This window comes from Pseudoalteromonas sp. BZK2, assembly GCF_014349195.1.
GTDB classification, from domain to species: Bacteria; Pseudomonadota; Gammaproteobacteria; order Enterobacterales; family Alteromonadaceae; genus Pseudoalteromonas; species Pseudoalteromonas simplex.
On record NZ_JACSOG010000001.1, the window covers coordinates 115,343 to 173,013 of the forward strand.

General features: G+C 40.3%; 42 protein-coding genes (2 of these 42 running past the window's edge). 15 read left to right on the forward strand and 27 right to left on the reverse strand.

The annotated features are described in order from the left end of the window. Together BIZ38_RS00535 and BIZ38_RS00540 are read left to right on the forward strand one after the other, a co-directional pair. Window positions 1–196, forward strand: partial view of a YebC/PmpR family DNA-binding transcriptional regulator gene (locus BIZ38_RS00535; protein ID WP_135924910.1) — the 3' portion only. Its footprint begins 518 nt before the window's first position; the window shows 196 of its 714 coding nt (coding positions 519–714); the start codon falls outside the window, past its left edge; its stop codon occupies window positions 194–196. 53 nt (window positions 197–249) lie between these two features. Continuing rightward, window positions 250–1,524: a protein kinase gene (locus BIZ38_RS00540; RefSeq protein WP_187489273.1), complete on the forward strand. Its 1,275-nt coding sequence runs from the start codon at window positions 250–252 to the stop codon at window positions 1,522–1,524. A 35-nt stretch (window positions 1,525–1,559) separates the two neighbouring features. Here BIZ38_RS00540 and BIZ38_RS00545 read toward each other — a convergent pair whose 3' ends face one another. Further along, a complete protein-coding gene (locus BIZ38_RS00545) occupies window positions 1,560–2,681 on the reverse strand; it encodes a sterol desaturase family protein (RefSeq protein ID WP_062564589.1) in 1,122 nt (373 codons plus the stop codon). Between the two features lie 412 nt (window positions 2,682–3,093). Here BIZ38_RS00545 and BIZ38_RS00550 point away from each other — a divergent pair, with 412 nt between their 5' ends. Next, window positions 3,094–3,603 (forward strand): type VI secretion system amidase effector protein Tae4, encoded by a 510-nt coding sequence (locus BIZ38_RS00550; RefSeq protein WP_138615879.1) that lies wholly within the window; start codon window positions 3,094–3,096, stop codon window positions 3,601–3,603. 336 nt (window positions 3,604–3,939) lie between these two features. Here BIZ38_RS00550 and gap read toward each other — a convergent pair whose 3' ends face one another. The 5 genes from gap to glk form a co-directional block, all read right to left on the reverse strand. Continuing rightward, entirely contained in the window at window positions 3,940–4,944 is a 1,005-nt protein-coding gene (gap, locus tag BIZ38_RS00555) for a type I glyceraldehyde-3-phosphate dehydrogenase (RefSeq protein WP_054551438.1), read from the reverse strand. 18 nt (window positions 4,945–4,962) lie between these two features. Further along, window positions 4,963–5,583, reverse strand: coding sequence for a bifunctional 4-hydroxy-2-oxoglutarate aldolase/2-dehydro-3-deoxy-phosphogluconate aldolase (locus BIZ38_RS00560; RefSeq protein ID WP_054551439.1), 621 nt, complete (start codon window positions 5,581–5,583; stop codon window positions 4,963–4,965). 34 nt (window positions 5,584–5,617) lie between these two features. Continuing rightward, a complete protein-coding gene (edd, locus tag BIZ38_RS00565; RefSeq protein ID WP_138600580.1) occupies window positions 5,618–7,468 on the reverse strand; it encodes a phosphogluconate dehydratase in 1,851 nt (616 codons plus the stop codon). A gap of 431 nt (window positions 7,469–7,899) precedes the next feature. After that, a complete protein-coding gene (locus BIZ38_RS00570) occupies window positions 7,900–8,913 on the reverse strand; it encodes a LacI family DNA-binding transcriptional regulator (RefSeq protein WP_054551441.1) in 1,014 nt (337 codons plus the stop codon). Window positions 8,914–8,935: 22 nt separating this feature from the next. Beyond that, a complete protein-coding gene (glk, locus tag BIZ38_RS00575; RefSeq protein WP_138615881.1) occupies window positions 8,936–9,934 on the reverse strand; it encodes a glucokinase in 999 nt (332 codons plus the stop codon). A gap of 415 nt (window positions 9,935–10,349) precedes the next feature. On the opposite strand from glk, the gene BIZ38_RS00580 reads away from it, so the two are divergent. Continuing rightward, window positions 10,350–11,369, forward strand: coding sequence for a LacI family DNA-binding transcriptional regulator (locus tag BIZ38_RS00580; RefSeq protein WP_054551443.1), 1,020 nt, complete (start codon window positions 10,350–10,352; stop codon window positions 11,367–11,369). A gap of 193 nt (window positions 11,370–11,562) precedes the next feature. Beyond that, the gene (locus BIZ38_RS00585; protein WP_187489274.1) at window positions 11,563–13,749 is read left to right on the forward strand and encodes an OsmC domain/YcaO domain-containing protein; all 2,187 of its coding nucleotides are present in this window, start codon (window positions 11,563–11,565) and stop codon (window positions 13,747–13,749) included. Window positions 13,750–13,815: 66 nt separating this feature from the next. On the opposite strand, the gene BIZ38_RS00590 is transcribed toward BIZ38_RS00585, so the two are convergent. The 12 genes from BIZ38_RS00590 to BIZ38_RS00640 all read right to left on the reverse strand — a co-directional run bounded on the left by BIZ38_RS00590 (window position 13,816) and on the right by BIZ38_RS00640 (window position 30,168). Beyond that, window positions 13,816–14,736 (reverse strand): hypothetical protein, encoded by a 921-nt coding sequence (locus BIZ38_RS00590; RefSeq protein ID WP_138615885.1) that lies wholly within the window; start codon window positions 14,734–14,736, stop codon window positions 13,816–13,818. A gap of 101 nt (window positions 14,737–14,837) precedes the next feature. Beyond that, on the reverse strand, window positions 14,838–15,419 hold the full coding sequence (locus BIZ38_RS00595; protein ID WP_187489275.1) for a DUF1287 domain-containing protein: 582 nt from the start codon (window positions 15,417–15,419) through the stop codon (window positions 14,838–14,840). A gap of 71 nt (window positions 15,420–15,490) precedes the next feature. Then, window positions 15,491–15,928 carry a hypothetical protein gene (locus tag BIZ38_RS00600; RefSeq protein ID WP_222937979.1) on the reverse strand — a complete coding sequence of 146 codons (438 nt, stop codon included), beginning with the start codon at window positions 15,926–15,928 and terminating at the stop codon, window positions 15,491–15,493. A gap of 95 nt (window positions 15,929–16,023) precedes the next feature. Continuing rightward, window positions 16,024–16,917 carry a sialate O-acetylesterase gene (locus BIZ38_RS00605; protein WP_187489276.1) on the reverse strand — a complete coding sequence of 298 codons (894 nt, stop codon included), beginning with the start codon at window positions 16,915–16,917 and terminating at the stop codon, window positions 16,024–16,026. A gap of 149 nt (window positions 16,918–17,066) precedes the next feature. Continuing rightward, on the reverse strand, window positions 17,067–17,240 hold the full coding sequence (locus BIZ38_RS21735; RefSeq protein WP_262387534.1) for a hypothetical protein: 174 nt from the start codon (window positions 17,238–17,240) through the stop codon (window positions 17,067–17,069). Window positions 17,241–17,258: 18 nt separating this feature from the next. Further along, window positions 17,259–18,005, reverse strand: coding sequence for an alpha/beta hydrolase (locus tag BIZ38_RS00610; RefSeq protein WP_262387535.1), 747 nt, complete (start codon window positions 18,003–18,005; stop codon window positions 17,259–17,261). A 60-nt stretch (window positions 18,006–18,065) separates the two neighbouring features. Beyond that, window positions 18,066–20,465 carry a glucan 1,4-alpha-glucosidase gene (locus tag BIZ38_RS00615; RefSeq protein ID WP_187489277.1) on the reverse strand — a complete coding sequence of 800 codons (2,400 nt, stop codon included), beginning with the start codon at window positions 20,463–20,465 and terminating at the stop codon, window positions 18,066–18,068. A 12-nt stretch (window positions 20,466–20,477) separates the two neighbouring features. Further along, window positions 20,478–21,962, reverse strand: coding sequence for an MFS transporter (locus BIZ38_RS00620; protein WP_187489278.1), 1,485 nt, complete (start codon window positions 21,960–21,962; stop codon window positions 20,478–20,480). Then, complete coding sequence (locus BIZ38_RS00625) at window positions 21,955–23,829, reverse strand: alpha-amylase family glycosyl hydrolase (protein ID WP_410445776.1); 1,875 nt, start codon at window positions 23,827–23,829, stop codon at window positions 21,955–21,957. The genes BIZ38_RS00620 and BIZ38_RS00625 overlap by 8 nt, the downstream gene beginning before the upstream one ends. Window positions 23,830–23,923: 94 nt before the next feature. Next, complete coding sequence (locus BIZ38_RS00630; protein ID WP_054551453.1) at window positions 23,924–25,774, reverse strand: glycoside hydrolase family 13 protein; 1,851 nt, start codon at window positions 25,772–25,774, stop codon at window positions 23,924–23,926. Between the two features lie 2 nt (window positions 25,775–25,776). Then, a complete protein-coding gene (locus tag BIZ38_RS00635) occupies window positions 25,777–27,273 on the reverse strand; it encodes a tryptophan halogenase family protein (protein ID WP_187489280.1) in 1,497 nt (498 codons plus the stop codon). Window positions 27,274–27,378: 105 nt separating this feature from the next. After that, complete coding sequence (locus tag BIZ38_RS00640) at window positions 27,379–30,168, reverse strand: TonB-dependent receptor (RefSeq protein ID WP_187489281.1); 2,790 nt, start codon at window positions 30,166–30,168, stop codon at window positions 27,379–27,381. A gap of 683 nt (window positions 30,169–30,851) precedes the next feature. On the opposite strand from BIZ38_RS00640, the gene BIZ38_RS00645 reads away from it, so the two are divergent. Further along, window positions 30,852–32,477 carry an alpha-glucosidase family protein gene (locus tag BIZ38_RS00645; RefSeq protein ID WP_187489282.1) on the forward strand — a complete coding sequence of 542 codons (1,626 nt, stop codon included), beginning with the start codon at window positions 30,852–30,854 and terminating at the stop codon, window positions 32,475–32,477. A 56-nt stretch (window positions 32,478–32,533) separates the two neighbouring features. Here the strand turns inward: BIZ38_RS00645 and BIZ38_RS00650 are convergent, their stop codons facing one another. Beyond that, window positions 32,534–33,082, reverse strand: a complete 549-nt coding sequence (locus BIZ38_RS00650) for a TIGR00645 family protein (RefSeq protein WP_054551457.1) — start codon at window positions 33,080–33,082, stop codon at window positions 32,534–32,536. Window positions 33,083–33,318: 236 nt separating this feature from the next. On the opposite strand from BIZ38_RS00650, the gene BIZ38_RS00655 reads away from it, so the two are divergent. After that, entirely contained in the window at window positions 33,319–33,561 is a 243-nt protein-coding gene (locus BIZ38_RS00655) for a hypothetical protein (protein ID WP_054551458.1), read from the forward strand. A gap of 133 nt (window positions 33,562–33,694) precedes the next feature. On the opposite strand, the gene topA is transcribed toward BIZ38_RS00655, so the two are convergent. Next, window positions 33,695–36,355, reverse strand: coding sequence for a type I DNA topoisomerase (topA, locus tag BIZ38_RS00660; RefSeq protein ID WP_138615908.1), 2,661 nt, complete (start codon window positions 36,353–36,355; stop codon window positions 33,695–33,697). Between the two features lie 294 nt (window positions 36,356–36,649). Beyond that, window positions 36,650–39,982 carry a hypothetical protein gene (locus tag BIZ38_RS00665; protein WP_187489283.1) on the reverse strand — a complete coding sequence of 1,111 codons (3,333 nt, stop codon included), beginning with the start codon at window positions 39,980–39,982 and terminating at the stop codon, window positions 36,650–36,652. A gap of 193 nt (window positions 39,983–40,175) precedes the next feature. On the opposite strand from BIZ38_RS00665, the gene BIZ38_RS00670 reads away from it, so the two are divergent. Continuing rightward, a complete protein-coding gene (locus tag BIZ38_RS00670; protein ID WP_054551461.1) occupies window positions 40,176–41,507 on the forward strand; it encodes a dicarboxylate/amino acid:cation symporter in 1,332 nt (443 codons plus the stop codon). Window positions 41,508–41,583: 76 nt separating this feature from the next. On the opposite strand, the gene sohB is transcribed toward BIZ38_RS00670, so the two are convergent. Both sohB and BIZ38_RS00680 read right to left on the reverse strand, forming a co-directional pair. Next, window positions 41,584–42,600, reverse strand: a complete 1,017-nt coding sequence (gene sohB / locus BIZ38_RS00675) for a protease SohB (protein WP_138600541.1) — start codon at window positions 42,598–42,600, stop codon at window positions 41,584–41,586. Between the two features lie 114 nt (window positions 42,601–42,714). After that, window positions 42,715–45,147, reverse strand: a complete 2,433-nt coding sequence (locus BIZ38_RS00680) for a VolA/Pla-1 family phospholipase (protein WP_187489284.1) — start codon at window positions 45,145–45,147, stop codon at window positions 42,715–42,717. A gap of 228 nt (window positions 45,148–45,375) precedes the next feature. On the opposite strand from BIZ38_RS00680, the gene BIZ38_RS00685 reads away from it, so the two are divergent. Beyond that, window positions 45,376–46,119 carry a YciK family oxidoreductase gene (locus BIZ38_RS00685; RefSeq protein ID WP_054551464.1) on the forward strand — a complete coding sequence of 248 codons (744 nt, stop codon included), beginning with the start codon at window positions 45,376–45,378 and terminating at the stop codon, window positions 46,117–46,119. 60 nt (window positions 46,120–46,179) lie between these two features. On the opposite strand, the gene pssA is transcribed toward BIZ38_RS00685, so the two are convergent. Continuing rightward, on the reverse strand, window positions 46,180–47,505 hold the full coding sequence (pssA, locus tag BIZ38_RS00690) for a CDP-diacylglycerol--serine O-phosphatidyltransferase (RefSeq protein WP_054551465.1): 1,326 nt from the start codon (window positions 47,503–47,505) through the stop codon (window positions 46,180–46,182). 288 nt (window positions 47,506–47,793) lie between these two features. Between pssA and trxB the strand changes: the two genes are divergently transcribed. The 4 genes from trxB to infA all read left to right on the forward strand — a co-directional run bounded on the left by trxB (window position 47,794) and on the right by infA (window position 50,572). Further along, a complete protein-coding gene (gene trxB, locus BIZ38_RS00695; RefSeq protein WP_187489285.1) occupies window positions 47,794–48,744 on the forward strand; it encodes a thioredoxin-disulfide reductase in 951 nt (316 codons plus the stop codon). Between the two features lie 105 nt (window positions 48,745–48,849). Next, window positions 48,850–49,566 carry a leucyl/phenylalanyl-tRNA--protein transferase gene (aat, locus tag BIZ38_RS00700; RefSeq protein ID WP_187489286.1) on the forward strand — a complete coding sequence of 239 codons (717 nt, stop codon included), beginning with the start codon at window positions 48,850–48,852 and terminating at the stop codon, window positions 49,564–49,566. Next, entirely contained in the window at window positions 49,559–50,263 is a 705-nt protein-coding gene (locus tag BIZ38_RS00705; RefSeq protein ID WP_054551468.1) for an arginyltransferase, read from the forward strand. The genes aat and BIZ38_RS00705 overlap by 8 nt, the downstream gene beginning before the upstream one ends. A 90-nt stretch (window positions 50,264–50,353) precedes the next feature. Next, window positions 50,354–50,572 (forward strand): translation initiation factor IF-1, encoded by a 219-nt coding sequence (gene infA / locus BIZ38_RS00710; RefSeq protein ID WP_002962494.1) that lies wholly within the window; start codon window positions 50,354–50,356, stop codon window positions 50,570–50,572. Between the two features lie 171 nt (window positions 50,573–50,743). Here infA and clpA read toward each other — a convergent pair whose 3' ends face one another. After that, window positions 50,744–53,008 (reverse strand): ATP-dependent Clp protease ATP-binding subunit ClpA, encoded by a 2,265-nt coding sequence (clpA, locus tag BIZ38_RS00715; RefSeq protein ID WP_054561665.1) that lies wholly within the window; start codon window positions 53,006–53,008, stop codon window positions 50,744–50,746. Between the two features lie 71 nt (window positions 53,009–53,079). Then, window positions 53,080–53,388: an ATP-dependent Clp protease adapter ClpS gene (gene clpS / locus BIZ38_RS00720; RefSeq protein WP_161804337.1), complete on the reverse strand. Its 309-nt coding sequence runs from the start codon at window positions 53,386–53,388 to the stop codon at window positions 53,080–53,082. A 208-nt stretch (window positions 53,389–53,596) separates the two neighbouring features. On the opposite strand from clpS, the gene cspD reads away from it, so the two are divergent. Together cspD and BIZ38_RS00730 are read left to right on the forward strand one after the other, a co-directional pair. Continuing rightward, complete coding sequence (cspD, locus tag BIZ38_RS00725) at window positions 53,597–53,812, forward strand: cold shock domain-containing protein CspD (protein ID WP_036968098.1); 216 nt, start codon at window positions 53,597–53,599, stop codon at window positions 53,810–53,812. Between the two features lie 433 nt (window positions 53,813–54,245). Continuing rightward, window positions 54,246–56,468 carry an NADP-dependent isocitrate dehydrogenase gene (locus tag BIZ38_RS00730; RefSeq protein ID WP_138615917.1) on the forward strand — a complete coding sequence of 741 codons (2,223 nt, stop codon included), beginning with the start codon at window positions 54,246–54,248 and terminating at the stop codon, window positions 56,466–56,468. Window positions 56,469–56,566: 98 nt separating this feature from the next. Here the strand turns inward: BIZ38_RS00730 and BIZ38_RS00735 are convergent, their stop codons facing one another. Next, window positions 56,567–57,671, reverse strand: the 3' portion of a protein-coding gene (locus BIZ38_RS00735; RefSeq protein ID WP_054551472.1) for an ATP-binding protein. Its footprint extends 914 nt past the window's final position; 1,105 of the gene's 2,019 nt are visible here — the last part of the coding sequence; its start codon lies beyond the right edge, outside the window; it ends in the stop codon at window positions 56,567–56,569.

Below are 57,671 nucleotides of genomic sequence, written 5' to 3' on the forward strand. Positions count from 1 at the left end.
ACACACTGAATACAACAACACCCGTACAGCACTTGAAGAAATGGGAGTTACTGATTTCCACGAAGATCTAATTGCTTTTGTGCCGCAAGTAGAAGCACCCATTGAAGGTGAAGACGTTGAAGTCATGGAACGCTTTTTAGCCATGCTAGAAGACTGTGACGACGTACAAAACGTTTACCATAACGCACAGTTTTAATTAAAAAGGCCAACCAAGTTGGCCTTTTACCTTTTAGCCCAAAGGAATCAACATTGAATACCCTCGAAGAGTTAAAAGCCGGTTCTCTACAAGGTTGTACACGGCTTCAGCTTGTTGCAGAACTAACCGAATTCCCAAAAGAAATTTATACCCTAGCCGATACGTTAGAAATCCTCGATTTATCTAATAATCAACTAAGTGATTTACCTGACGATTTTTACAAATTAAAAAATCTCAAACGGCTGTTTTTATCATTTAATCAGTTTAAACATATTCCAGACGTGCTAAGAGAATGCCCAAACTTAATCATGGTGGCATTTAAAGGTAATCAAATTACTGAATTTAAAGCGCACTGTTTACCAACGAAGATTGAATGGCTGATCTTAACTGATAATCAAATTCCTGTTTTACCTGATACATTTGGTGAGTACAGCAAACTTAAAAAGCTCGCACTGGCAGGTAATCAGTTAACACATTTGCCAGCTTCAATGGCTAATTGTAAAGAGCTTGAGCTAATCCGTTTAAGTGCCAATAAACTTACAAAAGTTGAAGATTGGCTTTTAGCTTTACCGAAACTTGCTTGGCTTGCCTTCTCTGGGAACGATTTAAATCGCTCAACTAGCTTACACTGTGAGCAGTTTAGCAAAATAGCACTGAATGAAATCGATATTAAGAAGCAGATAGGCCAAGGCGCATCTGGGGTTATTCATTTGGCCAACTGGCATCAACGTCCTGTTGCCCTTAAGTTATTTAAAGGCGAGATCACCAGTGATGGCTATCCACTCGATGAGCTAAATTGTTGTTTAAAAGCAAGTGAGCATCCAAATCTCATTAAAGCATTGGGCTATGTCGATGAAGAGTCACAACTTGGTTTAGTGATGGAGCTTATCAGTAAAGAGTTTAGTAATCTTGGTTTGCCGCCCTCCCTTGCAACTTGTACCCGAGACACATTCGAAGACAACTGCCAGTATTCGCCAGAAATGGTGCTAAAAATCGTCAAGCAAATGGCAAGTACCCTCGCCCATTTGCATCAAAAGCAAGTAAGCCATGGTGACATTTATGCCCATAACAGCATGATCAATTCACAGGGCGAGTTATTATTTGGTGACTTTGGTGCTGCAACTGACTTATCAATGCTGACGCCTGATCAACAGCAGCTATTAGAAGGCATTGAAGTGCGCGCCCTTGGTTATTTCATCAATGATTTACTGACCGTAGTGAGTGAACAAAACGACATTACTAAGATACTTTCTAACATAGCTCAAGAGTGCTTGGTACTCAACTCAGACAAACGCCCTCGCCTTTCTGAGCTAGTTTCGCGATTATGAGTATAGGTAATAAAAAATAAAGCCTCTATGAGGCTTTATTTTTGCTTTTTAAACGGGAACACCTGCTGCTTTAACATACCTTCGGGCATGTAATCGCCAACCACACCATATTTATCGGGCCACTCTGCTTGACCTTTCACAGCGGTGCCAAATAGATAATCTAAAAAAGAAAAATGCGCTGCATAGTTACGGTCAATGGCCGCTTTATCAGATGAATGATGCCAATGATGAAACTGAGGGGTAACCAGCAAATACTTTAACCATCCAAATTTTACCCGAACATTAGCGTGGTTAAACACAGCCTGAAAGCCAACAATAATGACATATAAGCTAATGACATCCGATGGAAAGCCGAGCACAAAAATTGGCGTAAGCACTAAGCTGCGCGTCACGAGTATTTCTAAAATATGTTGACGAGAGCCAGCAAGCCAATCCATCTCTTTTGCACTGTGATGCACGGCATGAAAACGCCAAAGCAGGGGCACTTCGTGATAAGCCCTATGCACAAAGTACTGCATTAAATCAGCAACTAAAATGATTAAAAATAATTGGAGTAAAAATGGCAGTTGAATAATAAAGCCTTGCACTGTATCAGACACAGCCCAGCCAAAAGCATGATGCACGAACTGATTGGTTGCCAGCAACACAAAACCAATAATTAAGTGATTAACAAAGAAATGATTTAAATCACCCTGCCACTCAGAGCGGAGAATTTTTTGTTCTTTACGGTGCGGCAGTAGCTTCTCAATTAGAATAAAAATCAGTGTGGAGCCAAGTAAGTCAAGAATGAACCAATCCAGCCCCAAGTACGGCGTGTTATCTTTAAAGTCGCCCACTTCAACATTCGGACCGCCAAATGCAATTGCCACAACTATAAATACCCAAGCCGTTGCACCCAGCCGTTTATTAGTATTACGAACAAAATTCAAAAGCCCTAAACTGCCCGAAATAATTAATGCCACAAACATTAGCTGACGTAAAAACTCAACACTGTAGTTTTGCCTGAGCTCTGGGGTCGTTAAGTACTCTGGAAAATGAAAAGCTAATACCCCTAAACAGGATAACACCGCTAAGAAACAAGCAATATAACCGCTAATATTCCCTTCACCCACTTGAAACTGCTCAGCTCTAAATAGCCGATGATAAAGACGTGTCATGATATAAAAATCCATTTATCAATTTTTTGCAGCATAACACAGAAGAATTTAGGAACAAATATTGTAAAGTAAGACATTATAAAACAGCGTGAGTGTTTGCTAGCAAGTATCGATAGAATCAAATGTAAGTAGCCAACTAAAATACAAACGAATCCTCATTGACTTAAAATGAGGAACAAACTAACCTGCACAAGTAAATTATTTTTAAAGGAATAAAAATGTCTACTTTCTTAAAAGATAACCTATCTTGCGATTTACCAAACAATTCGGCTGATTAACTTAGAGTTTTAGCAGCAATTATTGAAGTACCATACTCGATAGTAATTAATTACAAAAAATGAACTTTAGTCGATTTTGTTCAAACCTTTGAAGATACTTACAATCAAGACCATCTCTATTATAAGGATATAAAATGTTACAATTTAATGATTTATGGGAAAACTTTCCTGAAAAAGAACTGATCAGAGCAAGATGTCAAAATAAGCAAACTAATAGCTCTTCCCCATTTGGAAACTATTGCGCTATTAACTTAAGTGACGCATTAATTAAATCTGGCGTATCAACTGCAGGAGCTAAAGTTAAGAAATGCTGGGGACACGCGGGCATGAAACATATTCTTTTAGCAGAAGAAATGGCCAGTTGGCTTAAAACTTCAAACTTTAGTTGGTTAGGTGATCTACAAAAAATTAATCCAAAAACTTTCCAAGATGACCTAGATGGTAAAACTGGAATTATATTTTTTAAAGATTATTGGCAACGAGGCAGTGAGTCTGTTACTAACCGTAGTGGAGACCACATCGATCTTTGGAATGAAGATCAAATTACTAGTGGTGGTATGCTGACAAGATCAATATATGAATTCTTTGGTGTAGTATCAGATCTTAACAACAGCAAAGATATTTGGTTTTGGGAGATTAAATAACTATGTCAAAGGCTAAGTCATATATTTTGAATATAAGTCTTATTTTAGTTAGCGCATTCGCGAATTTCATGTTGTTTTTAGAAGCTTATAAGAAACTCTCTATTCCATTTATGAATGAAGAACAAAGAGTAGAAAATGCTCCTTTGCTTTTTATTTATGTACTTCCTTCATTTATATTTCTTTCAGTTATAGTTTTTTTCCTATATAAAAAGTTACTCAAAAATCAGAAAAATAACGCATAAAAATGAAGCTGACATTTAAGGCGTATTTTTTAAAACCAAAAAAGCCACGATAAACGTGGCTTTGTTGGATAAAGCTTAAACTTTTACTGTTCTATTATAAGAACTGACCTAGCGCTTTAACTTGGTCTAACATGCGGTTTGAGAAACCCCACTCGTTATCGTACCAAGCCATCACTTTAACAAGCTTACCATCTACTTTAGTTTGGGTAGAATCGAAGATTGAAGACGCTGGGTTGTGGTTAAAGTCGATAGAAACAAGTGGTAGTTCGTTGTATTCAAGAATACCTTGCATTGCACCTTCTGATGCAGCTTTAACTACTTCGTTGATTTCTGCTGCAGTTGTTTCGCGCTTAGCAACAAACGTTAAGTCTACTAAAGAAACGTTGATTGTTGGTACACGTACTGCCATGCCGTCAAGTTTACCCGCAAGTTCAGGAAGTACTAAACCAACTGCTTTAGCTGCACCTGTTTTCGTTGGGATCATTGACTGAGTTGCGCTACGTGCACGGTATAAGTCTGGGTGATAAACGTCAGATAAGTTTTGATCGTTTGTGTAAGCATGAATTGTTGTCATGCTACCTTGCTCGATACCGACTGTGTCGTTGATTGCTTTTGCAATCGGTGCTAAACAGTTTGTTGTACAAGATGCATTTGAAATGATGTTGCTGTCAGCGTTTAATACTTCGCTGTTAACACCGTGAACAACTGTTGCATCCATGTCAGTACCAGGTGCAGAAACAATAACTTTTTTAGCACCCGCTTCAATGTGTTTAGCCGCTGCGTCACGTGAAGTGAATAAACCAGTACATTCTAAAACGATATCTACGTTTAGTGCTTTCCAAGGTAAGTTTGCAGGATCACGCTCTTGCGTAAGGGTAATTTCGTCATTACCAATTAGCATAGTGTTTTCAGCAAGTGTTACTTTTTGAGAAAATTGACCGTGTACTGAGTCAAATTGAGTTAAATGCGCGTTAACATTTGCTGGTGCTAAATCGTTGATTGCAACGATTTTGATTTCGTTGTTTTGAGCTGACTCATAAAGGGCACGTAATACGTTACGACCGATACGTCCATAGCCATTAATTGCAACATTAATCATTCTAATATCTCCCGTTAATTATTTTACTTCACTTGCTTGGCGAGCAAGCGCTTCAATGGCTTGCCAGTCTTTGTTTTCAATAAGTTGTTTATCTAACATCCAAGTACCACCTACACAGATTACATTTTTAAGTGCCAGGTAATTAGGTGCTGTTTCAAGGCTAATACCGCCTGTAGGGCAAAATGTTACTTGTGGTAAAGGACCACCAATTGATTTCAGCATTGCTGTGCCACCCGCTGCTTCTGCAGGGAAGAACTTTAAGAACTTAAAGCCATGGCTTGCTAATTTCATTACTTCACTTGGTGTTGCTGCACCTGGTAAAAATGGAATATCAGTGTCTTTAGCCAGTGCTAATAATTCGTCGTTTACACCTGGGCTAACCATGAAGTCAGCACCGGCTTCAACAGATGCATTAAATGTCGCTTTATCAACCACGGTACCTGTGCCAACGTATGCTTCTGGTACGGCTTCTTTCATTAGCTTTACAGCTTCTGCCGCAATCGGCGTACGTAAAGTAATTTCTAGTGCTTTTAAGCCACCGTTATAAAGCGCACGTGCAAGTGGTGCTGCATCTTCAAGTTTTTCGATAACAACAACCGGTACCACAGGTGCCGATGATAAAATTTTCTCAATGCTCATTGTTTGTTCCTCATAGCCCAGTAACGGCGTATTATTATTCTAAACCAAAGGCACTTGCGCCAAGGTCTGCACTACTTACTATATTTCTGAAACCTGCGAATAACTCTCGGCCTGTACCATATGTTTGGCTTGGTTGGCTAAGTTGTAATTCACGTTTTGCTAATTCTTCATCGCTTACGTGTACTTTCAATACACCCGCTGGTGCATCAAGCGTCACTAAGTCACCTTCGTGAATTTTTGCGATTACACCACCTTCAACCGCTTCTGGTGCTAAGTGGATTGCAGCAGGAACTTTACCTGATGCACCCGACATACGACCGTCTGTCACAATCGCCACTTTGTAGCCTTGGTCTTGTAGTGTTGCCATTACTGGCGTTAATTTGTGAAGCTCAGGCATGCCTTTCGCCTTCGGACCTTGCTCTTTAATTACAGCAATAAAGTCTGTATTTAACTCACCGCGGCTATACGCTTCTTGTAACTCACCTTGTGAGCTAAATACTTTAGCTGGTGCAGAAACAACTTGGTGAGATTCAGCCACTGCAGATACTTTGATAACGGCTTTGCCAAGGTTACCTGTAAGAAGCTGTAAACCACCCTGCTTGCTAAACGGGTTATCAATCGGACGTAATACTTCTTCATCATGTGACTTTTCAGGACACGCTACCCATTTAACTTTGCTTGGGCCTGTGCTGTTAGTCATGATCACTGATGAATCTTTATCTAGCATTGGCTCTGTGGTGTATGCTTCTAAGCCATCACCTACAATCGTTTTCACGTCGTTATGTAAGTAACCTTTGCTCAGTAGTTGCTTCATTAAAAAGCCCATACCGCCGGCTGCTTGGAAGTGGTTTACATCTGCTGAGCCGTTCGGGTAAATACGTGTAAGAAGTGGCACAACTTCTGATAAGTCAGCCATGTCTTTCCAAGTAAGGATTACACCCGCTGCTTTCGCGATTGCTACTAGGTGGATTGCGTGGTTTGTTGAGCCGCCTGTTGATAACAAGCCAACTAAACCATTAATAATTGTTTTTTCACTTACTACGTCTGCAAGGCTGTTAGCATCTTTTGTTTCGATTAACTGCTTTAACATGGTTTCGACAGCATGACCTGTTAAACCATCACGAAGTTCTGTGTAAGGGTTAATGAAAGAGCTACCTGGTAAATGTAGACCCATGATTTCCATTAACATTTGATTCGAGTTAGCGGTACCGTAGAAAGTACACGTACCCGCACTATGATACGATGCGCTTTCAGCTTCTAACAGCTCTTCGCGACTTACTAAGCCTTGTGCAAATTTTTGACGAACACGGGCTTTTTCTTTATTCGGGATACCCGATTGCATTGGACCTGCTGGTAAGAAATACGTTGGTAAATGACCAAATGATAAGGCACCTATTAGAAGTCCAGGGACAATCTTGTCACACACACCTAAACAGAAAACACCGTCGAACACGTCATGCGATAAAGAAACCGCTGTAGACATTGCAATCACATCACGTGAGAACAATGATAGTTCCATACCATCACGGCCTTGAGTAACACCGTCGCACATAGCTGGTACGCCGCCAGCAACTTGTGCTGTAGCATCGAACTTAGTGGCAAGGCTTTTGATGATTTCCGGATAATCTTTGTAAGGAACATGCGCAGAAAGCATGTCGTTATAAGCGTTGATGATAGCTAGGTTTGGTTGCTCGTCTGCTTTTAAGCGAGCTTTGTCATCGCTGCTACAAGCAGCCATAACGTGTGCAATATTACCACAGCCTAAACCTGCACGAACTCTTGTTTGTTTTTTTGCGTGCGCGATTCGCTCTAAATAAGCTTGGCGGGTCTCTTTACTCCGTTCGATAACGCGTTCGGTGACTTCTTGGATACGAGGATGCAACATATAAATTCGACTCATCTCTATAGTTAGAGGATAAAGGCTCAGTAACAATTACAGACTCCACGAAAATAATTGTACTGAGCAACTTTGATTTACCCGTTCAAAGGTACGCTGACAGGCTGTCTCTCACAACCAACCTGACACCGGTGTCACTGTATTAACTCATGACTGTGACACCGGTGTCAACCTTATCTGTTAAATTTAGTTTAATTTTTTTAAATGACCAAATAATGAACAATTTTATTTTAGTAGAATATGAGTAGAATTCATGTGGAACACCACTATCAAAGGCGTATAGACAAGACAAGCTTTGAGGTTGGTTTTAATTAAAAACAGTAACTTATAGTGTTTTCATGAAATTTTTTAGCCTGAAATAAAAAAGCCCGAGAACGCGTCACTCATTCTCGGGCTACTGTGAAAAAACAAGATGAAATTTATTTAATTGCTGCTGTCGACTCACGAGTAATGAGTTTTGCTTCAAGGGTTACTTGATAAGGCGACTCTTGTGGATCACCAATATGAGTGATCAATTGCTTAACTGCTTGCTGAGTCATTTCTTCCACTGGTTGTGCAATGGTCGTTAACCCTGGCCAAATATGACGTGCAATTGGTGCGTTATCAAACCCTGCAATAGAGATATCATCAGGCACTCTTAACTGCATTTGCGTAGCAAGCTTTAATACCGCCGCTGCCATGTAATCATTTGAAGCAAATACTGCTGTTGGGCGAGGGTTTAAATCTAAAATTGTACGGGCACTATCAACACCAGAGTGATAACTGAAGTTACCTTCTTCAACTAAGCGTTCATCAAACTCAATTCCATTTGAGGCAAGTGCTCTTCGATAACCTTTAAAACGCTGCTCTGTGGCACTGTGATCAGGGTGACCTTTAATGAAGGCGATTTCTTTATGACCCAGCTTAATAAGGTGCTCTGTTATTTCAAAAGCCCCTTGTTCGTCATTACTTCTTACCGAAATAGAGTCGTCTTCAAGTACCGCAGAGGCGACACGAGCATACGGGATCTTTTTCGACTTTAAAAAGCTTACAAGTTCAGGAAAATCTGAAAATGGTGGGGTCAGTACAATGCCGTCTAAACGAGAGGTTTGAATTAGTTGCTCAATGTTACTAATTAATTCATCACCGCGTAATTCGCAAGGATGGATCAATAAGTTGTAGTTAAGTTCATGGCACGCCGCTAAGGCACCAGTTTGCACCCGGGTAATATAGCTTTTACTCGGATTATCGTACAAGCAACCAATAATAAAACTACGGTTTTGTGCTAAACCCCTAGCGATTGGGTTTGGCGTGTAATCGAGCTCTTTAAATACTTTAAGTACTTTTTCGCGCGTTGCATCACTCACGTTTGGCTCATTATTAAGCACGCGAGATACTGTTTTTTTCGATACACCGGCATAGCTGGCGACACTGTTGATGGTTACTTTCTTCATCCGCTCTACATCCAACTGCTATTTACGCGTTACTTTTAACATGTATACACGCAGCAGCACCAATGAATGGAATGTTGTCTTGTGTTACAAGCGTAACAGGGATCTGTGAAGTATATTGCGACATAATGCCTTTGTCTGCAAAACGTTCAACAAATCGACTAGATAATAAACGTTGTTGCATACGAGGTAAAATACCACCACCAATAAATACGCCACCTAATGCGCCAAATGTCAGGGCTAAGTCCCCTGCTACACTACCAATCCAATCACAAAATTGATTGAGTGTTGCATCACAGACTTCGCATTGACCAGTGGTTGCAAGCTCGCTAATTTGTGCTGCATCTAAATTCTTGGCTTCAACGCCTTTTACCGCAGCCATAGCGCCATATAAATGAGCAATACCAGGGCCTGAGAACACAGTCTCCACAGAAACATGATTTAATTGCTTTTTAAGCTCAGTAATCAGCCTACGGTCTAAGTCTGTGACAGCTGCAAGGGTAATGTGCCCCGCTTCGCAGCTAAGAACAGCGCTGCCTTGTGATGTGCGAACTAAACACGCAGCACCAAAACCTGTACCTGGCCCCATAACTGCGATATTCGCATTTTCATCCGCCTGACCTGCTTTAACAGCCATATTTTGCGAATCATCTAAATAAGGTGCCGCATAAGCAAATGCTGCAAAGTCGTTGATTACTTCAAGTTGCTCAAATGAAAACTCAGCCTTTAAATCGGCAACGTTAAAGTGCCAGCCAAGGTTAGTTAAGTGAACTTGACCTGCTTTAATCGGGCCAGCTACTGCTAAACATGCACGGCTTGGCTTTGAAAACGAAATTTGACTAAAGTACTGGTTAATCGCACTTTCTAAAGAGCCAAAATCTGCACTTGGAAAAGTTAAATTGTGCTCGATAACAAACTGGTTAGTTTGTGCATTAAAGTCAGTGATTAAAGCGAAACGAGCGTTAGTGCCGCCGATATCGGCAACAAGAATAGGAACGAATTCTGTGGTTGTCTGTGTGTTCATGATGTTTTCTCTATTTGTCTAAGCTAGTTGCCGCTTATTTTTCTAGTTTTCAATGGCAAAGCCACCGTGTCTGCTAAACTTTGGGTCATTGCCTCAAAGAAGCTATCTTTTGTATTAAAAAAATGCTGCCCAAATGAATGGGCAGCCAAATACGTTTTGACAACAAAATGATAAAACAGTGACATTATGACACCGGTGTCAGATTTGGATCAATAAAAATTTTCATTATTTGTGCATGCATACGTATTTAATGAGAAAACCTGCGTATTAAGTATCGAAAAGGCATTTATAAACACATAAAAAATACCTAACTGTGTACAGAACAGCCACACTCTAGCTGCTTGTCACAAATAGCTTGAAAAAAATATTAAATAGCCGAAAATGGCAATTACTAGTTCTGTTATTTGGTAACCATATGAAAGGTAAGGCGACATCTTTTGACATTGCACATTATGCGGGTGTGTCGCAGTCAACCGTGTCTCGCGCGCTGCGAAATAGCCCTTTGGTCAACGAAGAAACCCGTCGACGTGTTCATGAGGTAGCCAAGCAGCTCAACTACAAAGTTGATAAAAATGCCAGTAACTTAAGAACACAGCAAAGTAGCACCCTCGCCCTGTTATTATTTGAAGATCCCACTTCGGATGAATCACAAATAAACCCTTTCTTTTTGGCGATGCTAGGTAGTATAACCAGAGCCTGTGCAAAAGAAGGCTACGACTTACTGGTATCGTTTCAGTCAAGCAGCTCTGATTGGCAAGCCGATTACGAAGACAGCCATCGTGCAGATGGCTTAATACTGCTTGGTTATGGTGATTACCTTGATTATCAACCTAAATTTAAAACCCTAATAGATCAGCACACTAAATTTGTCTGTTGGGGTGCCAGTGTAGATAACCGCCCAGATTTAACTGTGAGCTGTGATAACTACGGCGGTGGTAAATTAGCGGCTGAACATTTACTCGCAACAGGAAGAACCGATTGTGCATTTATCGGCGATGCTTCTGAGCATAGTCCAGAATTTTTTGCTCGCTACCAAGGCTTTAAAGATGCATTTCTAGCCAAGGGCGTTAATTTAAACGAACGTAAGATGGCAAATGCTATTTCAACAGAAGAATCAGGCTATCACGCGACTCGTTCACTCTTAGCAAATAACATTCGTTTTAACTCATTATTTGCTGCCAGTGACCTTATTGCGATTGGAGCTATTCGCGCATTGAAAGAAGCAAAAATAAAGGTTCCTGATGATGTGCACGTTGTTGGCTTTGATAATATTGCGGTTTCGAGCTTTGTAAACCCACCACTTACCACTGTTCAGCAAGACACCACCCTCGCCGGACAAATGTTGGTCGATAACCTGCTTAAACTTATTCGTGGTGAAGATGTCGAGAATACCCTTTTACCACCTCGGTTAATTATTCGTGGTTCAAGTGTTTAATTTTTAGCGATAACAGCTTTGTTATCGCTTACTCCCTCCCTAACCAGACACTTATTGCATTAAAATTAGTTTTTTTTCGATTTACCCAAGACTATTACTTCGAAAAAGCAGATAATTACACCTATTATGTTGAAAATGCTTATCTGGCTAACAATGCTTTAGATAACAACGCGCACAAAGGTGGAATTTTTTAATGGAAATTAAAGTTAATTTTCTCGACAACCTCAGACTTGAAGCCAAGTTTGATGATTTCTCTGTCATTGCAGACCAACCTATTCGCTATAAAGGTGATGGCACTGCACCAAGTCCATTCGATTACTTCTTAGCATCTTCTGCATTGTGTGCGGCTTACTTTATTAAAGTGTATTGTAATTCACGCGATATCCCGACAGATGGTATTCGTGTTGCGCAAAACAATATCGTTGACCCTGAAGACCGCTATAACCAAATTTTTCAAATTCAGGTTGAGTTACCAGAAAGCCTTTCTGAGAAAGATCGCACAGGTATTTTACGCTCTGTTGAGCGCTGTACAGTTAAACGTGTTATTCAAACTGGCCCTGAATTTAAGATCGATACTGTTGAAAGCATCGAAGCTGATGCGCAAGCAATGCTGATGGCAAAACCCGGTGATGACAGTAATACCTTTATTTTAGGTAAAGACTTACCGCTTGAAGAAACCATCGCAAATATGACGGCCATCCTTGAAGAGTTGGGGATGAAAATCGAGATTTCTTCTTGGCGTAATATTGTGCCAAATGTATGGTCACTTCATATTCGTGATGCAGCTTCGCCTATGTGTTTTACCAATGGTAAAGGTGCAACGAAAGAAAGCGCGCTATGCTCAGCTTTAGGCGAATTTATTGAGCGCTTAAACTGTAACTTCTTCTATAACGACCAGTTCTTAGGTGAAGACATTGCTAATAGCGAGTTTGTTCATTACCCAAATGAAAAGTGGTTTGCTCTGACTGACGATGACTCTCTACCTGAGGGCATTTTAGATGACTATACCCGCGAAATTTATAATCCAGACGGTGAGCTGTGTGGCTCACACCTAATAGATACCAACTCTGGTAATAAAGAACGTGGCATTTGTTCGATTCCTTATGTTCGCCACTCAGACGGTGAAACGGTTTATTTCCCTTCAAACCTAATTGAAAACTTATTCTTAAGTAATGGGATGAGTGCAGGTAACAATTTTGCTGAGGCAAAAGTACAATGTTTATCTGAAATTTTCGAGCGTGCCGTTAAACGTCAAATCATTGAGCAAGAAATAGTTTTACCAGACGTACCAGAGGACGTTTTAAATAAATACCCAGGTATTGTTGCGGGTATTAATGGCCTTGAAGAACAAGGTTTCCCTGTTGTAGTAAAAGATGCCTCGCTAGGTGGTCAGTTCCCTGTGATGTGCGTAACACTCATGAACCCTAAAACAGGCGGTGTATTTGCTTCTTTTGGCGCGCACCCAAGCTTTGAGGTTGCGTTAGAGCGCAGCTTAACTGAGTTATTACAAGGCAGAAGCTTTGAAGGCTTAAACGATGTACCTAAGCCAACGTTCAATAGTATGGCAGTTTCTGAGCCGGAAAACTTTGTAGAGCACTTTATTGATTCAACTGGCGTGATCTCATGGCGTTTCTTCAGCGCTAAACACGATTATGATTTTGTAGAGTGGGATTTCTCTGGTAGCAATGAGGAAGAAACTGAGAGCTTATTCGGTATATTAGAAAGTTTAGGTAAAGAAGCTTACATTGCTGAATTCTCAGATCTTGGTACTGCATGTCGCATTTTAGTGCCTGATTACTCAGAAGTGTATCCAGTGGAAGACTTGATTTGGGACAATACCAATAAAGCACTTAACTTCCGTGAAGATATCTTAAACCTGCATCGTTTATCAGAAGATCAACTTGCTGATTTAGTTGAGCGCTTAGAAGAAAGTGAACTAGATAACTACATTGATATCATCACCTTAATCGGCATTGAGTTTGATGAAAACACAGTATGGGGTCAGTTAACGATTCTTGAGCTGAAGCTACTTATTTATCTAGCACTTGGTGATTTAGAAGCAGCAATGGAGCTTGTTGAAGCATTCTTACAGTATAACGACAATACCATTGTTGAACGCGGCCTATTCTACCAAGCAATGCATGCAACGTTAGAAGTCGCACTCAGCGATGACCTAGAGATTGAAGATTACATTCATAGCTTCACCCGTATGTTTGGTCAAGAAACGATGGATGCAGTCGTTGGCTCAATTAACGGCGATGTAATGTTCTATGGTTTAACAGAAACCAGCATGAAGCTTGAGGGTTTAGACAGGCACCTTCGTTTAATCGAAAGTTACAAAAAGCTACACGCTGCCCGCGCTAAAAAAGCAGGGCTGTAACCAAGAAATATCAAAGCCGCACGTTTTCGTAACCTGCGGCTTTTCTGCTTTACTTAAAACCGTTACTTAACGAAAACGAACACCTGTAATATCGTATTCAGCAATAAAGCGGCCACCATAAGAATCTACAAACATAAACTCCATCTCTATTTTATCTCGTCGACCTTTGTGCTCAAGCAATTCAACAATAAAGTGTGTATTAGAATTAAGGTCATAGGAGCGACCTTTTGTTTCTCGGGTAATATTGAACTTTGTAGGGTTACCTATGCTATCAAAATACTCAAACAGCACGTTTAAACCGCGCGCATAAATTCCCGAGTCTCGCTGTGAGGAATTAGGTCTTTGCTGTGCCAACAACCATGTTTTGTCTTTTTGATTTACAGCCTTAATAAACTCACTTATTAATTGTTGGTGCTCAACAAGAGGTGGCAGCTTTATTTCTTTTAGTGACTCTGTGAGTTTATCGCCCGCTCCCTCGGTTCTTGCTATGTAATTCTCAAAACCGGCGTCTATCGACATATAATTTAAATAGTCCGCAAGGCCATCATTGTAAACCTGTTCAAATGTGCCATATTCTTCCGAGAGAATATTTTCAAGACGATTATATAAAGAAAAAGCATGCGCTGAGTCTAATTTCTTCAGCTCAGAAGTGTCTATTAATTGACCAAAAAGTAGTGCATTTAAGTCAATTACATTTGTTCTATCATCAAACGTAATAATTTCCTTGGCCCATTCTTTATCTGCTGTGGCAATATGCAAATAGTAACGTTGAAAAGGCGCACCATGCTCATCAGTGATGGTAATTTTATTTGTCGAAAAGTCATAAATTTTGGCATTTTTAGTAGGGCCAGTTCTAACACTTACCTTTAAGCCTTTTGACAGTTCGGTAAATTTATCTGACTTTTCAATCACAACTTCTTGAGAAGCAAAAATAGTCGTCGGAAGTAGCAACAAAATACTGGCAATGCATTTACTAACATTTTTCATATAAGTCCCTTTAAGTTAAAAATCAGACCAAACCCAATAAAGGTACATAAATACCTTAAATGTATACTAAAGTGGTAACTAATTGAAGCTTAGTGTGTATGTTAGGGTTTATATCGGTAATGCCCTGTAATTTTGTAAGTGAATAACATATCTTCCATTTTAGGACCCCAGCCTATGTTATGAACAATCAGAGGTCTTAATTTATCTTTCGATAGTTCATCTGTAACGATACCTATATGAGGCCTATTATTAGGTAGAACCCAAGTCACAATATCACCTGCTTGATAGTCAGCAGCTGTTTTACTAGTAACATGACTTTCACCATGTCTTTCAAAAAACACTTGTAGGTTAGGTACCCTGCGATGGTCAATATTGGTATCTGGTTTGGTTAAGCCCCAAATTCGTTTTGAAGGATACAAGATAAAGTTGTCGCGCATATCCTCATGTACAAGCGCTTGTAAATCAATTCCTAAAGCTCTGTAAGTACGAATAACCACGTCGGTACATACACCTATATTCTTAGGCACATCACCATTGGGATAGTCTATTTTTCGATAACTTCCGTTATAAACTACAAAGTGTTCAGTACGCTCTTTAGCAGCTTCAACAAGTTTAGATTGAAAGCTTTGTGCTTGAGAATTAAGAGCAAATAATAAAAGTAACATCCCGGCTGTTTTGATCATCTACAAACTCCATTTTAAAAATTATAAAAAACTCGAATAAGTTGCTCTCTGCCCATTCTCTTTATTAAGTATTAATACTGTTCAGTATTAGCGTATTCTGCTAAACGGCTTTCAACTTGTAAGCGCTCTTGCTCAGTGAGTTCGCTATAAAACTTGGGGTATGGCCAGCCATAACCCCAACGAAAGCTGGTAGGCAAAAAAGGTGTACCACCCACTCTGACACCAGCAAGCATCAATACTGCAATTTCTTGCTCACCTACTTTGGCAACACATTCTTTTAAATCTATATCAGCTTGCTCACGTTGCTTAAAGGTACCGCCTTGCCAATATGCAAGATCATGCGCTGTACAACAAGCCAACCATAAGTTTTTGTGTTCTATCGTTCCATCAGGAAAAGAGCTGCAACCATCTGTAGTGAAGGGTTTAAGTTCAGCTGCCTCAGCTTTAATTAAGCACACAGGTAAAGCAATGAGAATAAATATAACAAGAATAAAATTTTGCTTATTCATGGTAAATTCCATTTGAAATTTGGCCCTATTATAAACAAAAAACCGCCGAGGTTAATTCGGCGGTTTAATTATTTAATTAGATATTTAAAAGAAACTTACTTAGCTAATGTTTCGGCTGCTTTCTCTGCAAAAAGGTTACCTAGTTTTATATAGTAATTACTTTTATAGTGCCATTTATCTTCAATGAATTCGACAGGCTCATCAAAGGCAACTAAATGAGCATTAGCATCTGATTTAACGTACTTTTTCTGAGCATCCCATACACTCTCTATATATGGCATCATGCGTGTTTGAGGTGTTTTACCAGAGTCTTCGATTCTGCCAAGAATGATTGGTAACTCTCTATTGCCAAAAGTCATCTTCATATCATTCATCAGGCTTGTTAAATTAGCTAAATAAACCTTAGATGCTTGTTCATGATAGGCATCGGCCTCACCCTGCATCCAAATTATCCCTGCTGGGACTAAAGTATCTGCTACACCATCACCATCTATATCATTGTTCGCTAACGCAGCTCTTACGGTAGTTTGAAAGTTATCCCATTGGTTGATCTTGGTGTTGTCAGCATAGTTCTGCCCCCATGTACCAAAACCAGATGCCCCAAGCGCAATAGATGAGCCACCACGCGCATATTTGATAATGGCTATTTTCTTACCCGTTAGCTCAGATAAGCGTTTACCAAAACTCAATTCAGGGCCAAATCTATCAGATAAAATAATTGAATGCTCTGTCGATCTTGCCCCTGTTCCAAAACCAGGCATTAAATTAGTCCAAACACCTTTGCCACCATTTAATGCATCATCAGCAACAGGGTTACCAAAAAAGAATAAGGTATTTTCAACTGGCTTTTCATACTGTGCAGGTAAGTCTTTATTAAAGCCAAAACCTTCCATATTTGATTGGCCCCCCATAAAGTAAAGCAAATAGTCATCCGCTTTACTTTGCGTGCTTATTGCTAACAAACCACATAAGGCTAGTTTTTTTAACATTATTTTTCCTTTTACCAAAAGCAATGCCCAATAAATATTGGGTATGTAATTAAGTTTTTACTTCATAGTTATAGCTTCGTGCTATAAATACTTTTAATACAGGCATTTAGCCTAGAAGAAGCAGTTCGATTCTTTTAATCAATCAATTATTACAGTGCTTGCGCGTTTGTTCTGAACATAAACTCAAGTGGGATTTGCAATCGCTTAGCCCAATCAACTTCTGCATGCGTCGCACCTGGGAAATATTGACTCTGCCATAACGAAGCTGGATAACCGTGTTGCATAAATACATTATCAATTTGTTTTTGAAGATCAGGATACATGGAGTCTAATGTGCCATCTCAATAATCGAAGTAAACTTTTTGTGTTGTTAGTTTGCCAATATTGTCAGAAATATACTGCTTGAAAGCAGTAAATACTTGTTTGTCATAAGTAAAAACCCCAGGCCAATGCGTAGACATACAAATTGCGCCGGCAAACTCATTAGGATATTGAAGTAATGTATACCAAGAAATAAGCCCTCCCATGCTTGATCCTGCGATATACCGATGTTCAGAACCTTTATTTACTGAATAGTTATTCTCAATAAAGGGAATGACTTCTTCAACAACAAAGCGAGCATAGTTGTCTGAATAAACCTTAGAGTAAAACAGCTTTTGCCCTGGATACCTCTCTAACTCATATAAATTTGCTTGTTTTTGCTTTGCTAAACTTTCAAATACTTTTTGCGGAAAATACTCGCTATGACGATTTTCTACCGCATTTGGAATGCCAACAACAATAAATGGCTTAACTTTACCGCTTTGAATTAACTTCGCTGCAACTTCATCAACTTGCCATTCTTGTTTATTCCATGTTGTTTTGGCATCAAACAACATTCGACCATCATGCATATATAAAACATCATACTTACGTGTGTTGCTATAACCTGGTGGTAACCAGATATTTAAAAAACGGCTCTCAACATACTTTGAACTAAAGTTTTTCTTAACATCAAGATGCCCTTCTGACACCTCAGGGATTATCACATTTGCAAAAGTGACACCTGAAAATAGCATCAAGGTTAAACAAATAAATTTCTTAAACATAATGTCTACTCAAATTTAAACTAAAAAGCCGCAAATGAATTGCGGCTTATTAATAAGGTATTACTTGAGGGCTTTTTCAACCACTGGGTAATGATCCCATACATGTTTATCACTCACTGAACGGAGTAACTTGATATATTCTGCATGAGTCCAAGCAAGTGGTGTCGCTGAGTTTGTCCCCTCACCTAACTGATAGCCTGCTTTATTATTGCCAACACCATCCCAAACTTGCTCAGGTAGCATCATGCCTTCATTGGCAAATGCTTCCATACCTTTTACATAGGTGTCTTTAATCGCTTGTTGCATCATCGCATCAAGGCTATTAGTTGCGTTTGCCGCAGCGATTTCATAGTGACCACGTTCACCTGTGAAAAACGGCCATACACGACCACGTTGACCAGGGGTGTTGTTACCACCTTCGGCATAGTTGTTACCTGTCACTTCATCTTCACCGTAACCATCGTTACCATAGCGACGGTAACCAGGGAATGACCCTGAGCCATCAGCAAAATTAAAGGTGTAACGCACTTGCAGATTATCGACTAAGGTTTCGTCATCGTATTCTGGTAATGTTTTTACAATGCTTGGCGCAAGTGCATCACGAACACCATAACGTACAAGCTCTAAGAAACCACCATCAAGGATTTGCTTTTTATCAAAGCCTTCACGACCGTTATTGGCATTAAGCGTGGTTGATGAGTTTGGATCTTTGTCTTGACCAATACGAATGAAATATTCACCATCGCTATTTTCAGACTTAAGGTTACCTTGAGTCGTAAACATGGTGCTTTCAATTTCACTGTTGTAGGTTTTAGCCGTTGCTAGGTAACGCTCTGCATTTTTTGTGTCACCTGCTTTTTTAGCAATATCAGCAGCCGTGACTAAGCCTGCAACAACCGCTGCAGTTGTTGATGGAGAGAAACCATTTTGTTCTTCCCAACGCTCTTGTTGCGTTGCTGGCGGTGTGATTTGCGTGTCATTCCAAAGAATTTTCGCAAGGCCACCATCAACCAAGAAATCAGCCGCTGGCTTTAACATTTTGCCATACCAATCTGTGAGCTCTTGATCGCTAAGTACGCCTGCTTGATGTAGTTTCCACGCTAACATAATTGGCATTGCTGTTTGGTCAAGCTGAACACCTACCCACTCAAGCTCACCATCAACGTGCGTCTTTTGTAAAAACCAACCTGTGTCACCACCATTGCCTGGCGTGTTATCTGTTACTTGTACTTTTTCTAGATATTCAAATGCTGTTTTAGCGGTACGTGTATCACCCATGGCCATAAATGCCATTGCGACTTGATAGAAATCACGTACCCAAACCGCTTTATAACCGGTAGAACCTGTTTTAGCTGATACTGTTTCACCCCACGGGTTAGACAGTGACGCAATTAAAGCACCAGCATGGGTTTTATCTTCTTGTGCTTTCAACACCATGGCGCTGGTATAAAGCAATTTACCATTATCTGCGGTGCTGTTAGTTAATGTGCTCAAAGGTTCAAGGCTTGCTAAGTAGTCTTGCCAACCAATTGCAGCACCCTCACCGTTATATGCTGCAAGTACTTTTTGGTAACCTTGATTTAAACTTGCTTGACCTTCTTTTAAGCTTGCAGCTTCAGAGTTACCAAAACTTAACGCTAAATCAAAGGTGGTGTTTTTTGATACTTCACCAAGCTCTGCAAGTAAGCTTACATTACCCGACTTATCACCGGTATTTTGGTAGGTCGTTGAGAGTGATTGCGATGCTTTTAACTCTTTTAAGCCATCACTAACACCTGTAAAGCCAACGCTTGTTTGCTTAAATGGTTGAGCGGCTTGTAAAGATAAAAAGTTATCATCTTGCCAAGCAACTAGGCCCTTATCAGTCACTTTTGCGAAATCGTCTAAGCCGTTGTTATCGATGTAAGGATTCACATTAACGTAGGCTTTAACACCTTCAAGGTCGGTATTAAATACGCTACGAACAAACAAAGTTTGGCCGTTTGGATCTGTAAAGATATGTTTTTCTAAGGTGAAACGACCTTGCTTATCTTTACTTACCACTTTGTAAGCAAGCGATAATGGGCGACCTGCGTCGTCTTTGTATAAATAATCAATGCTCACATCGAGATCATCGTTCTCTGTAACGGTAAAGTCTTTACCGACTACAACAAACTGCATATCTTTGATTTGCGCTTGGTGAATTAAACCAAACATGGTTTCTGTGATCATGCCTTTCGCGATTGAAAACCAAACTTTTGATACTTTGCCAGTAGCAGCTGCGTCGCTATAGTGGCCGTCTTGGTATTGCTCGTAAGAGGTACCAATACCCGTTTTACCTGAGTATGCCCAAAAAGGCTCAACGCCCGGTGCGCCAGGCGCCGACACTTGCTCAGCGGCTGTATTAACTGATTGCTCTGAACTACAAGCTGTTAAACCTAACGCTAACAAGCTTGCTGTAATAAGATTAAATTTTTTCATTGTGTGTCCTTATTATTGTTGCTTAACGCGCAGTACAGCTATTGCTGCTAGTACGAATGACACTGCACCTAGCACTAACGCATAAATCGGTTGATTATCAAAAAAGTGACGTAAAATTAGGCCTAATACGCTTGCCGCTAACAGCTGCGGAATAACAATAAAGAAGTTAAAAATACCCATGTACACACCCATTTTTTTACTTGGTACTGAGGTACTTAACATTGCGTATGGTAAAGAGAGAATTGACGCCCAAGCAAACCCTACTCCAATCATTGGCCAGATCAGTAAACTTGGATCTTTGATAATAATGAAGCTGACCAGACCCAATCCACCTAACACTAGGTTGAGAGCATGGGCCATTTTTAGCCCTACTTTTTTAACGATAATCGGAATACACAGTGCAGCAATGGCAGCAAAACCATTGTAAGCGGCAAATAATACACCAACCCAATCCGCACCGTTATTGTAGGCAAGAGAGCTTGTATCACTGCTGCCGTAGTGGAAGCTAGTTACTGCCGACGTGGTGTAAATCCACATTGCAAACAATGAGAACCAGCTAAAAAATTGTACCCAAGCCAATTGTTTCATCGTTTCTGGCATAGTGAATACATCATTCACAACTTGATAAAAGCCACCACTGGTTGCGTTTTTAGCCTTTAAAGCACCAGCAATAAATTGAATAACACCAAAGCTAATCAAACCACCAGCGAGTAAATAAAGCTCTTTTTCAAGCGATAGACCCGTTACAATACCAAGTACTACAAGGCCAAGAACCGTAAAGATTGCAGCGCCTTTGTTAAAGTTTACATCACTTTGAACATCACTCGAGTCATCGCTTTGCTCTTGTTCATGAAAGCTTTCAAGTTCTTCTGGTGAATATTCTTTCGTGGTAAATACAGTCCAAAACACAGCAACTAATAAAACTACTGCACCAAAGTAAAACGAAAATTTTACAGAATCTGGAATTTGCCCAGCAGGTGCCGTATTAGCAATATCGAACCAGTTAGTCATCATCCAAGGTAATGCAGACGCAACAACCGCACCAACACCAATGAAGAAGCTTTGCATCGCATAACCAGTTGCACGTTGTTTTTTCGGTAGGTTATCACTAACAAGGGCGCGGAATGGCTCCATAGTCACGTTAATTGACGCATCCATGATCCATAACATACCCGCCGCAATCCAAAGGCTTGGTGAGTTAGGCATGATGAATAACGATAACGTCGTTAAAATAGCCCCATAGAAAAAGAACGGACGACGACGACCTAACTTATTCCAAGTTTTATCGCTCCAGTAACCGATGATCGGTTGTACAATTAGACCTGTTAATGGTGCTGCAACCCAAAGGATTGGAATATCATCAACATTGGCACCTAAAGTTTGAAAAATACGGCTTACATTACCGTTTTGTAATGCGAAGCCAAATTGGATACCAAGGAATCCAAAACACATATTCCATATTTGCCAAAAGCTCAGCGTTGGTTTGTTATTATTCATAGTCAGCCTTTAAGGTAAATACTGCACTGCTTAAGCCATTCAGCTGTAGTTGAATTGGCGCATTCGTAGCTGCCTCAGAAATCACAATGTCGGCATGATTTTCTAGGTTATCAATTAACGTTAAGCCACTGTGATTAAGCTTAGGTAACAACGTTTGGTTAAGAGTAAGCTCAACATTTTGTGGGTTTTCTGAAAAGTTACTTACTACAAGCACTAGTTGTTGACCTAGCTTGCGCGTAAAAGCAATGACTTGTTCTGAGCCAGTCAATTCAACCGCTTGCATGTCACCACCAACAATGGCAGGCAGTGTGTTTAACGACATTAACTTGGTGTAGTAAGCGCGAAGATCAGCTTGCTGCTTTGAAAGCGCACCGCCATCGAATTTACCATTATTCATCCATGCTTGATGCGCAGGTACACCCATATAATCGAAAATGCTGGTACGCGTTGGGTCGCCAAAACCGCCGTCCTCAGAGCCATCTTCACCGACAGCTTGACCAAAATAAAGTAATGTTGGCGAGCGCGACATCAATGTAGATACCACCATCGCTGGCTTACCTTTTTCACTACTACCAGCGAAATCTGGGCTAGCAATACGTTGCTCATCATGGTTTTCTAAGAAGTGCAGCATATGCTCTTCAATATCCGCCACTTGGCTTTGGATATCGAAAATAGTATCCGCTGATTGCTTGCCTTGCATCACAGCTTTAACCGTGTCGTAAAAACCGACTTTGTCGTAAAGGTAATCCATCTTACCTTGTTGGATATATGGGCGGTAAAGCGTTGGGTTATATACCTCAGCCAAAATAAAGGCATCGCTTTTTTGCATCTTGATTGATGAATTTAAAAAGCTCCAAAACTCAACAGGCACCATCTCGGCCATATCATAACGGAAACCATCAACACCTTTATCTAACCAATAAAGCGCGATATCGCGGAATTTATACCAGCTATTTGGTAGGTCTTTATCTTGCCAAAATGCGTAGTGCGCACGGTAATCTTTATCAGCGTAATCATCCGGTAGCGTCGGGAAGTCGTAGCTACCATCTGGTTTCACACCGTAATTGATTTTAACTGTTTCGTACCAATCATTGATGTCGGGTTTAGCGGCACGGGCCCCATTACCTGTCCATTTTGCTGGGGTTTCGGCAAATTGATTATCAGCAAGAGGATGCGGGTTACCACCTAACACTTGGTAGCTATCGCTTGTTGGCACTTGAAATGACTGCCCTGTTACATAATAAAAGTTATTATCGCGAGCATAGGTTTTCGTCGTGTCATCTTCAGCACCAAAATCCTTAACGCCTTCAGGCTTTGCGACCGACTCATAGTTACGCGCTACGTGGTTTGGCACAATATCAATAACCACTTTCATACCGTGCTTATGAGTGCGATTGATTAGCTCGACAAACTCTTCTAAGCGGCGCTCAGGGTTAATTGCTAAATCAGGATTAACATCGTAATAATCTTTCACTGCATAAGGCGAGCCTGCACGGCCTTTTACAACATCAGGATCATCTTGTGACAAACCGTATTCGGTATAGTCAGTTACTAAAGCATGACGCGGTACACCAGTGTACCAAACATGTGTTGTTCCTAGCTCTTTAATACCTTGTAATGCAGCATTATTAAAATCAGCGAATTTACCTACCCCATTTTCTTCTAATGTGCCCCATGGTTTATTGGTGGTGTTAGTGTTACCAAATAATCGAGTGAATACTTGGTAGACCACAGGCTTAGAGATAGCTGCTTGGCTAGATTCTGATTGCTGCTGTTGCGTGTTCTGCTGTACTGGCGCATCGTTACCACAGGCAGTTAAACCTAAAACCGAAGCCACTACTAACGCAGTTAGTTTGTATGTTGTCATCATTACTTCATTTTTCTGTAAATATCAGTTCATACTAATGTTAAGGGCTGCATACGGACAGTAAATGCATACGTATTCAGCCTATTAGTTGCAATTATTCAAGCTCTATTAAGCGTGCTTGCATAGCTTTTAAGCGGATTGGCGCAGCAAGATCAACACGCTCTTCGCTGATTAAATCGCGTCCTTTATTATTGCCTTTTAGCACTTCTTGCATGTAGCTTAAATCCCAATCAATAGCTTGTTGGTTTTTGTTAAGAACAACCAATACAGTTTGGCCATTGTGCTCTCTCACATAGCTGTAAACGCCTTGCTTGGGTGAAAAATGCATTAAACGACCTTCGCTTAACGCTGGTTTTTCTTGACGAAGCTTAAGCAGTTTTTTCATGCTAGCTAACATCTCTTGCTGATCAGCTGAAAGCCCCTTACCTGTGAAGGCATTCGCTTTTTGACCTTTAAACCCACCCGGGAAATCAATGCGAATATCACCGTGGTCATTGCTTGGCGTGTTATCGAGCAGCAGCTCAGTGCCGTAATAAATTTGTGGAATACCACGAGTTGTTAATAACAGCGTCATGGCTAATTTAGTTTTTGCTAGGTCTTGACCCAGCTCAGTGTAAACACGGCTCATGTCATGGTTATCTGCAAAGACTAAAATGTTATCTGTATCAGCATATAAAAAGTCATTCGCCAGTGATTGATACACTTTAACCCAACCTGTATTCCAGCTTTCTTCTTCGTTAAGTGCTTGGATCAACGCCTCTTGTAATGAAAAATCCATTACACTTGGTAACTCAGAGGTATAACCATCTTGATTGACTTTGCCACGCTGCCAATAAGATGCAATTGCTGGGTTGGTTGTCCACTCTTCACCAACAATATTAAAGTTTGGGTATTCGGTCATTATCGCTTTAGTCCAATCGGCTAAAAATGCTTTATCTGAGTATGAATAGGTATCAACACGAATGCCGCTTAAGTTGGCGTATTCAATCCACCAAATGGCATTTTGAATTAAATACGTTGATAGTAACGGCTGGCGCTGATTTAAATCAGGCATCGTCTCAACAAACCAACCATCATTAAATTGACGTTTGTCGTATTGGCTCGCATGAGGGTCTTGAATTGTTTGTCTGGCGTGACTAGTGGCATTTTTACCGTTTTCAAACTTGCCATCAAAGTTAACCCAATCTGCCGTTGGCATGTCACTCATCCACTGATGCGATGAACCAAAGTGGTTAAGTACCATGTCCATCACTAAGCCGATACCATGCTCTTTCGCTTCTGCCGATAAGGTTTTATAAAGCGCATTACTGCCCATACGCGGATCAACTTTGTAAAAATCAGTAATAGCATAACCATGATAAGAATAACTTGGCATGTCATTTTCAAGCACCGGTGTTAACCAAAGTTGCGTTACACCGAGGTCCTCAAGGTAATCTAGGCTATTGATAACACCTTGAATATCACCGCCATGTCGGCCACCTTTAAAGCTTGGGTTTGCAGCCTCCTGCATACCTGCAACACTATCGTTACTTGGGTCACCATTTACAAAGCGATCAGGGTTTATTAAATAAAGCGTGTCTCTATTTGTAAAGCCATGACGATTGGCACTTTGCTTATCACGGTCATTTAACGGATAAGTAAAGGTGGTGCCGTCTTCAGCTTTAAAAGTCAGTGTTCCCGCCTTTGCATTCTCGCTGATGGTTAAATCTAAAAACGCGTAGTTAGGGTTATTTGTTGTTGTCACCCCTTTAAACTCAACGCCTTTGTAAGGCACCATTTGCCACGCTTTGTTAGCAATATTGTTATCGTAAAGCATGACTTGTAATGAGTCGTTTTGCATCCCTACCCACCAGTTTTCTGGTGACGCAGTAATTGCAAAACTTGCTGTTGAGTTAAAAAGTGTAAATGCGGTTGTTAACGCTAAAAATGTTTGTGTTTTTTTCATAATTAATTTTGTACTTTTTCTAAGAATTGATTGTGGGTCGGCAACTGCTCGACAGTGCTATTAATCAAGGTTTTTAAATTGCTAAATAACTCATTTAATTGCTCATCAGATAACGCATCTGTTAAAGGATGGTGATCCTCTGCAATAAGCCCTTGCCCTATCATTACTTGCTGCCATGCGATTTCGGCAAAGAGCTCATCGTCTTCTCTAATTAGCTTGCCGCTGGTTTTAAATAGCTCAATTTTCTTTCTGAGACTGCATGGAATATCCATGCCTTTACAAAAACGCCAAAACGCACTGTCATCACGCTCAGTAAGCTTGTAATGAAGAATAATAAAATCACGAATTCGCTCAAATTCTGTTTTACTTTGTTGATTAAATTCATCTACAAGGCTTTGTTTAATACCTTGATGAGGAAAAAACTTAATTAAACGAATGGCTGCACTTTGAATTAAATGAATACTGGTCGATTCTAATGGCTCTAAAAAGCCGCTTGATAAGCCGACCGATACCACATTTTTATGCCACTGCTTTAAACGACGGCCTGTTTTAAACTTAATAACACGCGGCTCTGTCAGTGGTTTGGCAGGTAAATTATCCAAGAGCTGTTGTTTTGCCGCTTCGTCTGATAAGAAACGAGAAGAATACACAAGCCCGTTGCCTACTCGATGCTGTAATGGTATTTGCCACTGCCAGCCTGAGTCTCTTGCAATTGAACGTGTATAAGGAATTGCATCCGAAGCTGATTCACTTTGCACCGCAATCGCGCTATCACACGGTAACCAATGCGACCAATCTTCAAAGCCGGTATTAAGTGTTTGCTCTATTAATAAAGCACGCAAACCGGTGCAATCAATAAATAAGTCGCCATCAATTTGCTCGCCATTTTTAAGTAACAAAGAACGAACATGCCCGCTTTGATGGCATTGATTAACCGATTCAATTTTGCCTTCAATGCGTTTAACGCCCCGTGATTGCGCCAACTCTTTTAAGAATTCGCCGTATCGAGTGGCATCAAAATGATAGGCATAATGTAAGCCCGCCAACTGAGTGTTAGGAATGTGCTTAAGGTGAGCAAATTTATGCGCTTTTGCTGCTTGGTAGTTAAGTGAAAAATCCCAAAAGTCAGGCGCGTTTTGTGTTTGATTTGCTTTTAGCCAAAAATGATAAAACTCACAAAACGGAAAATCTTTACCTATTTCACCAAAGGCATGCATGTAGCTGTGATCTTGACTGCGCCAATTTTCAAACTCAATACCGAGCTTAATCGTTGCGCCAGTGGCTTTAATAAATTCTTTTTCAGAAATGCCAAGCGCACCATTTAGATGCAAAATAGGTGGAATACTCGCTTCGCCTACACCCACAGTGCCAATCTCTGCTGACTCTATCAGGGTGATATCAAGCACTTTGCCCAGCACTTTATTAAGTAATGCAGCGGTTATCCACCCTGCTGTGCCACCACCGGCAATCACGACCTTGGTTATTTTTTTTGTTTCCATAGTACACCTAACGCCAATTTCTATTCATTGAGTGTAGCTCACTGATATAAAAAAGCCCTTGTAAAACAAATCACAAGGGCAATTTTCTATCGCTGTTTTAGCTAATTACAGCTTGTAGCTGAAGCCTAACAGGAATGTACGACCGTAGTCTTGGTAGTCACGTACTTGAAGTGAGTTATCACCTTGTAGTGACGTGAACGGCTCTTCTGTGATGTTCTGTACTTGGAAAGTGACAGATAAACCGTCAAGGCTCTCTACACCGCCTTCGCTAAAGTCATAACCAACTTGAGCATCCCAAATTGTTTCGCCTTTAATGTCAACTTGTGTAGTCGCAAAACCTAAACCGTATACGTCACCTTTAAAGTCGCTACGCTTACGCATGCTAGTACGCGCTTGGAAACCGTTACGCTCAAAGTAAACTGTTAAACTATCGATTTGGTCAGATAAACCAGGTAGCTCATAATCGTTACCATTTTGGTCAGTTAAGTCTTGCTCAACACCTGTATGGCTTGCGATTAAACCAAAACCATCAAGTGACTCGCTGAACATAGTGAATGGTAGAGTTAATGAAAGCTCATAACCCCATAGGTCACCAGAACCACCGTTCACTTTACCTGAACCTGTGCCAGTTGAAGTCGCAGGAATTTCACCAGTAGACGGATCAGCTACACCGCTCATGTCGATTTCATAAGTACCATCGAAAATCCACTGAGTGATATCTTTATAGAATACAGCTGCAGCGAAGTAACCTTCTTCATGGAAGTAGTTTTCGTAGCTTAAATCAAAACCAGTTGCTTCTTTTGGCTCAAGCTCAGGGTTACCACCTGATACACTCCAATAGTTACCGTTTTCATCTGGTTGTTGATTGTAAGTAGCGTTAACTGACGCGTTCATTTCGTCTAAGCGAGCACGAGAAATGGTTTTCGCGGCACCAAAACGTACTGTTTGCTCTTCATCAATTGCAAATGATAAGTTGATGCTTGGCAAGAAGTGGCTGTAGTCATGGTTTACATCTGTTGGTGATACAACAACTAAACCATCCACAGTGTTAGCTGCGAAGCCTTGTGAAGACTGTTCAGTTTTCACATAACGCACACCAACGTTACCTGTTACAGGGATAGAGCCCAGCTCTGCATTAATGTCAGCTTGAGCAAAGAACGCTGTTACTTCTTCTTGAACTGTCCAAGACTGTGTCTTGTGTTTTGAATCAGTTAAGCTTTCTTGAAGCAGGCTATAGTAACCATCATTCACTAGACCGTTGGTATCGTAAGCAACCATGTTGCCCATGCCAATGAAATCAAGGCTAGCTGACCCTAAACGGTATTGCTCTGGGATTGATAACATACCCGGGTTTGATAAAGAGAAGTCTTTTAATGTCATGAAGTAACCTTCAGACACTTTGCTCTTTTCACGGTCGCGGTAAGACATACCAAATGACACACGGCTGATGTACGCGTTATCAAGTACTTTGCTAGCCGCAAGTTTCAATGTGCTTAGTTCATCATTGATTTCTGGCGCATTGATGAAACCATCTTGCGCAGTATTTTGATAAGCAGTATCAGTTAGACCGTACTTATCGTTAAGTGCAGCACTTGCACCCCAAGATAATGGGCCACCAAGTTGAATTAAGTCATAATCGCTGTAATCAAGGTTATGGCTGAATTGTGCGCCTGTGTTACCACCGTCAAACTCATAACCAATCGTATCAGCAACACCATTTGCATCACCACGACCTGTACCTGAGTAGCTTTCGATACTCCAGATTTGACGCTCAACTTCAGAGCGGCTTACATCAAATTCTACTGACCAATCATCGCTGATGTCGTATTTTGCATTAAAACCAAACTGAGTTAGCTCCGCGTTACGCTCTTCGTAGTCATTACGAACAACAACACGTTGGCCTTCTGTTACTGCGCTTGTGATGAAACCAGAATCTGCGTCAACAACAGCTGAACTTGGGTCAATTGAACCTTGGCCCCATGCAAATGGCACTTCGATACCACGTAAGATTTTCTCATCAGAGAAATCTACATATAAAGCATCAAAGGTCATGTTCAGGCGTTCAGTCGGCGCAGCTTCAATAACAAGCATGGCTGTATCACGTTCAAGCGTTGATGAACGTACGAATGGCTTAGCACCACCTAAGATTGAGTACGTATTACCATCTTCACCTGTAAACTCAGGGTAACCCCAAGAGTTCCAACGTTTTTCCTGATTCGGAGAGCTCATCGTGTTATAAGCAAATGCAACACCGATGGTGTCATCAGCAAATTGATCAATATATGAGAACGTACCACGGAAACCTTGATCGTCACCGTCTGGGTTTAATTTATCAAAACCCGTTTGTTCGTACTGGCCATTGAACATGATAACTTGCTCACCTTTGCTTAAAGGTTTAACAGTTTGCATGTCGATAACACCAGCGATACCTTCTGCTTCAATACCTGCGCTTGGGGTTTTGTATACCGTTACGCCACTCATAATTTCTGATGGGTAAAGGTCAAATTCAACGCCACGGTTGTCGCCGATTGAAACTTGCTCACGACCGTTGAATGTTGTTGCACTTTCGTTTTCACTGAAACCACGAACACTTACACGACTAGCTCGACCGTCTAGACGTTGTGCTGTTAAACCAGGAAGGCGTGCAATTGATTCTGCAATTGATGAATCAGGTAATTTACCGATATCTTCAGCTGAGATTGATTCAACAACTTCAGGAGTGAAGCGTTTAGTATTAATAGATTCTACAACACTGCCACGAAAACCTTTTACTTCGATAACTTCAACGTTGTCGTTTTTTGTTTTTTGGTCTTCTTCTGCAGCATACACTACAAAGCTATTTAAACCTGCGGCTGTTAAAGCCAGAGTTAATATACTTGGTTTGAACATAGACATGATGTTTTCCCATTACCCAAATTGTAATGTCAACGTGTTGCAGTTATTCATGAACATAATAGCTGTTATTCGCTGACTGATTTTGTTGTCGAATTGAATATTAACGCCCTGGTTATTTTCTTAACAAATTTATGCATACGTATTCAGCGTAGCTCATCATTACAAATATTAACACCATCTTTACAAGTACACCCCATAACCGATTGAATATAAATGATTTATCAATTTTATTGTGTAAATTAATAGTAATGAAACATTTTCGCTATATTTTCGCCCCCAATTTGGTTACAGAAATAGGTACTAGGCCATTTATCCCGCTTAAATGGTGACTTAACGCAATAATAATAGGAACGCACATAAATCAATGATAATTGGTCTTACCAATAATCACATTGCACCATTCTGGTGTAAGCCAGCTATATTATGCACCACGCTGGCGTTTTGAGTTGGAATAAGACAATTACTTTACTAATTGGTAAATTTTACGGCGCTAAATTTATGCTGCTCAATTTTAAATCAAGTTAATAGGTTTTACTGAGGACAGAGGTGAATTTGGCGTGCATACGTATGCAGAGTTTTTACAGTATCACACCCTTCACGTATGCTTTTGACATTCCGGCAACATATACGACTAATGGTTGCCTTATAGTTTACACACTCTGAGTGTCACGATGGAGAAAAACATGGCTCAAAAGCAGTGGTATAAAGGTGCGGTTATTTATCAAGTGTATCCGCGCAGTTTCCAAGACACCAATGGCGATGGCATTGGTGATATCAAAGGTATCATTGATCGCATTGATTATATTAAAAGCCTAGGTGTTGATGCTATTTGGGTTTCACCTTTCTTTAAATCACCAATGAAAGACTTTGGTTATGACATCAGTGACTATCGTGATATCGACCCATTGTTTGGTAACCTTGATGATTTTGATGAACTCATTGCACAAGCTCACCAACGTGATATTAAGATCATTATTGATCAGGTATTGAGCCATACCTCAGATCAACATCAATGGTTCCTTGATAGCCGTGAAGATAAGATCAACGATAAAGCAGATTGGTACGTGTGGGCAGATGCCAAACCTGACGGTACACAACCAAATAACTGGTTATCTATTTTTGGTGGTCCTGCATGGCAGTGGGAACCGCGTCGTGGTCAATATTATTTACATAACTTTTTGACTGAACAACCTGATTTAAACTTCCATAACCCTGAAGTACGCAAAGCAGTATTAGACAATGTTGAGTTTTGGCTGAAGAAAGGCGTTGATGGTTTCCGCTTAGATGCAATTAACTTTTGCTATCACGATGCGCAATTACGTGACAACCCGGCTAAGCCACCAGAAAAACGTCAAGGTCGTGGTTTTAGCGAAGACAACCCGTACGCTTTCCAATATCACTACTACAATAATACACAACCTGAAAACCTGACTTTTATGCAGGACATTCGTGCCCTACTAAACAAGTACCCTGGTACCGTTGCATTAGGCGAAATCTCATCTGAAGATTCACTCGCAACCATGGCTGAATACACATCAGGTGGTGACAAACTTCATATGGGTTATAGCTTTGAGCTACTGACTAACGACTATAGCGCTGAATATATTCGTACAACAGTGAGTACTCTTGAGCAGCGTATGACCGAAGGCTGGCCATGTTGGGCATTTAGTAACCATGATGTAGAACGCGTTGCTAGCCGCTGGAGTAAAGATAACATTATCAATCCGCAGCAATGTAAAATGCTTACTGCCCTGTTAGCGTCTTTACGTGGCAGCGTGTGTATGTACCAAGGTGAAGAGCTTGGTTTAGGTGAAGCTGAAGTCGCATTTGAAGACTTACAAGACCCATACGGCATTACATTCTGGCCAAACTTTAAAGGCCGTGATGGTTGTCGTACACCAATGCCATGGGATGCAGCAGATGCTGAGCAAGCTGGTTTCTCTACAGTAAAACCTTGGTTACCTGTAGGCAATGCACACAAATCAGTTGCGGTAAACACGCAAGATCAAGATAAAGATTCAATTTTGAATGCGTATCGTGAATTTATGGCATGGCGTAAAGATAAGAACGTACTGCTTGAAGGCGACATTGAATTTATCGAAACACAAGAGCCTGTGCTTGCTTTTTATAGAACGCTTAACGACACTAAAATGCTTTGTGCATTCAACTTAGGTGCAAAAAGTAGCGAACTGACAATCTCTGATACTGTGTCTTCACTGCATACAGAGATCTCTCATCACACAGCTGAATTAAACAATAATACAGTCACTCTGCCCGGGTTTGGTTGCTTTTACGCAACCCTGAATTAATAATCAGTTGTTAAACACCAAGCCCTGCAATTGCAGGGCTTTTTTATTTCGTGGTATTAGTGGTTCATGGTTTTACTATTAATGTAATCTGTAAGAGCAAACAACACCCCCGACACCACAAACGTGACATGAATTAACACCTTCCAGAGTAACTCATCTGTTGAATGGTTGTTTGAGCTAATAAATACCTTTAAAAGCTCCACAGCCGAGATTGCAACAATTGCACTAATCAACTTCATCTTAAGGCCAGAGAAACCAACCTTGCCCATCCAAACTGGTCTATCTTCATGGTTTTCTATATTTAATTTTGAAACAAAGTTTTCATAACCACTAAAAATAATAATAAGCAAAAGCCCAGCTAGTAGCGCAGTGTCAACTAAAGTCAAAATACCTACCAAAAGCTCTTGGTTTGACGCAGTGAACGTATTTAAAGCCATGCTGTATAAATATTTAAAGAACTTTAGCAGCAGTAATACCACAGCGACTAATAAGCCAATAAAGAATGGCGCTAGTAACCAACGCGAGCGAAAAATAAAACTCTCTACAACTTGTTCTAGTTTGGTTGGTACTTTCTTTGTTTTTGAATGAGTCCCTTGTTCAGACATAAGTTAGTTCACTTTTCTTTTAAAATTAGCGCGATAATACGTGTTTTGACCTTACGATTACCAGCATTAGAGGCAAAATAGTGGTTATTTTTTGCTTATCTTTACGATAAAAAAATTTCGTTATCTTTTTTTGAAATTTAGTTTATAAATTCACTCAAGCAAAGTGACATACACATTGCGCACCATTACTGTGCATTTAGCCAGTGATAATTAATTTTTTGATTAGGAATAATTAAATGAAAAAAGCATTGCTAGCACTAATTTTGGCACCTGTTTTAAGCGTGTCAGCAACGAATGCAATCGCTAACGAAGCACCTGAAGCATCAGCTGAAATGATCAAAGAATACACTGAAATGTGTTTAAACTGGGCAAAAGATGATGACATCAGCAACGAAGAATTAAAGCCATACGTATTAAAATGTGTAAACGATGAGCTTGAAGCTGAAGGCTATAAAAAAGTAAAAGACGTACAAATCTAATTTTACGTCTACTTAGAATATGAAAAAACCGGAATGACACAATGATGTGCGTTCCGGTTTTTTATTTCCATCTCAAATTAACAATAAGTTTGCGCGACATTACGCCGCGACTTCTATTATTTAATCTGGCGATTTATTTTTTGGCTGCTGTTTTTTTCTTAGCAGGCGCTTTCTTTTTACTTTCTTCTACCCATTTACCATTTTGGTAGTGGGCGGTCCAACCTGTGGCTTTGCCATCTACTTCACTCATTACATACTGCTCTTTATTTTTGCGGCTGTAGCGAACGACTGAAGGATTTCCATCAGGATCTTGTGTAGGTGCGTCAGCAAGGTAATAAAACTTTTCAGAAATACGATCTCTAAAACGCTTTAATTCTTCCACTTTAGGCGCACGCGTTTCACGTGATTTAGGGAAAGTATTAGCCGCTAAGAAAATACCTGATGCACCATCACGCAGTACAAAATAAGCTTCTGACTTTTCACATTCAAGTTCAGGTAAGTGAACTGGATCTTCTTTTGGTGGCGCAGCTTCACCATTTTTGAGTAACTTACGTGTATTTTTACACTCTTCATTACTACAACCGAAGTACTTACCAAAACGACCAGATTTTAACTGCATGTCTGAGCCACATTTATCACATTCGATAATAGGGCCGTCGTAGCCTTTAATTTTAAAGGTGCCTTGCTCAACGATATAACCCTTACATGCCGGGTTGTTACCACACACATGTAACTTACGTGTTTCGTCAATTAAGTATGAATCCATTGCCGTTTCACAAATTGGGCAACGCTTCATTTGCATTAGAGATTCAGTTTCTACGTCTTCGACATCCGCAGCAATAGCTTCATCGCCTGATACCAAATTCATGGTTGTAGTACAGCGCTCTTTAGGTGGCAAGTTGTAACCAGTACAACCTAAAAATACACCCGTTGATGCGGTACGAATCCCCATCTTACGACCACACGTAGGGCAATCAATATCAGTTTCGACCATTTGGTTTTGACGCATGCCACCCTGCTCTTCGTCACCTGAGGCAATTTCAAGCTGTGTTGAAAAGTCTGCGTAAAATCTATCAAGTACTTGTGTCCAAACACGCTCACCCTCTGCGATATCATCGAGACGGCCTTCCATCTTAGCGGTAAAGTCAAAGTTCATCAGATCTTCGAAGTTCTCAACTAAGCGGTCTGTAACTATCTCGCCCATTTTTTCAGCGAAGAAGCGGCGATTTTCAACACGCACATAACCACGATCTTGAATCGTAGAGATGATAGATGCATAAGTAGATGGACGACCAATGCCACGCTTTTCTAATTCTTTAACTAGGCTCGCTTCACTAAAGCGTGCAGGTGGCTTTGTAAAATGTTGTTTAGGATCTAGCTCAACAAGCGTTAACACATCACCTTCTTTAACTGCTGGCAGTGATTGATCTTCTTCATTCTTTTTACGAACAGCCGGTTGGACTTTTGTCCAACCATCAAAGCGAAGAACGCGACCTTTAGCTTTTAACTGATATTCGCCAGCACCCACTGTTAAGGTTGTTAAATCGTATTCTGCAGGAACCATTTGACAGGCAACAAACTGGCGCCAAATTAATTCGTAAAGCTTTTTAGCATCTGCTTCAACACCGTCTAAATGACCAGATAGTACGGTAACACTAGAAGGACGGATCGCTTCGTGTGCCTCTTGTGCATTGCCTTTAGAGCTATAACTAATCGGTGCTTTCGGTAAATATTTTTCACCAAATTGTTCTGTCACGTAATCACGACACATTTCAACTGCATCTTTCGATAAGTTAGTTGAGTCGGTACGCATATAGGTAATGTGACCCGCTTCATATAAGCGCTGAGCAAGCATCATGGTTTTCTTAACACCATAACCTAAGCGCGTACTGGCAGCCTGTTGCATGGTTGAAGTAATAAAAGGTGCGCTCGGTTTACTCTTGCTAGGCTTTTCTTCAACGCTAATGACTTTGTAGTCAGCTTTTTCGAGTTCACTAACAGCAGACATCGCCTGCTCTTCATTAACTGGCTTAAAAGGCTTGTCAGCGTGTTTAGTAACTTCTAAGCGTAAAGCAGCTTCTGTATTTTTAACATCAGCGTGGATATCCCAAAACTCTTCGGGGATAAATGCTTTGATTTCGCGTTCACGTTCAACAAGTAAACGTACTGCAACAGATTGCACACGACCGGCTGATAAGCCACGTGCTACTTTAGCCCACAGTAATGGCGACACCATAAAACCCACGACTCGGTCAAGAAAACGACGCGCTTGTTGCGCATAAACCATGTCAGTGTTTAGTTCACCGGGTGTTTCAAATGCCTGCTGAATCGCATTTTTAGTAATTTCATTAAAAACAACTCGCTTATATTTTTCAGGCTCGCCACCAATAATTTGTTCGAGGTGCCATGCAATCGCTTCCCCTTCTCTATCCAAATCGGTTGCGAGATAGATTTTATCGGCGTTTTCAGCAAGTTTCTTTAATTCTTGAACAACTTTCTCTTTGCCCGGTAAGACTTCGTAATGTGGCTCCCAGCCTTTTTCAGGGTCAATACCCATACGAGCAACTAAATTTTTATAGTCGCGTTGCTTTTTATAGGCAGCTTTTTCTTCTGGCGACATTTTTCGAACTTCAGCAGGGGTTTTCGTCGCTGCAGTTTTTGTTTTGCCTGAACCTGAAGTTGGTAGATCACGCACATGCCCAACACTGGACTTTACGATGAAATCGTTACCTAAGTATTTATTAATTGTTTTTGCCTTTGCAGGAGACTCTACAATTACAAGTGATTTGCCCATAGTTGCCTATTTCTGACCGAGTATTTTAAAAGTTTTTTGCCCTTATAAATGTATATCAATCACATTAAACAAATAAGTATGATTTTTATCATTGGAGCACGAATATTTATAGGTATATCTACAAACACCAATTGTTACAAGCTTTTAATAGAAACTTTTCTTCATTGACTGAATAATTAAACAATTTTTGTTGCTAATTTAGTCAATGTGGTGTTTTAAGGTAATTTCAAGGGGAATATATAGAACAGCAACAAAAATGCCAACCTTCTGGTTGGCATTTTTTAAGATTTAACTTTATTTATCATCGATTATTGAAATCGATCGGCTCACCGTTTTAGTTCCGCCAAGCTGATTTTCAAATTGGAAAGTTATAGTTAGCACACCATCTTGATCTTGGTTACCATCAGACTCCCTAGCAATTCGAACATCAGAATACATTGTTGAGTCACGATTTGTGCTCGGAATCGTTTCCTCATGCTCAATTATAGAAAAATCTCCATTATCGGCCGTTAGCGACACTTCAGTTCCAGCAGGAAGTGGATTACCAAACTCATCACTATAAAAAATACGTACATTGATACTAGATAAACCCACTTCTAAGGTCTCAGGATCTGTTTCATTGGGGTCTGTTGCATCATAGTCTGGGTTAGCACGAGATACTTCAGATAAATCAATAGAGGCGACATCGCACCACAACACATTATCAGATACCTCAAATACACCAGCTATTGTGCTCGAACAATCAGCAGGCACTAAAACCTCATATGGAGCAGATACTACTTCATTGGATTTTAATACAGCAAAGCGAACATATGGATCATCACCAGACATGACAACTTCAATTTGCTTACGAACTTCAATTAAATCACGGGTACACTGGCCTGCATTAAAGGCAGCTTCACTACACAATAAGCCATTATACAAACCATCTGCACCGTCATAAATTCCATTATTATTAAGATCACGCCATGTTTCGTTATGACCACCACGCGAGTTTAATTCAGAACATTGATCTGTGTTCGGATCGTAACTATCACTATCTGCATCACTGCAGTTCGCCTTGTCAAAAGTGCTATTTTCATTATGATCATTAAACGCTTCTGGTAAGTCATATAATGTGTAATATTCGCCAATATCGAATAAACCATTGCGCCTAGTTATGCCATCTGATGACTCTTCATCGACAAAGCTTTCTTGACCTTTTGCAACAGCAATAATACTTGTTCTTCCGCCTCGTATAACACCATTAGGATCGTTTTTAGCGCGAACTAATGTCCCGATACAAGGCGCTGCAGTTTCAAAATAAGGATCGCAGTTAACATCACCCGTCTTAGGGTTTATACCTTCGGTAGTTGCAGAGTTACCATCGATTTCACCAATTCTATTACCCCACTTGTAATCATAGAACGGTCGCTCACCTTGTGAACGCCACGTTACTACACATGACGCGTCAGTAGTACGACACACCGCTTCATTACTTTGTGGACCTACAACGCCTGACTCTGTCAAAACTGTTGATTCGACACCATTACTATTAAATTGATTAAATTGGTCACCAAAATAAACCGTAAGACTATTAGTAATTCCATTGTAATTCAGTGCATTAGGGTTAAAAACTTGAGGGCTTAAATCGAAACTATTTTGATCCGTAATGCCTGAATATAATGCAAGTTGCGATGATACTGCATTGATTTGCTCTGCTAGTGGTACGAGGTGAAGCGTTCCTTCAGGACAAATGTCATTTGCTGGTTCATCTGCACACAACTGCACCTCATCTGTCCAACATGATAAATCATCACCTTCTGGTAATGCAGCAACATCTGTTTTTGATACAAAACAAGCCTTAACTACAAGAGGACCAGGCACAATACCTGAAGTGACCGTAGTTTGCACAACACCATCATTGTCTGTATTCGCTGTACGTTGAGTCAAACCAGCTAAACCAGTTGAGTCTGTTAACTTAAAATCAATTCGCTGCTGTGGCGATACAATGCCGTCGGCATCTAATAATCTAAAGCGAACGACAGACTGTGTAGGTAAGCCACCTTCACCTGGAGGAAGAGCAATTACCGGTTCTGAGACGTCGATAAACTGAATTGATTGTACTGCTGAAACTTCAACAGGGATGATCGTTGAAGCAGTAAAGTTCTTTCCGCCCGTTTCGACTGTAATATTAACAACATCATCAATTCCGCAACCATTGGCTCTATAGGTAGAACTAGCTATACCGCTTGATGATTTTACAGAGGCATCAATACTTGAATTATTGTTATCAACACATGTTGAACTAAATTCTACATCTGTTGGTGTGGTATATAAATTCCCTTCTTCGTCCTTTAAAGTGACCTCAATAATTGTACTTCCTCCAGCTTTAAGAGGAATTACATCACCATTTGAGTCAACATTTAGGCCGTTGTCCACTTCTAGAATTAAATCTGCGATACCTACTGCAAAGTTAGTGCTAATTTGTTCATCTAAAGCAGATACTGTAATTGTTCCTGCACCGCCAGTGTTACCAGGTTGGATTTTCAATAGTGCAACACCAAAGCTATCAGTCAACGCTCGACCTGATGATGGAAGGACTGTCCCTAGATCAGTTGTTACTTCTACTAGTGCATTAGCAACAGCGTCACCACTTTGCTGATTTGTTACTTCAATAAATAAATCAGCAAGTTCAGCACTCGATACCGAGTTAGTTATGCTACAGCCTGATGCTATTGAGGTCGGGTCTAGTTTTACGTTACTTCTATTGTCATCCCAAGAAGGGACACAACCAGTTAAAAGAGAAGCTGTAACCGAATACTGTATAGCATCATCAGGGGCTTCATCACCATTAGAAATAAAGCCAGCAATTTTAGTGACTGCATTACCGCTTTCATCTGTATAGGTTGCTACAACTTGACCTGCCCCTTTCGCATCACCACTGCTCAGTGTTACAGAAGCTTCACCATTTGAATCTGTTAGAGCGGTTCCTAAAACAGGCGTAATTTTACCTGTAAAATTAGTGCTAAATGAAATAAGTTGACCTGCAAGGGGCGTCTCTTCATCAAGCAAAGTTGCTGTGACTGTACCTTTATTATCTTTGCTTACAGGGTTATCAACAGTAAACGGTGCTCCAGAAGTGTCTGTAATAGCGAGGTTTAATGTGACGCTGCCACTCACACTTGAATCATCTGATTCTGAACCATCCGATGTGAAACCAAATGTGTCGCTATAGGTATCTCCATCAAGAGCGTAGGTAGCAGTTACTATGCCAGCGCCAGCAGTATCACCTGCCGTAAGTTTAATAGAAGCAACACCATTGCTATCTGTTAGATCAGTTCCAGATACTGGATCTAAAAGACCAATATCGCCGTTTAAGCTAAAGTTAATAACAACCCCAGCAACAGCTTCATCATTATTTGTTAATGTAGCAGATATTGTTAACGGAGAGTCAGCTGTTACCTGATTATCTTGTTCACCAGATGACAGCGAAAAACCTTGTACTGCAATTTCATAACTAGCTTCAGCTGTTGAATCATCCCCACCATCAAGCGAACCACCATCACTTTCCAGTGAGCCACCGCCACCACATGCAGCTAATAATGAGCTGAAAACTATTACACTTAGCCATCGAAATAAAGGCATTGACCTCTCCCTAGTTAGCTATTTCAAACTTTGTTTTATTATTTACCTAATATTAACCTAAAATCAGTCCGAAAATAATCATTTTTTTATTCATTTCTTAACGAATTAATTTAATTATTTATCGAATTTTTCTGTATAAAAATCCTTATGCTGGTAGTCTATGACAAAATTTATAACAAGATAGATTAGGTGTATGTCAAAAGTACGGTCTTTAAGCCTTACATCTCGTATCATGGTTGGTATGGTACTTGGTGTAGTTGTTGGTTTTATCTTTCAAGCCATTTTAGCGGGTGAAGACGATTTCCTTATTCCATTAGGGTTATTCTCTTTACCTATTAAAGCTTTTTTTGTTGATGGTATTTTCCATGTTGGCGGGCAAATATTCATTGCAAGCTTAAAAATGCTTGTGGTGCCTTTAGTATTTGTATCACTTGTTTGTGGAACTTGTAGCTTGAGCGACCCAAAAAAGTTAGGTCGACTAGGTGGTAAGTCTATTTTGCTTTATTTAGCGACAACGGCAATCGCCATTACTGTTGCTATCACCTTGGCGTTATTAGTGAATCCAGGTGAGGGAATCAATTTACCTTCAGATGCTAACTATAGTGCGAAAGAAGCTCCCACCCTTGCGCAAGTCATTATTGGTATGTTCCCAACAAACCCTATTGATGCAATGGCAAGTGGCAACATGCTCCAAGTTATCGTTTTTGCCTTGTTATTTGGTGTTGCGATGGCACTCAGTGGAAAAGCAGGTAAACGAGTGGCCAGTGTTTTTGAAGATTTAAATACCGTAATTTTAAAGCTTGTAACACTGCTTATGAATATTGCACCGTATGGTGTATTTTTCTTAATGGCAAAATTATTTACAACCATTGACTTAAAGCTTATCACTAGCTTGGCCTTATATTTTGGTGTCGTTGTTTTTGCTTTATTATTTCACGGTTTTGTGAATTACAGCCTGTTACTTAAGCTGTTTACAGGTCTAAACCCTATTACATTTCTAAAGAAAATGAAAAATGCCTGTTTATTTGCATTTAGTACATCAAGCTCAAGCGCAACTATGCCTATTACCCTTGAAACAGCAAATAAAAAGTTAGGTGCTCATAACTCTGTTGCTTCTTTTACCGTGCCCCTTGGCGCAACCATCAACATGGATGGTACGGCGATTATGCAAGGCGTTGCGACTGTTTTTATTTCGCAAGTTTTTGCAGTAGATTTAACGATTTCTGATTATCTGATGGTTATTTTAACCGCAACCCTTGCTTCTGTAGGTACTGCTGGTGTTCCGGGTGTAGGCCTTATTATGTTAGCTATGGTATTAAATCAAGTTGGATTGCCTGTAGAAGGTATTGCTATCATCATTGGTGTCGACCGCTTACTTGATATGACGCGAACCGCTGTTAACGTGACCGGTGACTGCATGGTGACCTGTGTGGTTGCAAAATCTGAAGGTGAGTTTGATGAGGACGTATTTAACGACCCAAATGCCGCTAAAGATTTAGAAGATTACCATAAATCTATTAATTAATTTCACACTAATTAACTCATAAAAAAACCCGCTAAATAATAAGCGGGTTTTTTATACTACTTTCATGTTTTTAAATTTAAGGGTTTAAGCCTTTTAAACGAGACATTAAAGTCACTCCCGCTTTACTTACCCCTGAACTTAATCCGACGGCGAGCTTATCGCTTAAATTCTTCTTAACACGGTATTTTACTTTAAAGATTTGACGTTCTTTAGCTTGGCTCAATAAGATATCATCACTTGTATCAATCTTATCAACTAAACCTTTATCGAACGCTTGAGTAGCAAACCAATGTTCACCGGTTGCAACAGTATCAATATCTAGAGATGGACGCTGCTCACTCACAAAGGTTTTAAATAAACCGTGGGTTTGTTCAATTTCTTCTTTGAATTTTTCACGACCTTTATCGGTATTTTCACCAAAGATAGTTAGCGTACGCTTGTATTCACCTGCGGTGATTTGCTCAAAATCAACATCATTCTTTTTCAAGATTTTATTAAAGTTAGGAATTTGCGCAATAACACCTATCGAGCCAACAATGGCAAAAGGTGCTGCAACAATCTCATTGGCCACACAGGCCATCATATAGCCGCCACTTGCTGCTACTTTATCAATAGCTACCGTTAAATGAATGCCAGCATTACGTAAGCGTTGCAGTTGAGAGGCAGCAAGGCCATAGCCGTGCACCACACCACCACCACTTTCAAGGCGAACCAGTACGCGGTCTTTTTCTTTGTCAGCAATGGTTAAAATAGCGGTAATTTCTTCGCGAAGACTTTCGACTTCATGGGCATCAACACTGCCATTGAAATCAATAACATATAAACGCGATTTAGGCTCGTCGTTTTGCTGTTTTTTAGCCTCAGTTTTTTGCTGTTTTTGATGAGCCTTGAGCTCTTTTTTAGAAAGGGTATTTTCGATAAAGCTTTGTTTTAGATCATCAAGTTGCTCACTTAAATCATCAATTGTTATCTCCCCTTTCTTCGCTTTTGGTTTCACTGCTGCGCCCATGATAATGGCAACAATCACTGCAATTGCGATGACAAATGTCAGGGTCTTTGCAAAAAACAACCCGTATTCATATAAAAATTCCAATCAAACTCTCCATTTATTAATACTTCGGCACAATTTACCACGCTTTAAAGCAAAAAAAAGCCACATGATGTGGCTTTTTACTTAATTGGTTATTACGTAATTAATAGCATTTAATTATTCAGTAACAACTTCTGTGTTTGTAACTTGAAGATACTGCCCACGACTTGCTAAGAAAGTCGCGATTTGTAATTGCATTTCTGTTGTTGCTGCTGCACTTTCCTCAGCAGTAGCACCTGAATCTTCTGTCGCTGCAGGTGATAATACAGAGCTGTGATGGCCTTTCGTGAATTTAACCACATAGCTCATTGCATCAGCAGTCGGGCCTTGAGTTTCTGCAACAGTTGATAAGCCCATTAGGTTAGCAAGAGGTAAGCTACCAGCAATTGGGTTGCTCGCCACCATTGGTGGAATAACCATATCAGCATTGTTGTTAGCACCATCGCCAACCACTACACTCATGTACACTGGCGTGCCAAGCGCTGCAACAGAGACTGCATAATTTGACGGGTCGCCACTATCAAGTGCTGTTTGTGCAGCAAAAGCAAATTGAGTCACCACACTTTGAATGTTTGCTAGCTTTTCTGTTTCGCCTGCCACTGTTAGTGAACCAACGTACTCTTTATAAGCACATGTGACAAATTTAGTTTGGTCTGGTAATAGCACGCCACAATTTGATAACGCTTCATTTTGAGCATAAGCACCAAACTCAGCAGATTCAGCTGTACCGGCTGCAAGTAATACAGAGCCTTGAACAAATGGGCCAAATGTATTTGACTCAATTAAGAAGCTTGCGATACCACCGCCGCCACTGGCAAGTGCTACGCTTTTAACGTTGAACATTGGATCAACTTGGTCAGCTAGCGGTGCATTAGTAACAGCAACAAATGCTGGGGCAACTACCGAGCCTAATGAATGACCTAAGAATGATACATCTTGCGCATTTAAATCAGCAGCACCGGTAAAGTTAAGACCCAAACGTAAACCAAGTAAATCAGCAACTGATTGACGTAAGCTATCACGGGCTACTAATAATGACTGTAAGTTCATATAGCTTAATACAGAACCAGTAGAGGCATTAAAGTCGTCAGTACCGTCGCCATCTACATCTACACCACGCTCACCATGCATAGGATGATCGATTGCAGCTGTTGCAAAGCCTTGCAGTGTTAATTGTGCAGTAATGGCTAACATATCTTCTTTTTTAGAAGTAATGCCGTGCTGAAGGATAACAACAGGCCAGCCTGTCTCAGGCATGCTCAATGCGTCTAAGCCGAGCTGAGCTCGCACTGCATTAATTACAGGTAAAATTGGTTTAGTAATTTGTACTGGCACATTAGCAATACTTTGTGTTTTTGGAATTGTGTTGTACTTAGTTAAATGTTTAGTTTGGTCTAAACCTAAATCACGTAACTTGCCTTCACTTAACGCAATACACAGGCCATCAGTTTCGCTAATAGGGTCTGTTGGGAATGAATCACCTGCTGCGGCTGCATAACCTAGCACAGCAACCCCACTGTCGCACAAACCTTGCCAATAGGTTGCATCTAAGTCACCTACACTTGTACCCGTCGGCGTTGCTAGATACATAGGTAACATGACGCTACCTTTTTGATACTGCACACCACCAAACACAGGTGACACACCAGTAATACCTTGTGATGCAAATACTTGCTCAACGGTAATAACGGGTTGATCAGGAATTTGCACCATAGGCGTCGGTAGTGCATCTTGGGTTAAACTTGCAGCAAGAAGCTGCTTAACTGTTCCAAGCACTTGACCTGCTGATTGCATTGTCATCGCTGCTGAGTAAATGATTTCATCTTTTGTGATTGCACCACCTGATGTCACTGCGTTTTCATAGCTATTGATAACCGCTTGAAGTGACTTTTGTGAGTCGGTAATAAGTGTTGCTTCTTCGCTCACGAGTGCATAAGTTGAAGAAGGCTCAATTGAGCGCCCTTCTGAGTCCATTAATGACGTTGTCAAAACATTAATGTAAGTGCTGCCAGCTTTAAATGGCTTAAGTGGGATCACAGCAACCGCATCACCAGAACCTTGTGTGATAAAGTCAACACCGAAAGTAAGTTCAGACACTAATTTACAAGCGATACCAGCTGGTACTTGTGAACAGGTTTCGTCTGTTTGGCTTGCACCCATAACAACTTCAAAAATACGCACAGCGCCTGGTGAAGCAGCAGATGTCATATCAAGAGAGATACCCGAAGGAAAAGTTAAGTCAATTTTAAACGGAGTTTGCGTAGACCAACCATCAAGCGCACCAAGTGCAAGTTGTGGATCAGCATAGGCCGCACGGTCAACACTAACATTGTCGTCGTCTAATTCACCCGGCATATTTAAAGTACCATCAAGCGTACCACTCATAAGTAAATCATTCGGCACTGAGATAACACTATTTGCTGGGTCAAATTTTACTGTCGCGGTTGGGAGAACAGGAGGATTATCATTTTTTACATCTTCTAATGTTTCTCCTCCACCACAGCCAGTAATGGCTGACGCAATGGCTAGTGAGAGTAGCAGTTTTTTCATAATTTCGCTCCGCGCAAATCTTATTGTTATTGTGTGTTCAAAGTTAAAAGTAGTGGTTCTACTACCTTCATTCTAAGTTAATTTAATGTAATTAGGTTATTAATGAGACATTAGACCAGTTAAACTTAACGTAAAGTTTCAATTTTCGCCACCTTAATTTGCAATAAATTCGATAACTTGGCTTTTTGCTATGGTAAAATAGCAAAAAACTCAATCGATGGTACGTTTATGCATACTTATGAAGCCGCAGAGAATGCGCTAAAAGACAAAGTAATTTTAATAACAGGTGCTGGTGACGGCATTGGTCGTGTTGCCGCACTAACTTATGCTAAGCATGGTGCCACTGTTATTTTACTTGGAAAAACAACCAATAAGCTTGAATGTGTTTACGATGAAATTGTAAACGCTGGCTATCCACAACCGGCTATTGTGCCAATGGATTTAAAAGGTGCCACAAAGCAAAACTACCGTGACTTAGCTGCAACCATCGAAATGCAGTTCGGTAAGTTAGACGGCTTACTTAATAATGCAGGTATTTTAGGTTCATTAGGTCCACTTGAGCACTTCTGTGTATCAACATTTGAAAACATCATGAAAGTGAATGTAACTGCACAAGCTATGATCACTAAATTTATGTTCCCTCTGCTTCGAAAATCTGACAGTGCATCTGTTATTTTTACTTCATCTGGGGTGGGTCGCCAAGGCCGCGAACACTGGGGTGCGTATGCTATCTCAAAGTTTGCTGTAGAGGGCATGATGCAAACGTGGGCTTGTGAAGTGGGTAAAACCAATATTCGCGTAAACTGTATCAATCCTGGCGCTACCCGCACATCAATGCGTGCATCTGCATACCCTGGTGAAGATAGGGATAAGTTAGCAACACCCGAAGATTTAATGCCAACTTATTTATACTTGATGAGCGACGACTCTAAAGAAGTTAATGGTCAGTCTTTAGATGCTCAACAAAAATAAGCCAGAAACAAATATCTAGACACAAAAAAAGCAGCTTTCGCTGCTTTTTTAATTTTTCGATTAAATAAAGCGTTTGATAATAAAATCAACTTTTACACGTTTAGCCTGGCCCAATAGCTTTTTAACCGGCGCAGGATAGTCATTCATCGTTTCTAAGTCTTGTGGGCCTGTTAAACGTCGACAGTGCTTTAATATAGCTTGTTTTTCGTTTTCTATTTGTTCAAGGATATGCTGCTTAGGGTCGTCAATTAAAATACCATTTTCGATATCTAAGCCCCATGCGCGTGGATTTAAATTGTGCCCACTTAATAAGTGTAATCGCTTATCCGAACAAATCCCCTTCAAGTGGAACGAGTTACTCTCGTGCTTCCAAAGGTAAACATTCAAATTGCCATTACTGATGTGGCGTTTTTGTGACTTTAAAAATTTATACAAAATGGTTTCGTATAAATAAGGTAATGCACCAATCTTACTAAACGGCTCACTTGGCGGCAGATAAAAGTCATTGGCAGTTTTATCCCCTACCACAATAGTTACCTGCTTACCTTGCTTTAATAAACGGCGTAATGAACGCATTAATGGTGCAGGAAAGTTAAAGTAAGGGGTATAAAGAACGAGCTCTTGCTCAGTGGTATCGAATAACGATTTAATTAAACGGTTCAGCTTATTACTTCTTCGCCCTAAACCTAAAAATAAACGCACACCCAACTCACCGGCACTGGCTTCTGCAGCGCTTTCGTAACTTGCAGATTTAAGTTCACGCATCAATTGCTTTTGCGCGACTTTAATATCATTAAATTGTATCAGTGGGCGCATATCAATTCGCGGCACGGCAACTGAGCTTAACAGATGTGTTTCTATAAATTCGATGACCGAATTACATAATCCAGCTTGGTGAACTAAGAAGTAACGGTCTAAACGATAACGGTCATCTTGCTGAAGATATACATTATTTAAGCTTGCGCCGCTGTATAATAATGTATCGTCAATCACAAAACCTTTTAAATGCAGTACCCCGAAAAGCTCTTTGGCTTTTACCGGAACACCATGTACTTTCACATTTGATTGATACTGCTCTTGAAAATCACAATACATGCTGGCATTGCCATCAGACTTAGCCGCACCAATTAAACCACGTTGAGCTCGGTGAAAATCAACCAATACTTTTACTTCTAACTCAGGGTTAGCAAGTGATGCCTGATGTAACGCAGTCAATATTTCTCGTCCTGCTTCATCATCTTGCAAATACAAAGCAGTAATATAAATTCTTTTTTTCGCTGAACCAATTAAACGCAATAGTTCAGTGCGATACTCTTTTGCATTGGTTAAGACCTGTACGTCTTCTGTAGTCAGCCCAAAAGCGGGCTTTTCCTGCCAAAATACCATAATTGCCTGTTAGTTTAGTTAGCTCATACCATGAGCTAATATCAAAATTAGCTAAAACATACCAAAAAAAAATTGCTTGGTCATGAATTACCGTACTTTGATCACAGAACAATTTGTAATTAGCCTGTTTTATGAACAAAAAGAGGGGTTTAAATTGCATTAAGTAAGGATTATTTGACAGCTTCGCAATTTGACTAAAAAAATAATCGGGGCTTTTGTTTACTTCCGCCTTGTTTTTCTTAGAATCGGGCGCATAGACATCGTATTGAAACGTTTTTAGGAAAAACCATGAGTGACGCAAAACACTGTAAACTATTAATCTTAGGTTCTGGCCCTGCGGGCTACACGGCAGCGGTATACGCAGCCCGTGCTAACCTTAACCCTGTTCTTATCACTGGTATTCAGCAAGGTGGTCAATTAACGACAACTACTGAAGTTGAAAACTGGCCTGGCGATGCACACGGTTTAACAGGTCCAGCATTAATGGACCGTATGAAAGAGCATGCTGAACGTTTCGAAACTGAAATCGTTTTTGATCACATTAATAAAGTTGATGTTTCAAAGCGCCCTTTCACTTTAACTGGTGACTCTAGCACATATACATGTGATGCATTAATTATTGCAACTGGCGCGTCAGCTAAATACTTAGGTTTAGAGTCAGAAACTAACTTCCAAGGTCGTGGTGTTTCTGCTTGCGCAACCTGTGATGGTTTCTTCTACCGTGGTCAAAAAGTGGCGGTTGTAGGCGGTGGTAACACTGCTGTTGAAGAAGCACTTTACTTATCAAATATTGCTGATGAAGTTCACGTTATCCACCGTCGTGACAGCTTCCGCAGTGAGAAGATCTTAGCTGATCGTTTAAAAGAAAAAGCTGAAAACGGTAACGTTGTTTTACATTACAACCGCACATTAGATGAAGTGCTTGGTGATGAAATGGGCGTTACTGGCATCCGTATTAAAGCAACTGATTCTGAAGAAACAGAAAACTTAGATCTTGCCGGTGTATTCATTGCAATTGGCCACAAGCCAAACACTGACATGTTTGAAGGCCAGCTAGAAATGAAAGACGGCTATTTAGTTGTTCAATCTGGTTTAAACGGTAACGCAACACAAACAAGTGTACCAGGTGTATTTGCTGCAGGTGACGTGTCTGATCACATTTATCGCCAAGCAATCACATCAGCAGGTACTGGCTGTATGGCTGCACTGGATGCTGAACGCTTTTTAGATAACCTATAAATTAGTTGATCTAAAGCACTAAATACTGGGGGCTGTTGTAAAACAGCCCCTTTTTTATAGCTAAAATTTTGTTAAAATCAGAACAAAGAACAACGACAAGCTGATATGATCAAGCAACTGTACCAACTCTCGACCGAGACTGTTGATTTTCCAGACCCAGAACTCGCCCTTGATGAGCCCGATGGCCTGTTGGCAATTGGCGGTGATTTATCAGTTGAGCGCATTAAAAATGCCTACAACACCGGTATTTTTCCTTGGTTTAGTGACTATGAACCTATCATGTGGTGGTCACCGAGCATGCGTGGTGTTATTGAGCTAAATGAATTTCATATTAGTCGCAGCTTAAAAAAGCATTTAAAGCGTTTTCCTGTGCGTGTCACCATTAATCACGCATTTCCCCATGTTATCAATGCTTGCCGTGAGCAACGTATCGATGCAGAGGGTACCTGGATCACAGAGCAAATGATGCATGCCTATATTGAAGCGCACCATCAGGGGTTAGCACACAGTCTTGAGATTTGGCATGAAGATGAACTGGTAGCTGGCCTCTATGGCATTATGCAAAACGGTATTTTTTGTGGTGAATCAATGTTCCATCAAGTCAGTAATGGTTCGAAACTGGCGATGTGGGCATTAGTTAATTGGCTTAACAAACATCAAGCCCATTTTATTGATTGCCAACTAGAAAACCCTTATTTAATCACTTTAGGTGCAAAAGTTATCCCACGCGAGGAATTTTTAACTAGACTTAAATTAGCACACAGTTATGTGCCTAAAAAAGATATGTGGCAACCACAAGAGTTGATTAATATTTATGACTGAGCACTTACCCGCTAGGCTTGGTTTAAGCCAGCAATTTGATTGCAGTTATTTACCCGACCGTCAGGAACAACTACTTGTTATACTTGATCCGAGTTGTTATTGCCCTGATAAATTTGAACAATTATTAGCATTAGGCTTTAGACGCAGTGGCGACCAAATCTATCGTCCACATTGCCCTATTTGTAATGCCTGTAATTCAGTGCGCGTTTTAGCCCAACAATTTACTCCTTCAAAATCGCAAAAGCGCAAATTAAATAAAGCAAATAAGGTTTTCACGGTCAGTTATAGTGAGTACGAACGCGCAGAATACTACCCGTTATATTGCAAATACATCACGCAAAGACATCAAGATGGTTCAATGTTTCCGCCTGACCAAAGTCAGTACGAAAGCTTTTTGTTTTGCCAGTGGCTACCCGTCACATTTATAGAGTTAAGAGATGGCGATAAGTTAGTTGCCGTTGCGGTAACCGACTGTATGACCAATGCCCTATCAGCGATTTATACCTTTTTTGATCCCGACTATGAGCAATACAGTATCGGTAGCATCATGATCATGGAACAAATTAAATTTGCAAAACAACAAGCAAAACAATTTGTCTATTTAGGCTACCAAATCGACGAATGCACTAAAATGAAATATAAAACCCAATTTTTGCCTGCACAAAAGCACATTGGCGACGAGTGGTTGGCGATTTAATTTACAAAATTGAGCCCTGTAGCTTTACTTATTGCAGTATTTTCGGCAAAATCTGCAGCGTTTAACTATTAAAGAGGTGTTACGCTAAACATGGCGAAAGAAGACGTAATCGAAATGCAAGGTACGGTCCTTGATACTTTACCAAATACAATGTTCCGAGTTGAGCTAGAAAATGGTCACGTTGTTGTGGCTCATATCTCTGGTAAAATGCGCAAAAACTACATCCGCATCTTAACTGGTGACAAAGTAACCGTAGAAATGACTCCTTACGATTTATCGAAAGGTCGCATCGTATTCCGTGCTCGCTAAGTTAGTGCGTTAACGAGAGATTTAGCTTTTTGCTGCTTTGAATGAGCAGGTGTGTTTATTACAAAGAGCTAAAAGCGTTTGTTAAATGGTGTTCAAACTAACTTAGTTTTAATTCCATTTAATAAACAAAAAGCCCAGCAATTGCTGGGCTTTTTGTTTCAGCTTGATAAATTAAGCCGTTTCTAAGCTAGTCTCAAAGTCAAAGTGGATTTTCTTGTCCTTAACCGAAACCTTGACTGAACCACCATCGGCTAGCTCACCAAACAAGATTGCATTTGCCAGCGGCTTTTTAAGCTCATCTTGGATAACACGTGCCATCGGACGTGCCCCCATTGCTTTATCGTAGCCTTTATCTGCCAACCACTCTCTTGCTTTGGATGTAAGCTCAAGATTAACCGACTTCTTATCAAGTTGCGCTTGTAACTCAACAATGAACTTATCAACCACTTGCAAGATAATCTCTTTCTCAAGGTGATTAAACCAAATGATGTTATCTAAACGGTTTCTAAACTCAGGTGAAAACACTTTGTTGATTTCACTCATCGCATCATGAGAATGGTCTTGCTCAGTAAAGCCAATTGACTTACGTACAGTCTCTTGAACACCCGCATTCGTCGTCATCACCAATACTACATTTCTGAAATCGGCTTTACGACCGTTATTATCAGTAAGTGTACCGTGGTCCATTACTTGCAGTAGAATGTTGTAAATATCTGAATGTGCTTTTTCAATTTCGTCTAGTAGTACAACTGCATGCGGATTTTTAATTACCGCTTCAGTTAATAAACCACCTTGCTCAAAACCTACATAGCCAGGAGGTGCACCAATTAGACGACTGACCGCATGACGTTCAACATATTCAGACATATCAAAACGAATAAACTCAACACCCATACACTTAGCAAGCTGCTTAGTAACTTCTGTTTTACCAACTCCTGTTGGGCCTGCAAATAAGAACGAACCCACTGGTTTATCTTCGTTAGCAAGACCTGAGCGTGATAAGCGAATTGCTGAAGTCAACGCATCGATTGATTGGTCTTGACCAAACACTAGCATCTTCAGGTTACGATCAAGGTTTTTAAGTGTTTCTTTATCGCTTGACGAAACGCTTTGCTGAGGGATACGCGCCATCTTAGATACAATTAGCTCGATATCAGCCACGCCAATTGTTTTCTTACGTTTAGAAACTGGCTGTAAACGTTGATTAGCACCAGCCTCATCAATAACATCAATAGCCTTGTCTGGTAAGTGACGTTCATTTATGTATTTAGCACTAAGTTCTGCAGCTGCTTTCAATGCTTTTTGTGTGTAACGAATACCATGGTGCTCTTCGTAACGCTCTTTTAAGCCGTTAAGAATCTTCGTGGTATCAGCCACACTTGGTTCAAGCACATCAATTTTTTGGAAACGACGTACTAGCGCACGGTCTTTTTCAAAGATATTCTTGAACTCATTATAAGTAGTCGAGCCCATGCAGCGCAGTTTACCACTTGAAAGTAGCGGTTTGATTAGGTTCGATGCATCCATTACCCCGCCCGATGCTGCACCGGCGCCAATGATGGTATGAATTTCATCAATAAATAAAATTGAACCTGGTTTAGCCTGTAACTCTTTAAGTAGCGATTTGAAACGTTTTTCGAAGTCGCCACGGTATTTAGTACCCGCTAATAACGCGCCCATGTCGAGTGAGTAGACCACTGCATCGGCAATCACTTCAGGTACTTCTTTGTTTACAATACGATAAGCTAGGCCTTCAGCTATGGCTGTTTTACCCACCCCTGCTTCACCAACCAATAGCGGGTTATTTTTCTTACGACGACATAACACTTGTACTGTGCGTTCAACTTCGTTGTCGCGGCCCACTAATGGGTCAATATTGCCATCAATGGCCTGTTGATTCAGGTTGGTCGTGAAGTTTTCAAGCTTAGTTGGCTCTTCACCTTGCACTTCTTGCACTTCTTCATGAATGTCATCGTGATCTTCACCGCCAATGTCGTCATCTGTTTTAGAAATACCATGCGAAATAAAGTTAACAATATCCAAACGATTAACATCTGATTTTTTAAGTAAATAAACTGCTTGGCTCTCTTGTTCAGAAAAAATTGCCACTAGCACATTCACGCCAGTAACTTCGTTTTTGCCTGATGACTGCACGTGAAATACAGCGCGCTGTAATACACGCTGAAAACCTAACGTCGGTTGTGTTTCTCTGTCTTCCTCAAGATCAGGAATAACCGGTGTTGTTTCGTCAATAAAATCTGATAATTCGACTTTTAATGCGCCCATATCTACGCCGCAGGCGTTAAGCGCTTCCCCAGCAGAAGGGTTATCGAGCAGTGCAAGTAAAAGATGCTCGACGGTCATAAATTCATGACGACGTGTTCTCGCTTCGCGAAACGCCGCATTTAAGGTTAGTTCTAAGTCTTTGTTTAGCATTGGCAACCCCTTACTGAGATAATATTTATATACCGTTGTGACGGGCTAATTAGTTCACCCTACCTTGGTATTTATTCCTGCTCACAACTACATAGCAGTGGATGCTCGTTGTCTCGTGCGTAACGATTAACTTGTTCAGCTTTGGTATGAGCTACATCAGCGCTGTAAACACCGCATATCGCTTTACCATTATGATGAACTTGAAGCATCACATCTGTTGCTCTATCGCTATCCATATTAAAAAACGTCATTAGTACTTCTATCACAAAGTCCATAGGCGTGTAATCATCATTATTTAAAATGACCTTATATTTTCGCGGTGGTTGCAATTTTTGCTTTTCACTATCGCGAACCGTTTCAATAACACCAGAATCTTTCATGCCACTCATAATTAAATATAGTCTTGTCTTTAGAACTCAAGCAAACTTGAATAAAAAATAAATAAATTGTTAAAAAATAGTCTAAAACACTTGACTGACTGGCTAAATAAACTACAGTCAAATATAGATTGATTAATCATTAGTCAGTCTAGCAAATTACACGGTTTAGAATAACTAAATTAGTCAACTTATAGAAGGATGTAGAAGTATGGCTTGTGGAAAAGTCAAATGGTTCAACAATGCCAAAGGTTTTGGCTTCATCGTAGAAGACGGCAGCGAGACTGATATCTTCGCTCATTACTCAACGATTGTAATGGACGGTTATAAAACACTTAAAGCTGGTCAAGATGTAACATTCGAATTGCAACAAGGTCCAAAAGGGTTACACGCAACGAATATTGCGCCTAACGATGAAATCTCTTAGGTAAAACCTATTCGAGTATCAAGCGAGCGACCTTGTTAAGTTCCTCGCTTACTCTTCCACTAAAATTTATCCTTACACTTACCTTGAAATTCCATTTGTTTACCCCAATTGATTAATTGTTATTAGCCCTTTAGAGCCAAGCTTGTTACACTCTTGTTGCTTAAATTTAGCTTTTTCGTCATTTTGACGTAAGGCTTTTGGCTAATTTCATGATTTGCTTATTTGAGCTATAAGAATTTTACAGTCTGTCAGCTGTGGTTATTTTAATACTTTGTATTGAGTGGCAACAGCTAACAGACTGCTTGCTGTTGTTTTATCAAGGTACCTAAAGCTTGGTAATTCAAAGCTATCTTTTGCATTGTTGAATATGGCTAATTAAGGGTTACTGTTAGCAGTCATTACCAAACATTACGCCAACTATCTAGGAATGATGATGACATCAAAAATTATCTATACTAAAACAGATGAAGCGCCAGCTCTTGCGACGTATTCATTGTTACCAATCATCCAAGCGTATACAAACGCTGCTGGTGTTGAAGTTGAAACTCGCGATATTTCATTAGCGGGTCGTGTAATTGCAAACTTCCCTGAGTACTTAACTGAAGATCAACGTATTGATGATGCACTTGCAGAATTAGGTGAAATGGCTAAAACACCTGAAGCTAACATTATCAAACTACCTAATATCAGTGCTTCTATCCCTCAGCTACGTGCAGTAATCAAAGAGTTACAAGAAAAAGGTTACGCACTACCTGACTACCCTTCAGAGCCAAAAACTGATGAAGAAAAGAAAGTTAAAGCAACTTACGACAAAATCAAAGGTTCTGCTGTAAACCCTGTACTTCGTGAAGGTAACTCTGACCGTCGTGCTCCTGGTTCAGTAAAAGAATATGCGCGTAACAATCCACACTCAATGGGCGCATGGAGCAAAGATTCAAAGTCTTACGTTGCTAGCATGGAAGACGGTGACTTCTTCGGTTCAGAGCAATCAGTCACTGTTGCACAAGCAACTGACGTACGTATCGAGCATGTTGCTGAAAATGGTGATATCACAGTTCTTAAAGCAAGCACACCATTACTAGCAGGTGAAGTAATTGACGCTTCGCGAATGAGTGCTGCTAAGCTTCAAGCTTTCCTTGCAAAAGAAATTCAAGCAGCAAAAGACAAAGGCGTGTTGTTCTCATTACATATGAAAGCAACGATGATGAAAGTGTCTGACCCAATCATCTTCGGTCACGCTGTAAAAGTTTTCTTCAAAGACGTTTTCACAAAACACGCTGATCTTTTCAAAGAGCTAGATGTTGACGTAAACAACGGCTTTGGTGATGTATTCTCAAAAATTGAAAGCCTAGATGCAGCTAAAAAAGCTGAAATCGAAGCGGATATCCAAGCGGTATACGACAACAACCCTGCTATTGCAATGGTTGATTCTGACCGTGGTATCACGAACCTTCACGTACCAAGTGATGTGATCATCGATGCATCAATGCCTGCTGCAATCCGTTCTAGCGGCCAAATGTGGAATAGCGAAGGTAAATTACAAGACACGAGCTTTGTCATTCCAGATCGTTGTTACTCAGGTGTTTACCAAGCAACTATCGATTTCTGTAAAGAAAACGGTGCATTCGATCCAACTACTATGGGTAGCGTACCTAACGTTGGTCTTATGGCTCAAAAAGCTGAAGAGTACGGTTCACATGACAAAACGTTCGAAGTAGCAGCAGCTGGTACAATCCGTGTTGTAGACACAGCTGGTACAACTTTACTTGAGCATGCTGTTGAGCAAGGCGATATCTGGCGTATGTGTCAGGTTAAAGATGCACCAATTCAAGATTGGGTTAAACTTGCTGTTAACCGTGCTCGCGCAACGAGCACGCCAGCAGTTTTCTGGTTAGACGAAAACCGTGCTCACGATGCTGAGTTAATCAAAAAAGTAAACGCGTATCTGCCAAACCACGATACTGATGGTCTTGAAATCCACATTTTAGCACCTGTTGAAGCAACTAAATTTTCTTTAGAGCGCATCAAAGAAGGTAAAGACACTATTTCAGTAACTGGTAACGTACTACGTGACTACCTAACTGATTTATTCCCAATCCTTGAGCTTGGTACAAGTGCTAAAATGCTTTCAATCGTACCACTTATGAATGGTGGTGGTTTATTCGAAACAGGTGCCGGTGGTTCTGCGCCTAAGCACGTTCAACAATTCGAAAAAGAAAACCACTTACGTTGGGATTCATTAGGTGAATTCTTAGCACTAGCGGCTTCTTTAGAGCACTTAGCAGTTAATGCTGGTAATAAGAAAGCGCAAGTACTTGCTGATACGCTTGATAAAGCGACAGGTACTTTCCTAGCGGAAAACAAATCACCTTCACGTAAAGTGAAAGAGATTGATAACCGTGGTTCGCACTTCTTCCTTTCATTATTCTGGGCACAAGAACTTGCTGCACAAAATGATGACGCGGAATTAAAAGCACAGTTCACGCAAATTGCTGCTGATCTTGAGTCTCAAAAAGACCAAATCGTTGCTGAGTTAAACGATGCACAAGGTCCTGCTATGAGTGTTGGTGGTTACTTCCAACCAAATGATGAGTTAGCATTCAAAGCGATGCGCCCAAGCTCTACATTTAATGATATATTAGCAAAGTTAGTTTAATCTCAAACTAAGCTTACGAAAAAGGGTTATCAATTTGATAACCCTTTTTTATTGGACTCTGATCGAGAGCCATTTAGTGAGGTTAATTAGAAAAAACATTACATAAATAAGTGCTCTTTTGCTGAAATAATAGCTTGTTCTATGGCTGTATTTTTAACAGGTTTAGAAACAAACAAGTCCATACCAGCTCGCTTACATGCAGCCTTATCATCGGCTGAAGTATTAGCTGTCAAAGCAACTATGTAAGTTTTATGTACCGGGCAAATTAGCTCTTCTCTTAAAATACTAGTTGCTTCAATACCATCCATTTCAGGCATTACACAATCCATAAATATTAGATTGTAGTTATTTTGTTTGCACTTATTTATCGCATCAATACCATCGCATGCATAATCGGCAGTTAAACCTAACTTTTCTAAATGGGCTTTTAGAACAAAACGATTAATTTGATTATCATCAACAACAAGTATCGACAATGGCAAGGTTGAAAAGTCAATATTTGCGGCAGTAATAAGGTCAGACGTCTGAGCTACTCCCCTTTTTAAAGTTAATTGAATATCAAAACAACTTCCTTTGCCGTATTCGCTAGTAACTTTAATAGAGCCGCCCATGTAGTCAATAAGTTCCTTAACTATTGCAAGGCCAAGTCCTGTACCACCTTTTTTACGCTCTTTGTTTACTTCTTGTGTAAAGGGAGAGAATAGTGACTTCATAAAAGATTCTGACATGCCGACACCACTATCACTTACCCGCAGATTTAGAAGCACATCATCACCTTGTTGCTGTGCGACAGCGCGCAATTTAATATCACCTTGCTCAGTAAATTTTAATGCGTTGCTTAACAAGTTAGACACTATTTGGGTGATCCGCGTGTTATCACAGTAAGTCCAGCACTTATCACTGATATCAATATCAACTTCAAAATTTAAGTTCTTTTCTTGGTATAGCGGTAAATATAACGAAGCAAGGTCAACAAAAATTGTCTTTAACAAGAAATGACATGGCTCTAGTTTCAGCTCTCCATGGTTAATTTTCGAAAAATCGAGAACTTCATTAATAATATTAAGCAATATATCGGCGCTACGAAGCGCAACTTTCAACTTCTCTTCACGCTTTTGCTCAGATTTCTCATAAAGCAAAGTCGTCAACATGCCAGTTATACCATTCAACGGAGTACGTAATTCATGACTTATTTTTGCAAGT

Bases quoted from the DNA above. Each gene is read 5' to 3' on its own strand.
- BIZ38_RS00545 (WP_062564589.1), bottom strand. From the start codon at position 2,681: ATGACACGTCTTTATCATCGGCTATTTAGAGCTGAGCAGTTTCAAGTG.
- BIZ38_RS00550 (WP_138615879.1), top strand. From the start codon at position 3,094: ATGTTACAATTTAATGATTTATGGGAAAACTTTCCTGAAAAAGAACTG.
- gap (WP_054551438.1), bottom strand. From the start codon at position 4,944: ATGATTAATGTTGCAATTAATGGCTATGGACGTATCGGTCGTAACGTA.
- BIZ38_RS00560 (WP_054551439.1), bottom strand. From the start codon at position 5,583: ATGAGCATTGAGAAAATTTTATCATCGGCACCTGTGGTACCGGTTGTT.
- edd (WP_138600580.1), bottom strand. From the start codon at position 7,468: ATGTTGCATCCTCGTATCCAAGAAGTCACCGAACGCGTTATCGAACGG.
- BIZ38_RS00570 (WP_054551441.1), bottom strand. From the start codon at position 8,913: ATGAAGAAAGTAACCATCAACAGTGTCGCCAGCTATGCCGGTGTATCG.
- glk (WP_138615881.1), bottom strand. From the start codon at position 9,934: ATGAACACACAGACAACCACAGAATTCGTTCCTATTCTTGTTGCCGAT.
- BIZ38_RS00580 (WP_054551443.1), top strand. From the start codon at position 10,350: ATGAAAGGTAAGGCGACATCTTTTGACATTGCACATTATGCGGGTGTG.
- BIZ38_RS00585 (WP_187489274.1), top strand. From the start codon at position 11,563: ATGGAAATTAAAGTTAATTTTCTCGACAACCTCAGACTTGAAGCCAAG.
- BIZ38_RS00590 (WP_138615885.1), bottom strand. From the start codon at position 14,736: ATGAAAAATGTTAGTAAATGCATTGCCAGTATTTTGTTGCTACTTCCG.
- BIZ38_RS00595 (WP_187489275.1), bottom strand. From the start codon at position 15,419: ATGATCAAAACAGCCGGGATGTTACTTTTATTATTTGCTCTTAATTCT.
- BIZ38_RS00600 (WP_222937979.1), bottom strand. From the start codon at position 15,928: ATGAATAAGCAAAATTTTATTCTTGTTATATTTATTCTCATTGCTTTA.
- BIZ38_RS00605 (WP_187489276.1), bottom strand. From the start codon at position 16,917: ATGTTAAAAAAACTAGCCTTATGTGGTTTGTTAGCAATAAGCACGCAA.
- BIZ38_RS21735 (WP_262387534.1), bottom strand. From the start codon at position 17,240: ATGTATCCTGATCTTCAAAAACAAATTGATAATGTATTTATGCAACAC.
- BIZ38_RS00610 (WP_262387535.1), bottom strand. From the start codon at position 18,005: ATGTTTAAGAAATTTATTTGTTTAACCTTGATGCTATTTTCAGGTGTC.
- BIZ38_RS00615 (WP_187489277.1), bottom strand. From the start codon at position 20,465: ATGAAAAAATTTAATCTTATTACAGCAAGCTTGTTAGCGTTAGGTTTA.
- BIZ38_RS00620 (WP_187489278.1), bottom strand. From the start codon at position 21,962: ATGAATAATAACAAACCAACGCTGAGCTTTTGGCAAATATGGAATATG.
- BIZ38_RS00625 (WP_410445776.1), bottom strand. From the start codon at position 23,829: ATGACAACATACAAACTAACTGCGTTAGTAGTGGCTTCGGTTTTAGGT.
- BIZ38_RS00630 (WP_054551453.1), bottom strand. From the start codon at position 25,774: ATGAAAAAAACACAAACATTTTTAGCGTTAACAACCGCATTTACACTT.
- BIZ38_RS00635 (WP_187489280.1), bottom strand. From the start codon at position 27,273: ATGGAAACAAAAAAAATAACCAAGGTCGTGATTGCCGGTGGTGGCACA.
- BIZ38_RS00640 (WP_187489281.1), bottom strand. From the start codon at position 30,168: ATGTCTATGTTCAAACCAAGTATATTAACTCTGGCTTTAACAGCCGCA.
- BIZ38_RS00645 (WP_187489282.1), top strand. From the start codon at position 30,852: ATGGCTCAAAAGCAGTGGTATAAAGGTGCGGTTATTTATCAAGTGTAT.
- BIZ38_RS00650 (WP_054551457.1), bottom strand. From the start codon at position 33,082: ATGTCTGAACAAGGGACTCATTCAAAAACAAAGAAAGTACCAACCAAA.
- BIZ38_RS00655 (WP_054551458.1), top strand. From the start codon at position 33,319: ATGAAAAAAGCATTGCTAGCACTAATTTTGGCACCTGTTTTAAGCGTG.
- topA (WP_138615908.1), bottom strand. From the start codon at position 36,355: ATGGGCAAATCACTTGTAATTGTAGAGTCTCCTGCAAAGGCAAAAACA.
- BIZ38_RS00665 (WP_187489283.1), bottom strand. From the start codon at position 39,982: ATGCCTTTATTTCGATGGCTAAGTGTAATAGTTTTCAGCTCATTATTA.
- BIZ38_RS00670 (WP_054551461.1), top strand. From the start codon at position 40,176: ATGTCAAAAGTACGGTCTTTAAGCCTTACATCTCGTATCATGGTTGGT.
- BIZ38_RS00680 (WP_187489284.1), bottom strand. From the start codon at position 45,147: ATGAAAAAACTGCTACTCTCACTAGCCATTGCGTCAGCCATTACTGGC.
- BIZ38_RS00685 (WP_054551464.1), top strand. From the start codon at position 45,376: ATGCATACTTATGAAGCCGCAGAGAATGCGCTAAAAGACAAAGTAATT.
- pssA (WP_054551465.1), bottom strand. From the start codon at position 47,505: ATGGTATTTTGGCAGGAAAAGCCCGCTTTTGGGCTGACTACAGAAGAC.
- trxB (WP_187489285.1), top strand. From the start codon at position 47,794: ATGAGTGACGCAAAACACTGTAAACTATTAATCTTAGGTTCTGGCCCT.
- aat (WP_187489286.1), top strand. From the start codon at position 48,850: ATGATCAAGCAACTGTACCAACTCTCGACCGAGACTGTTGATTTTCCA.
- BIZ38_RS00705 (WP_054551468.1), top strand. From the start codon at position 49,559: ATGACTGAGCACTTACCCGCTAGGCTTGGTTTAAGCCAGCAATTTGAT.
- infA (WP_002962494.1), top strand. From the start codon at position 50,354: ATGGCGAAAGAAGACGTAATCGAAATGCAAGGTACGGTCCTTGATACT.
- clpA (WP_054561665.1), bottom strand. From the start codon at position 53,008: ATGCTAAACAAAGACTTAGAACTAACCTTAAATGCGGCGTTTCGCGAA.
- clpS (WP_161804337.1), bottom strand. From the start codon at position 53,388: ATGAAAGATTCTGGTGTTATTGAAACGGTTCGCGATAGTGAAAAGCAA.
- cspD (WP_036968098.1), top strand. From the start codon at position 53,597: ATGGCTTGTGGAAAAGTCAAATGGTTCAACAATGCCAAAGGTTTTGGC.
- BIZ38_RS00730 (WP_138615917.1), top strand. From the start codon at position 54,246: ATGACATCAAAAATTATCTATACTAAAACAGATGAAGCGCCAGCTCTT.